Raw genomic sequence first — 55896 nt, forward strand, 5'->3', positions numbered from 1 at the left:
AAGCCAAGCCCGCCGATGCGGCGCCTGCGCCGGCAGCTGCGCCCGCCGTGGCGGCGGCTGAAGCCGCTCCCGCGGCCGCTGCGGCACCCGTGCCCAACAAGGGCGACACCGCGTGGATGATGGTGTCGACTCTTCTGGTGATCCTGATGACCGTGCCCGGCCTGGCCCTGTTCTACGGCGGCCTGGTGCGCAGCAAGAACATGCTGTCGGTGCTGATGCAGGTCATGGTGACGTTCTCGCTGATCGTCGTGCTGTGGTTCCTGTATGGCTACAGCCTGGCCTTCACCGAGGGCAATGCCTTCATCGGCGGCTTTGACCGCCTGTTCATGAAGGGCATCTGGGATAACGCGGCCGGTACCTTCGCCAATGGCGCGACCTTCAGCAAGGGCGTGGTCATTCCGGAGATCGTCTTTGCCGCCTTCCAGGCCACGTTTGCCGGCATCACCGGTGCACTGATCGTGGGCGCGTTTGCCGAGCGCATCAAGTTCTCGGCCGTGCTGATGTTCATGGCACTGTGGTTCACCTTCAGCTATGCACCGATTGCGCACATGGTCTGGTTCTGGATGGGCCCGGACGCCTACACCGCCAAGGAAGTGGTCGATGCCATGAACGCCAAGGCCGGTTACCTCTGGCAGTCGGGTGCGCTGGATTTTGCCGGCGGCACCGTGGTGCACATCAACGCCGCCGTGGCCGGCCTGGTGGGTGCCTACATGGTGGGCAAGCGCATCGGTTACGGCAAGGAATCCATGGCACCCCACAGCCTGACGCTGACCATGGTCGGTGCCTCCCTGCTGTGGGTGGGCTGGTTTGGCTTCAACGCCGGCTCAGCACTGGAAGCCAACGGCTTTGCGGCACTGGCCTTCATCAACACCTTTGGCGCCACCGCTGCCGCGGTGCTGGCCTGGTCGGTGGGCGAGGCGCTGCACAAGGGCAAGTCGTCCATGCTGGGTGCGGCATCCGGCGCCGTGGCGGGCCTGGTGGCCATCACCCCGGCAGCCGGCAACGTCGGCATCGGCGGCGCCCTGGTGATTGGCACTGTGGCCGGCTTCGTCTGCCTGTGGGGCGTGACGGGTCTGAAGAAGATGCTGGGCGCCGACGACACGCTGGACGTGTTCGGTGTGCACGGCGTGGGCGGCATCGTGGGGGCCCTGCTGACCGGCGTGTTCAACTCGCCCGCCCTGGGTGGCCCCGGCTTTGTGGCCGACTGGGTCACGGCGACCGGCGTCACGGCCGCGGACTACTCCATCGCGTCGCAAGTGTGGATCCAGGCCAAGGCCGTGCTGACCACCGTGGTCTGGTCGGGTGTGGTGTCGGTGGTGGCCTTCAAGCTGGTGGACCTGACCATTGGCCTGCGGGTGAGCGAAGAAGACGAGCGCCAGGGCCTGGACATCACCTCCCACGGCGAGACCGCCTACAACCGCTGAGTACCGATGCTGCCCCGGGGGCAGCGTTACGAACCCGTTTCAAACCGGTGGAAACCGTGGCCCGACAGAACTTCGGTTCTGCCGGGCCACTTTTTTGCCGGATCCCGGTGCACAATTTCACCTGACAGCGCCCAAACCGTCCCGGCCCTTCAACCCGAAAGCACCCACCATGCATTCCCCGCTGACCCTGCACTGTGCCGACCTGTTGTGTGAAATCAAACCCGAACTGGGCGGCTGCATTGCCGGCCTGTGGCTGGGGGACGTGCCGGTGCTGCGCTCCACCCACGCGCCCGCGCTGCATTCGGTGCGCCAGTCGGCCAGCTACCCGCTGGTGCCGTTTTCCAATCGGGTGGGCCACGCCTGCCTGCAGTGGGCGGGCACCGACCACCCCCTGGTGCGCAACTGCGAGCCCGAACCTCACGCTATCCACGGGGTGGGCTGGGAGCGGCCATGGACCGTGCTGGAGTCCAGCACCACCCTGGCACTGCTGTCCTATGAACACAAGGCCGACGCTGCCTGGCCGTTCGATTTCGACACCTCGCAGGCCTTCAAGCTGGAGCCGGGCGCCCTGGAGCTGAGCCTCTCCATCACCAACCAGTCGGTGGTATCGGCCCCAGTGGGGCTGGGCTGGCACCCCTACTTTGTCAAGCGGGTCGACAGCCGCATCCGGTTTGACGCCACCGGCCGCTGGGACATGGGCGAAGACATGCTGCCCACCGAACGGCGGGCCAGTACCGGCTTGCAGGCCGACTGTGCCACCCTGACTGTGGACCACTGCTTTGACGGCTGGAGCGGCGTGCTGCACCTGCAGGACACGGTGCTGCACACCCGCGTGACCTCCAGCCTGAGCCGCCTGGTGGTGTACACCGCGCCCGGGCGCGACAGCATCGCCATCGAACCCGTCAGCCACGTCAACAACGCCTTCAACCGCCTGACCCACACGGACGCCACGGCCCAGGAACTGGGGGTGTGCATCCTGCAGCCGGGGCAGACGTTTTCGTGCGACATGCGCATCGAAGTGGAGCGTGTCTGATGCCCTGGCACACCTTCAGCTCCGCCACCTATGCGTTGGGCGAATCCCCCTTCTGGCACCCGCAGGAGCAGACCCTGTACTGGGTGGACATACCCGGCAAGCAAGTTCTGCGCGGCAACGGGTACACCGGCGCCGTGCAAGCCTGGGACATGCCCAGCGAGCCCGGCTGCATCGCGCCGGCAGTCAGCGGCGGCCTGGTGCTGGCCTTGCGCCACGGCGTGTTTCGCGCACGCCAGTGGGGTGGCCCACTGGAGCCCCTGGTCACGCTGCCCTACGACCCCGCCACCGTGCGCGCCAACGATGGCAAGTGCGATGCCCTGGGGCGCTTCTGGGTGGGCACCATCGACGAAACCAAGACGCAGGACGCCGCCGCGCTGTATTCCATCGACTGCCGGGGCGGACGCGCCCCGCAGGTGGTCTGCCATGCCCGCAATGCCCTGACCGCCAACGGACTGGCCTGGAGCCCCGACGGGCGCACCCTGTACTGGGCCGACACGCCCCGCCACGTGGTGCATGCCTGGGATTTCGATGCCGAGGCCAACACGCTGACGGCGCACAGCCCCTTCCAGCAGTTCCTGCCCAAACCGGCGGATTGGCAGTTCGACCTCCCCGGGCAGCCCGCGTACGGCGGGCGCCCCGACGGCGCGGCCGTCGACGTGCAGGGCAACTACTGGGTCGCCCTGTACGAGGGGCAGCGCGTGTGCCAGTTCGCGCCCGACGGCACGCTGCTGGCCGCCTACCCCACACCCGCCCAGTGCCCCACCATGCCCTGTTTTGGCGGCGAGGACCTGCAGACGCTGTACCTCACCACCGCGCGCCATGGCCGCAGCGCCGCCGAACTGCAGGCCTACCCCCTGTCGGGGGCCGTGTTTTCCCTGCGGGTGGCGGTTCCGGGCCTGCCCGTCCGTTTTTTTGCCGATTGACGGGCGGCGCCTGCGGGTTTGCGATATTCCCGCCCATGCGGGGCGCGCGTCCCTTACCATTGCCACATGCCCTCCATGGAATCTACACGCTCCCATCTTGCCGACCGCGTTCGCGCCGCCGTGGTCGACCGCACCCCGCTGCGCATCCGCGGCGGGGGCAGCAAGGACTTTTATGGCCGCAGCCTGGAGGGCGAGGTGCTGGACACCACCGGCCTGGCCGGCATCGTCAGCTACGAGCCCAGCGAGCTGGTGGTGACGGTGGGGGCGGGCACGCCCCTGGCCGAGCTGGAAGCCGTGCTGGCCGCACAGGGCCAGTGCCTGCCGTTTGAACCACCGCATTTTGCCTGGTCCGGCGCACGCCAGGCCACGGTGGGCGGCATGGTGGCGGCCGGCCTGAGCGGCCCGGCGCGCGCCAGCGCAGGCGCCGTGCGGGAATTCGTGCTCGGTCTGCAGATGGTCAACGGCCGCGGCGAGTCACTCATTTTTGGCGGCCAGGTCATGAAGAACGTGGCCGGCTACGACGTTTCGCGCATGCTGGTGGGCAGCATGGGAACCCTGGGGCTGATCACTGAGGTCTCGCTCAAGGTGCTGCCGGTGGCGCCGGCCGAAGCCACGCTGGTGTTCGAGCTGGACCAGGCGCAGGCCCTGGACTGCTTGCACCGTTGGGGCGGCCAACCCTTGCCGCTCAACGCCAGCTGCTGGGTCCGCGACGACACCGACCCCCGCGGCGCGCGCGATCTGCTGTTTGTGCGCCTGCGCGGCGCCGTGGCCGCCGTCGAGGCGGCCTGCCGCACGATGCTGGCCGGGCAGCCCGGCTCCCGCATGGACAACGCGCAGGCGTCAGGCGACTGGCAGCTGTGCCGCAACCAGCAACTGCCCTTTTTCACGCAGTCACCGGCGGCGGGCCACGTGCTGTGGCGCCTGAGCGTGGCCCAGACTGCGCCGGTGCTGTCCCTGCCCTGGCCGCAGCTGGTGGAGTGGCACGGCGGCGTGCGCTGGCTGTGGGCGCCGGTGGATGCCGGCGCGCAGCTGCAGACGCTGGCCCGCGACCACGGCGGTCATGCTACGCTTTTTGTAGCTTCCGACGCAGCATCTGCGGGTTCTGCGGATCGATTTGCCACGCAAAACCCGGCACTCATGGCGATCCAGCGCCGCCTCAAGGACACCTTCGACCCGCAGGGCATTTTTGGCCCTGGCCGGCTGTTTGATTTTTCCAGCGCCTCCAGCCATGCAAACCAACCTCGCCCCTGAGTACCAGAACACGCCCGATGGCCGGGCCGCCGAGGCCATCCTGCGCAAGTGCGTGCACTGCGGGTTCTGCACGGCCACCTGCCCCACCTACCAGTTGCTGGGCGACGAGCTCGACGGCCCGCGCGGGCGCATCTACCTGATGAAGCAGGTGCTCGAAGGCCAGGAACCCACGCGCAAGACCCAGCTGCACCTGGACCGCTGCCTGACCTGCCGCAACTGCGAAACCACCTGCCCCAGTGGGGTGGACTACGGCCACCTGGTTGATATCGGCCGCAAGCTGGTGGACGCCAAGGTGCCCCGTCCGGCGACGGAAAAAGCCGTGCGCTGGGCACTGAAGGAAGGCCTGCCCTCGCCCCTGTTCGGCCCTGCCATGCAACTGGGGCAACTGGTGCGCCCGCTGCTGCCGGCCAGCCTGAAAGCCAAGGTGCCGCCCAAGCAGGACGCCGGCGCCTGGCCCACGCGGACGCACGCCCGCAAGGTGCTCATGCTGGCGGGCTGCGTGCAGCCGGCCATGGGCCCCAACATCAACACCTCCACCGCCCGGGTGCTGGACGCCGCCGGCATCCAGACCGTGGTGGCGGCCCAGGCGGGCTGCTGCGGCGCGGTCAAGTTCCACCTCAACGACCAGGACGGCGGCAAGGCCGAGATGCGCGCCAACATCGACGCTTGGTGGCCCTATGTGCAGGACGGCAACGTGGAGGCCATCGTGATGAATGCCTCGGGCTGCGGCGTCACGGTCAAGGAGTACGGCCACATCCTGCAGGACGACGCGGCGTACGCCGACAAGGCGCAGCGCATCAGCGCGCTGACCCGCGACCTGAGCGAACTGCTCCCCGAACTGGTCCCGGCGCTGAAGGCCGCGCAGCCGGGGCTGGCCGACGCGGTGGCGCGCACGGCCACCTCTCTGGCCTTTCACCCACCGTGCACGCTGCAGCACGGCCAGAAGCTCCGGGGTGGCGTGGAGCAGTACCTGGGTGAACTCGGTTTTGACATCCAGGTGGCCCGCTGCGAAGCCCACCTGTGCTGCGGCTCGGCGGGCACCTACAGCGTGCTCAACCCCACGCTGTCGTACCAGTTGCGCGACCGCAAGCTGGGCCATCTGGGCGCGTTGCAGCCGGACGTCATCGTGTCGGCCAACATTGGCTGCATCACCCACCTGCAAAGCGGCACCGAGACGCCGGTGAAGCACTGGGTGGAAGTGCTGGATGCGGCGCTGTCCGCGGCGTGACGCTGTACGGATTGTTTTTGTCTGAAAGACCTGCCGTGTAAGGTCCGTTGCGTATGAGAGACTATCTTGGTCGTTTCAAGGATTGGCGCCAATCGGCTCAGGCAGAGCACGATAGCGTGTCCGACGAGGCGCTGATGATCAACATGCACCGACTCCGGTGGATGGCTTCTGTGGTCGCCGCGCTCACCTTGGTTTTGGGGGTGTCTTACTGGCTGGGCACGACCGGTCCGACGTCGCGCGAAGTTGCCTGGGGCCGGTTGCATGCCTGGGCTGATTTCAGCATGGCTTTTGTCTTTACGCTGGTAGGCTGGGCCGCGCACCATGTGATCAAGCAGGGCCGCGCTACGCCGGCGGCACAGCTGCTGGTAGTCCTGACTGTTGCCTGGACACTTGGGGTCACGATTGTGATCACCACGATCGACCAAATGTTCTTGCCGGGCATTACCGCGTTTTTGTTTGGCAGCATCACCATTGGCGCCGTGCCCTTGATGCGGCCCAGGCTGTCACTGCCGATGTTTCTGGTCGCCTACGTCGTGCTGTACAACGCGCTGCCACTCACCCAGCATGACTTGGTGCTGCTGCATCTTGGCCGGGTTACCGGTCTGGCGGCGGTCGTACTGAGTTTCTTTGTGTCCGTGGTGCTGTGGCGTCAGTTCACCGCCGACATCTTGTTGCACAGGGCGCTCCAGCACAGCAACGCTGCGTTGACGGCAGAACAGAACGACCTGAAAGGGCAGACGCGACATGACGACTGACCGTTTCCGCTTCCGGGAGTGGTTGCAGACGGTGCGCAGCGAGCACGACAGCGTGACAGACGCGGTCGTGATGGTCAACATGCGCCGGCTCCGGTTGATGGCGCTCGTGGTGAGCCCGTTGACCCTGGTTCTGGGCGTCTCTTATTGGCTGAGTGCCAGCGGCGCAGATCCGCACGTGGTCGCGTGGAGCCGTGGGCACGCCTGGGCCGATTTCAGCATGGCCGGTGTCATGGCGTTGCTGGGGCTGGGGGCACACCATGTGCTCAGGCTGGGTCACCCGGTGCCCCTGGCGCGCGGGCTGATCCTCTTGACCACTTTCTGGACGCTGGGGAACACCATTGTGACGAGCACATTGGACCAGTTGTACTCGCCTGGCATTACTTCATTTCTATTCGGCAGCATCCTGATTGGTGCGGTGCCCCTGATGCGGCCCAGGCGGGCATTGCCGGTGTTTTTGGGGGCTTACGTCCTGCTGTATTACGCACTGGCCCTCACCCAGCATGACTCGGCCCTGCTGCACATCGGGCGGGTGAACGGTCTGGCGGCGGCCGTGTTGAGCTTCTTCGTGTCGGTGGTGTTGTGGCGCCAGTCGACCGCCAACATCCTGCTGCATATGGAACTCAAGAGCATCAACGATGCGCTCAAAAGCAGCAACGATGCACTGGCGGCGAAGCAGGGTGAGCTGGAAATGCTGGCCCAACACGATGGCTTGACCGGCCTGTACAACCGCCGGACATTCACTCTGCTGGCGCAGGAGGAACTGGCTCGTGCCCGTCGCTATCCCAGCGATACGGCCGTCATCATGGCGGATATTGATTTTTTCAAGAAAGTCAACGACGTGTACGGACATCCGGCGGGAGACGAAGTGCTCAGGAACATGGCCAATTGCCTGTCTAGCAATGTGCGCGGCAGCGACGTGGTGGCACGCATCGGTGGTGAGGAATTCATGGTGCTGCTGCCCCAGACGTCCATCGAAGAGGCCTACCTGTTGGCCGAAAAGCTGCGCATCCGGGTGCAGGAATCACCCGCACGTGTGGGTGACCTGCATATTCCCATTACCGCCAGCTTTGGATTGACCGGCGTTGCGGCCGGGCAATCCGTCAGCGTCGACGAACTCTATACGGCAGCAGACAACGCCTTGTACGGTGCCAAGAACCAGGGGCGCAACCGGGTGGTCATTTGCGCAGTGGGCCAGACACTGCAGCCTTCGGCCTGAACTGCACGAGGTGCTTGAAGGACGCTGGCCCGAGCGTCCGCCAGGGCGAGGGGTGATGGCGCGTGATCAGCCCGCCAGCACGGCTTCAATGTCGCCGGCCAGGCTCTCGGGGGTGTCGGTCGGAGCATAGCGGTTGATGACTTGTCCGTCGCGGCCCACCAGAAACTTCGTGAAGTTCCACTTGATCGCCTTGCTGCCCAGCAGCCCCGGGGCTTCCTTGGACAGCCACTGGTACAGCGGGTGGGCGTCGGCCCCGTTGACGTCGATCTTGGCCATCATCGGGAAACTCACGCCGTAGTTGAGCTGGCAGAACGCGGCAATCTCGTCGTTGCTGCCCTTGTCCTGCGCACCGAACTGGTTGCAGGGAAAGCCCAGCACCACCAGCCCCCGGGCGCCATAGGTCTTGTGCAGTGCCTCCAGCCCGGCGAACTGCGGCGTAAAACCGCAGGCGCTGGCCGTGTTGACGATCAGCAGTGGCTTGCCCTGGTAACGGCTCAGCGGCACGGACTTGCCGCCAATGGTCAGGGCTTCGAAGTCGTAAACGGAGGTCATGGGCAGGTGTCCGGGGTGCAGTGGAGAAGGGGCCACCTTAGCACCGCTGGAAAACACTTGCAGCGGTGTGTTTTTGCTGGGAAGATAGCCGCACCATCCGAGTGCGTGCGCCGCCGGGCGCCGCCTCCCAAAAAAATACAAGGAGCCCAGGTGGTCACGGAAATCAGGCCCTCGCGGTGGTTGGACCGCATCCGGGCGCTGGCACAAGCCTATCGGGCGGTGCAGGGCGAAGCCACCCGGGAAACGCTGCAGCGCTTTCGCGCTTTGCTGCTGGGTGCCGTGCCGCTGCACGGTGCGCTGGCCTGGTGGTTCGGTCAGTACCAGGCGCCCGCCGGCCGACCCGAGATGCAGCGCTGGGCCGATGCCCTGAGCCCCTTGCAGATGGCCATGGCGGCCGTCCTGCTGCTGCTGGGCGGGTTGGCCCATGTCCTGCTGCGCCGCCAGCCGCGCGCCCGTGCGGGCGCGGTGCTGCTGCAGGCCGTGTTTTGCCTGGTGTACCTGGCGTTTGGCGCGCTTGCGGCCATCCTGGATGTGGGCGTGGGCAACGGCATTGCCACCTTCATGCTGATCTGCGCGGGCATTGCCGTGCTGTCGCTGATGCGGCCGGCTCTGTCCTTCACGGTGTTCGGTCTGGCCTTTCTGGTGTTCTGGCAGATGTTGCAAGGCGCTGGGGTGGACGCCCGGGTGCTGCCCAGCCTGCAGGTTCAGGCCATTTCGGCCGTGCTGATGGCGCAGGTGGTGTCGGTCATCATCTGGCACCAGTACGCCGGCACGGTGGTGCTGCGCCGCCAGCTCAGCCGCAGCAACGAAGCCCTGGTGGCCAAACAGCGAGAGCTTGAATTCCTGGCCGAACGCGACGCGCTGACCGGCCTGTACAACCGGCGTGAGCTGATGCGTCTGGCCGAGTTTGAACTCAGCCAGGCGGCGCGCAGCCCCCTCACCACCTGCCTGGTGATGGTGGACCTGGATTTCTTCAAGAAGATCAACGACCAGCACGGGCACCCCGCCGGAGACGAAGTCCTTAAGCAGGTGGCCGCCCTCCTGAGCGCCGGGGTGCGCGCCAGCGACGTGGTGGCCCGCATGGGCGGCGAGGAGTTCATTGTCCTGCTGCCCAACACCTCGCAGGAAGGAGCCATCGCGGTGGCGCAGAAGCTGCGCCAGACCCTGCGGGCGCAGCCGCTGAAGGTGCCGGTGCAGGGGCGCACCCTGCTCCTGCCGGTCACGGCCAGTTTTGGCGTCAGCAGCCTGGGTGAAAACCAGCGCGCCTCGGTGGACGCCCTGTACACGGCCGCCGACCAGGCCCTGTACGCCGCCAAGCAGCAGGGGCGCGACCGCGTGGAATACGCCGCCCCGCAGCTGTCGGGCGACCTGCCCGAGCGCACCGGGTCGCGCGGCTAGCTGCCCTTGACTGGTTCGGGGGTGGGGGTAAACGATGCGGCCGACAGCAGCGCGGCCAGCAGGATGCAGGCGCCCCCGACGAGGATGCGCGGCGTCAGCGTGCCGGCGTCCAGCAGCACCGCCGAGGTGCTGGCAAACACCACTTCGGACAGCATGATGACGGAGCCGACACTGGCGCTCAGGCGCGCGGCGCCGTACTGCAGCCCGAAGTTGCCGGCCAGGAACAGCAGGCTCATGCCACCCACCCAGGCCAGCCAGGTGGGGCTCACGGGCGGCAGCGCAGTCACCAGCCCCTGCGTCTGGCCCAGCAGGGCGGCCAGTGTAGCCATCAGCGCGCCGCCGCAGAACATGGCCAGCATGCCGACGGTTGCCGGCAACTGGTTGAGCTTGCGCAGCATCACGTTGGTCAGTGCAAAGCAGAAGCCGCCCATCAGCGCCAGGGCGTCCACCGCGGTGTGGGGCCAGGGCCAGGGGGAATGCGGGGTCTTGAGCACGATCACGACGCCGGTCAGGGCCAGGGCCAGACGCCCCAGGGACGCGGGGGTGGGTTTTTCACCCAGGATCGGCCAGGCCAGCACCACCACCCAGGCGGGCATCAGGTAGAACAGCAGCACCACGCGCACCACGTCGCCCACGGTCACGGCCCAGTTGAACCCCACGTTGGTCAGGCCGGCGGCCACCAGCAGCACCCACAGGGCCGGGAATTGCCGCAGGGCGCGCCAGGCCGCAGGGTGCAGCACGGTCAGGCACAGCAGGGCCACCAGGTAGACCAGGGCGGTGGACCACAGCGGGTGCACGCCCAGCCCCTGCAGTTGCCGAAAGGGCCACCACGACACGCCCCAGGCCAGGGCGTTGCCGATGAGGCCCAGCGCAGCCAGCGCGCTAGCCATGCAGGTTGTCGTTGCGGGCCATGTCCAGCAGGTTGGCCACTTCGGCCGGGTGCGTGGCGCAGTTGTGCCGGTGCCAGCGCTTGATGACCCACATGAACCCCGCCACCACCACGCCGAAGACGGTGATGGCGCCAAAGGCCGACAGGCCCATGCCGGTGGAAAAACTGTAGAACGCGCCCAGACCCAGGATGCAGGCCTGCTCGTTGAAGTTCTGGACCGCGATGGAGCGCCCCGCCCCCATCAGGTTGTGGCCGCGGTGCTGCAGCAGGGCGTTCATCGGCACCACCAGGAACCCGCCGAGCCCGCCCAGCAGCACCAGGAAGGGAGCGGCGACCCAGACGTTGGTGATGAAGTTCAGCAGGATCACCAGCACCCCCATGGCAATGCCCAGCGGCAGTACCTGGGTGGCCTGGTCCAGCCGCATGCGCAGGGACGCCACCACGGCGCCTACCGCGGTGCCGATGGCCACCACACCCACCAGCGCCGACGCCTGGGTCACGCTGTAGCCCAAGGCGGCAGCGGCCCACGCCAGCACGATGTAGCGCAGGTTGCCGCTCACGCCCCAGAACAGGGTGGTGGTGCTGAGGGAGATCTGGCCCAGCCGGTCCCGCCACAGCCGCAGGTTGCAGTGCCAGAAGTCGGGCAGCAGGGTGATCAGGTGGCGGGGCAGGGGGCGCATGGGCACGCCGGTCAGCGGGATGCGGGTGTTGAACCAGGCCGCCAGAATGTAGACCAAGATCAGCACACTGATGGCGGCCTCGGGCGGGGTTTCGATGCCGGTGTCGATGAACGGAAAGTCGATCGACAGCAGTGCCGACGAGACGGCGTGGCTGACCAGCTGCCCGCCCAGCAACACCCCCAGGATGATGGAGGCGATGGTGAGGCCTTCGATCCAGCCATTGGCCTTGACCAGCTGGGAGGCCGGCAGCAGTTCGGTGAGGATGCCGTACTTGGCCGGCGAGTAGGCGGCGGCGCCCAGGCCCACGATGGCGTAGGCCATCAGCGGGTGGCTGCCGAACAACATCATGAGGCAGCCCACGATCTTGATGCCGTTGCTGTAGAGCATGACCTTGCCCTTGGGCATGGCGTCGGCAAAGGCGCCCACAAACGGCGCTAGCACCACGTAAAACAGCGCGAACATGGGCACCAGGGCGGCCTGCTGCCATTCGGGGGAGCCACTGCTGCGCAGCAGTTGCACGGCTCCCACGAACAGGGCGTTGTCTGCCAGCGAGCTAAAAAACTGCGCCGACATGATGGTGTAAAAGCCGCGTTTCATGCGTGAAGGGTGCGCGCACTAGCCTGGCTAATGCGTCGGATAATGTAGGGTGTCTCCAGACGTGTTGTGGTTATAGCATGTCCGGCAATGCCAAAATCCGGTCCGTTCCCGTCCTACCCACCGCCATGCCCCGTCCCATCCTCGCCACCGTCCACACCTCCGCGTTTCGCAACAACCTCGATGTGGCCCGCCGTGCCGCGCCGGATGCGCGCGTCTGGGCCGTGGTGAAGGCCAATGCCTATGGCCACGGCATCGAACGGGTGTTCGAGGGGCTGCGCGGGGCCGACGGGTTCGCCCTGCTGGACCTCGACGAGGCGCAGCGGGTGCGCGACCTCGGCTGGCGCGGCCCCATCCTGCTGCTCGAAGGGGTGTTCGAGCAGCGCGACCTGGAGGTGTGCTCCCGCCTGGACCTGTGGCACGCCGTGCACTGCGACGCCCAGATCGACATGCTGGCCGCGCACAAGACCAACGTGCCCCAGCGCGTGTTCCTGAAAATGAACTCGGGCATGAACCGCCTGGGCTTCGCGCCCGGACGTTACCGCTCGGCCTGGGCGCGGCTCAACGCGCTGCCGCAGGTAGACGAAATTTCGCTCATGACCCATTTCAGCGACGCCGATGGCCCGCGGGGCGTGGCGGCGCAGATGGCGGTCTTTGCCGCTACCACTCGCGACCTGCCGGGGGAGCGCACCCTGAGCAACAGCGCCGCCACCCTGCGCCACACGGTGGACCCGGACCAGGCGGCGGCGCACCCCGAGGCGCTGGTGGTGTCGGACTGGGTACGCCCGGGCATCGCCATCTACGGCAGTGCCCCGGACTACCCTGAACACTCCGCCGCCCACTGGGGGTTGCAGCCGACCATGACGCTTGCTGCAAAAATCATAGCTATGCAGGCAATTGATCCGGGGGCTTGCGTTGGATATGGCTCCCAATTCGTGGCCGAACAGCCGACCCGCGTGGGTGTCGTGGCCTGCGGCTACGCTGACGGCTACCCCCGCATTTGCCCCACCGGAACGCCGGTGCTGGTGGACGGTGTGCGCACCCGCACCCTGGGGCGCGTCAGCATGGACATGCTGGCCGTGGACCTGACCCCGGTGCCCGAAGCTGGGCCCGGCAGCGAGGTCACGCTGTGGGGCCGTGCGGCCAACGGCGCCTGGCTTTCGATAGACGAGGTGGCCGCCAGTGCTCAGACGGTGGGCTACGAGCTGATGTGCGCCCTGGCGCCCCGGGTGCCGGTGGTGGTGGCCGCGTGAAATACGTCCCCATCCCCATCGCCATGCTGGAAATCGGGCGGCCGCTTCCCGTGGACGTGTGGAGCCCGTCGGGGCAATTGCTGCTGCGCAAGGGCCAGCCGGTGCAGTCGGCGCAGCACAAGGAGCGCCTGCACGCCCACAACGCGGGCTCCACGCCCAACGATGCCTGGGCCTGGCAGCGCGCCTACGAGCGCATGGTGCACACCATGATGCGCGAAGGCGTGGATCTGCAGACCATTGCCAATGCGCCCATGCCCAGCGAGATTCTGCAGCGCGATTACATCGCCGCCGAAGAGCTTAACGGCGGCTGGCTCGATTTGCAGGAGGTGCTGCGCGGCATCCTGTACCAGGGCGGTCTGGCCATCAGCCCCTTGCGGCGCCTGGCCGGCATCGAGAAAAAGGCCGTCGAACTGCTGCGTGCTGACACCGACGACAGCCTGTTCTGCCTGTTCCAGGCGCTGACGGACAACACCCTGGGCTACTGCGCCACCCACGCGCTGCTGTGCGCGGTGGTGTGCGAGCTGACGGCGAAGAAGCTGGGGCTTGATCCGCTGTTGCGCCGCTCGCTGTTCAATGCTGCCCTGACCATGAACATCGGCATGGCGCGCGAGCAGGACAGCCTGGCCCGCCAGAGCGCGGCGGTCACCGACTGGCAGCGCACGCTGATTCGCGAGCACCCCTTGCGCAGCATGGAAATCCTGAGTGCCATCGGCATCAGCGACCCGGACCAGCTCGACATCGTGCGCTGGCACCACGCCGTTGAATCCGAAGAGGCCGTACCCCACACCCTGACCGCCCGGCGCATCATCGGCATGACGGACGGTTTCGTGGCCAAGATGGCCGCGCGCAAGACGCGGTCGTCCCTTTCGCCGGTTTCGGCCGTCAAGTCCATGGTGTTGGGCGTGGAAGGACCGACCGTGGGGGTGGGTTCGGCCATGGCGCAGGCTGTGGGTTTTTACCCGCCCGGCAGCTACGTGCAGCTGGCCAACGGCGATACGGCGGTGGCGGTGCAGCGCGGCGAGCGGGCCAACACGCCGTGGGTGGTCAGCGTGGTGGACAAGGACGGCATGCCCGTGAGCAACTACATGGCCAAGGACACCGCCAACCCCGCCAACGCCATCCTGGCCCCGGTCAACTTCGAGAAAGTCCGGGTGGCCATCAGCCTGGACAAGATCCGCAAGGCCAGGGACCGCATCCGGCGCTAGGTAGCGGTACTGGCAATTGGTATCTGTATTTTTATACAGTATTATTGCCGCATGGCCAAAGACAAAACCATCTACACCTGCACCGAATGCGGGGGCATCAGCCCCAAGTGGCTGGGCAAATGCCCCAGCTGCGCGGCCTGGAACACCCTGGTCGAGTCGGTGGCCGAAGCCGCCGCGCCCGCCAAGAACCGTTACAGCTCCCAGTTCCTGGCGCTGGCCAAAACGGCCGAAGTCGCCACGCTGGCGGACATCGAGGCCACCGACGTGCAGCGCACGCCCACCGGCCACGAAGAGCTGGACCGGGTGCTCGGTGGGGGCATGGTCGAAGGAGGCGTGGTCCTGATCGGCGGCGACCCCGGCATCGGCAAGTCCACCCTGCTGTTGCAGGCGCTGGACTCGCTGCAGCGCAGCGGGCAATCCACCCTCTACGTCACAGGCGAGGAGAGCGGCGCCCAGGTGGCCCTGCGTTCGCGCCGGCTCGGGCTGGAGGCCTCGCAGGTGAAGGTGCTGGCCGAGATCCAGCTCGACAAGATCCTGGCCACCATCGACGCGCAACAGCCCGACGTGGCCGTGATCGACTCCATCCAGACCGTCTACTCCGACCAGCTGACCTCGGCCCCGGGCTCGGTGGCGCAGGTGCGCGAGTGCGCCGCGCACCTGACGCGCTGCGCCAAGGCCAGCGGCACGGCCATCGTGCTGGTGGGCCACGTCACCAAGGAAGGCGCTCTGGCCGGACCGCGCGTGCTGGAGCACATGGTGGACACCGTGCTGTACTTCGAGGGCGACACGCACAGCAGTTTCCGCCTGGTGCGCGCCATCAAGAACCGCTTCGGCGCCGTCAACGAGATCGGCGTCTTTGCCATGACGGAAAAGGGCCTCAAGGGGGTTTCCAACCCCAGCGCCATTTTCCTGAGCCAGCATGCCGAGCCGGTGCCCGGCAGCTGTGTCATGGTCACGCTGGAGGGCACCCGACCCCTGCTGGTCGAGATCCAGGCGCTGGTCGACAGCGGCGGCCCCAGCCCGCGGCGCCTGTCCGTGGGCCTGGACCGCGACCGCCTGGCCATGCTGCTGGCCGTGTTGCACCGCCATGCCGGCGTGGCCTGCATGGACCAGGACGTGTTCGTCAATGCCGTGGGCGGTGTGCGCATCAGCGAGCCGGCGGCCGACCTGGCGGTGCTCTTGGCCATCACCTCGTCCTTGCGCGGCAAGTCCCTGCCCAAGGGGTTCTTTGCCTTTGGCGAGGTGGGGCTGGCCGGCGAGGTGCGCCCGGCCCCGCGCGGCCAGGAGCGTCTCAAGGAAGCCGCCAAGCTGGGCTTCAGCGTGGCGGTGGTGCCCAAGGCCAATGTGCCCAGGAAGCCGATCGATGGCCTGACCATCCACGCCGTGGAGCGGGTGGAGCAGGCCATGGACGTGGTGCGCGGCCTGGGCTAGGGCGTGCCGGCGGTCGTAAAATCGGCGTTTTAAAGACCCCGATCCCAAGGACCACACCGATGAGCTCTTTACCTCCCTCCATGGCCGACCGCGACGGAAAAATCTGGATGGATGGCCAGATGGTGGACTGGCGCGACGCCAAGATCCACGTGCTGAGCCACACCCTGCACTACGGCTGTGGCGTCTTTGAAGGCGTGCGGGCCTACAACACCGTCAAGGGCACGGCCATCTTCCGCCTGCAGGACCATACCGAGCGCCTGTTCAACAGCGCCAAGATTCTGCGCATGAAGATCCCGTTCACCCAGGACCAGCTCAACGAAGCCCAGAAAGCTGTGGTGCGCGAAAACAAGCTGGAGAGCTGCTACCTGCGTCCGCTGGTGTGGATCGGCGACAAGAAGCTGGGCGTCTCCCCCAAGGGCAACACCATCCACGCCATGGTGGCGGCCTGGGCCTGGGGCGCGTACCTGGGCGAAGAGGGCATGAAACGCGGCATCCGCGTCAAGACCAGCAGCTACACGCGCCACCACGTCAACATCACCATGACGCAGGCCAAGGCCGTCAGCAACTACAGCAACTCGATCCTGGCCAACATGGAAGCCACCGACGACGGCTACGACGAAGCTCTGCTGCTGGACTCCTCCGGCTTTGTGTCCGAAGGCGCGGGGGAGAACATCTTCATCGTCAAGAAAGGCGTGGTCTACACGCCCGATCTGTCGGCCGGCGCGCTCAACGGCATTACCCGCGACACGGTGCTGGCCATCTGCAAGGACCTGGGCCTGGACCTGGTGCAAAAGCGCATCACGCGCGACGAGGTCTACATCGCCGACGAAGCCTTCTTCTCCGGCACTGCCGCTGAAGTGACACCGATCCGCGAACTCGACCGCCTGGAGATCGGCAGCGGTTCGCGCGGCCCCATCACCGAGAAAATCCAGAACGCGTTCTTTGACATCGTCAACGGCCGCAATCCCAAATACGCCCACTGGCTGACGAAAGTTTCCGCATGAGCAAGAACACCATTGAACTCCTGGCCAAAGACCTCAACCCCCAAGGCGGAGTGTTCTGCCCCAGTCCGCTGGCCCAGATGCAGACCTGGAACACCCACCCCAAGGTGTACCTGGACGTGGCGCACACCGGTGAAGCCAAGTGCCCGTACTGCGGTACGGTGTACCAGCTCAAAGCCGGCGAGCATTTCGCAGGCCACCACTGAGCGTGACGCGTTCGCTGGTCATTGCCCCCCAGTGGATTGGGGACGCGGTGATGACCGAGCCGCTGCTGCGCCGCCTGCACGCGCGCGGCGAGGTGCTCACCGTCGGTGCCCTGCCCTGGGTGGCGCCGGTGTACCGCGCCATGCCGCAGGTCGCCGAGGTCATTGAGTTTCCGTTCGCCCACGGCGGCCTGCAGTGGCAGGTCCGGCGCAGCCTGGCCCGGGCCTTGCGCGGCCGTTTCGACGTGGCCTACGTCTGCCCCAACTCCCTGAAAAGTGCGCTGCTGCCCTGGTGGGCCGGCATTGCAAAACGGGTGGGTTACCGCGGCGAGGCGCGGCTGGGCCTGCTCACCCACCGTCTGCCCAACCCGCCCAAGGGCGAACGCCCGCCCATGGTGGCGTTCTATTCGGCGCTCAGCGGCGAGTCCGGTGTGGCCGATGACCGGCCGGTGCTGCAGCTCGATGCGCCCGCCGTGGACACGGCCTTGCAGGCGCTGGGCCTGCAGCGCCAGGGCTACTACGTGTTTGCTCCGGGGGCCGAATACGGTCCGGCCAAGCGCTGGCCGGCGCAGCATTTCGCCGCGCTGGCGCAGCAGCTGCCGCTGCCGGTGGTGCTGCTGGGGTCGGGCAAGGAAGCCGCCCTGTGCGCCGAGATTGCACAGACCGTGCAGGCTGCACGTCCCGGGCACTGCCTGGACTGGGCCGGGCGCACCTCGCTGGACCAGGCCCTGGCCGCCATTGCCGGGGCGCAGGCCATGGTCAGCAACGATTCGGGTCTGATGCACGTGGCGGCGGCCTTTGGCGTGCCACAGGTCGCGCTGTTCGGTTCCTCCAGCCCGTTGCACACGCCACCGCTGAGCCCGAAGGCGCAGGTGATCTGGCTGAAGGACGACGCCGCCTACCAGCCGCCGCTGGACTGCGCGCCCTGCTTTGCGCGGGAATGCCCCCTGGGCCACACGCGTTGCCTGGTGGACATCCAGCCCGAGCGCGTGCTACGGTTTTTATAGCTGTCTACGCAGACTATTTGCCGGTTACGGGCATTTTTTAACCTGAAATTCAGCGGGTAACCGGTGCGGGGCCGCCGGTCATGCCCGTCTGCCAGGCGGTGACGCGGTTGCGTCCGTTGCGCTTGGAGTGGTACATGGCGGCATCGGCGCGGGCCAGGCTCTCGCCGATGCCCGACACGTCGGCTTCCAGCACGCTCACACCCAGGCTGATGGTGAAGGTGATGCTGTCCGTGCCGGTGGGAACGTCCTGCAGCGCCACCGTCTCGCGCAGGCGCTCGGCCAGCGCCAGGCCGCCCTCCAGGCTGGTGGCGGGCAGCAGCAGGGCAAACTCCTCGCCACCCAGGCGGCCTGCCATGTCGTCCAGGCGCAGGCTGCCCAGCAGCAGCCGGGCCAGGTGCTTGAGCACCCGGTCGCCGATGGCGTGGCCCCAGGTGTCATTGACTTTCTTGAAGAAATCGATGTCGAGCATCACGACCACGCCGCTGGGGCGGCCTTCCTGCCGGATGGCCTCCAGCTCGCCGGTCAGGCGGGCCATGAAGGAGCGGCGGTTGGGCAGGCCGGTCAGGGGGTCGGTGGTAGCCAGCCGCTCCAGGGTGGATTCGCGCCGCTTGCGATCGGTGATCTCATGCACCAGCCAGAGCAGCCCCAGGTTGTCGCTTCCCTGCGCCAGCGGCACCCGGTGGATTTCAAACGCCCGGCCGTCCGGGAAGCTGTGCTCGACGCTTTGCGCGGCGTCCGTTGCAAACAGGTCCGCGGGCGGCCGCAGGGAAAACAGGGTGTCCACCGCTTCTGCGGTCAGGATGCCTGTCAAGGCCTCCTGGGGTTGACCGACCAGGCTTTGCGGAGACTGGGTCAGCTGCAGCAGGTCGCACAGGGTCTGGTTGATGGCGATCACGCACCCGCTGGCCCGGTCCTGGATCAGCACGCCGCCCGGAAAGCGCGCGATGATGGCGGTGAGCCGCTGCTGGGCCACGGATAGGGCGGCCTCGGCGCGGTGCCGGTCATCGGTGTCGAAAATGGTCCAGATCACCGAACCATCGGGGTCCTGCGGATCGAGCAGCGTGCCGTGCATGTCAAACCAGCGCGTCGCTCCTCCGCCCACCCGCAGTTCCCACTCCTGGCGGATGGAGCCCCGGGCGCGCAAGGCCGGATAGAACGCGCCAAAGGCCTGGAATTGCGCCTCGTCCTTGTGCAGCATGCGAAAGCTCTGGCCGGCCAGGGTTGTGCCGGCGATGCCAAACAACTCGACGGCGCGGGCGTTGGCCATGGAGATGCTGCGCTGGGGCGTGGTCAGGATGATTGCCGCCGCGCTCTCGTCGAGCAGGGCGCGGCGCAGCTGGGTCTGCGCCACGCGCTGGCTGATGTCGGTGTGGGTGCCCATCATCCGCACGGGTCGGCCCTCCACCGTGTCCGTGACATCCCCGCGCGATTCGACCCACAGCCAGCCCCCGGTGGTGGTCTGCAGCCGGAATTCGCAGCGGTAGTCTTCGCCGTTCTGCAGATGGGCGCTCAGGTGGCGCTGGTAGCGGTCCTGGTCGCTCGGGTGGATCCATCGCCGCACGGTGTCCTCGTCCAGCGCCATGGTGGCGTCCGTGTAGCCCAGCATCTCGCAGCAGCGCCGGTCCCACTGTATGCGGTGCGTGACCAGGTCCCATTCCCACAGACCGTCGTGGGTGGCGCGCATGGTCAGGCGCAAGCGTTCCTCGCTGGCGTGCAGGGCCTCCTGGATGGTCCGCTCCTGCGTCACGTCATGGATGTAGCCGTGCCACAGCACACTGCCGTCGGGTTCGCGCTCCGGGTTGGCCGAGCCGTGCAGCCAGCGCACGGTGCCGTCGGTCAGGCGCACGCGGTACTGGCTGTCCCAGGTCGTCAGTTGCGCGGTGGCCGCGCGGACTTCGTCGCGCACACGCAGCGCATCCTGCGGATGCAGCAACTGCAGCGCGGCCTTGCCGTTGAGCCCCACCTCCGCCGCCGACACGCGGTGCAGGCCGTAGATGCCCGGGCTCATGTAGGGGAAGAGCGAGCTGCCGTCCGGTTGTACCCGGAACTGGAACAGAGCCCCCGGTATCTGAGCCACCAGCTTGCGCAGCCGTTCCTCGCCGGCCTCCAGCAAAGCCTGAGTCCGGTGCTTCTGCCACGTCAGCCAGGCAATGGCGATGGCACCGGCCAGGATCAGGGCGCTGCTCAAGCCATTGCGCAGCAGACTGGCGCGCACGGCGGGCGCCAGGGGTTCCAGGGCCGCCGCCTTGTCCAGACCCACGCTCACCAGCACCGGAAACGGGCCCACGCGGTTCCAGGCGTAGTAGCGCTCCACGCCGTCCACTGTGGCCACGGTCTCGTAGGCGCCACGGGTTTTGGCCGGGTCGCGCAGGAACTCCCGCTGCGGGAGGTCCGAGGTGCCCAGGACGGCGGCCTCGTCCCGGGAGCGGGCCAGGTAGGCACCGTCGTCGCGCAGCAGCAGGATCACGTCGCGGGGCTGGTCCAGGATGTCCTGGAAAAAACCCGACAGGTAGGCTGGCGATACCGATACCACCACCACCCCGGCAAACTGGTCGCCGACCCGCATGGCGCGGGAGAACTGGATCGCCCACTGCCCGGACACCCGGCCCAGCAGGGGGTGGCTGATGTACAGGCCTGACTGGCCGTTGTGTGCATGGACGCGGAAATGCTCCCGGTCCTGGATGGAGGGCAGGGGCTTGCGGGACGACGCCGGTTGTAGGCTGGAATACACCACCCGGCCCTGCCGGTCGGCCACGGCAATCTGCAGGATGGACCCCTTGGGGTAGGCCTGCAGCGCGGTCTGGACGGCCAGGGCAAAGCCGCTGGCGTCCGGCTCCAGGTACTGCGCCACCAGGTTCTGCGTGGCAAAGTCCAGCCCCGAGAACAGGGTGTCCACCTGCACGGCCATGGACTTGGCCATCTGCCCGGCCCGCAACCGGGTCTGCTGCTCCAGGTCCTGCTGCTGTGCCCGGTGTCCACTGAGTAGCTGACTCCAGTACACGCCCAGCAGCAGCACGACCAGCAACAGACCCCACCCGATTCGCTGGGTGAAGGGGGCATGGAGCGCCTGGAACAGGCGGCGCAGAAATTTCCAGAAACCGGGCATGGCGGCCATTGTCATGAATGGCCCCGGGGGGGACTTGTGAATCCGCAAGCTCCGCCGCCAAAAAAAAAGCCACCCGAGGGTGGCTTTGTAAAAGTCCCCCGAGAGGGACGTCGTTGGAACTGTAGGAAGCCGGCCTATTGGCTGACCGGGCTTCGATCCTTTTGAACTGTGACAGCAGTTGGAGCAACTTTAGGGGCTCTGCTGCCTTTTCGGTATCCCCCATTCGGGTGAATTTGCGGCCTTTTTTGTAAGAAAAACCAACCAAACGGTCAAAAACAGCCCCCGCAGGCGGCCGGACCGGTCATTCAGGCGCTTTGCATGGGCAGCCGGATCTCGAAGCAGGCTCCCACCGGTTCCTGGTTGCGGCAGCTTACCGACCCGCCGTGGCGCTGGGCGATGGACTTCACCAGTGCCAGCCCCAGGCCCACGCCGCCGTCGCGCTCGGAGGCGCCGGGCAGGCGGTAGAAGGGCTCAAAAATGCGTTCCTGCAAGGCTTCCGGCACGCCGGGGCCCTGGTCGCACACTTGGATGACGGCGTGCGTGCCCTCCTGCGCCAAACGCACCGTCACGTCACCGGCGGCGTAGCGGTGCGCGTTCTCCAGCAGGTTGCGCAGGGCCCGGCGCAGCAGCTTGTTCACGCCGGGCACCAGCAGGGGTGCGCCAGCGGTGTTGGCTTCCAGGGTGGCGCCCGTGCGCGCGCATTCCTCGGCCGCCAGGCCCAGCATGTCCACGGGTTCTACCGTGCCCAGATCGGCTTCCTTGGCGTCCAGGCGGCTGGCCAGCAGGATTTCGTCGATCAACTGGTCGAGCTCCGCGATGTTGCGGGAGATCTCGTCCCTGGCCGTGGTGTTGGGGGCGCTGCCCAGGAACTCCAGCCCCATGCGGATGCGCGTCAGGGGGGAGCGCAGTTCGTGCGAGGCATTGGCAAGCAGGGATTTCTGCGAAGCCAGCAGGGCGTCGCGGGCCTTGACCAGGGTTTCGATCTGCTGCGCGGCATGGTTGAAGCGCGAGGCCAGAAACCCGACCTCGTCGTTGCCGCCCGCCGGCACGCGCACACTCAGGTTGCCGTCGCCCCACTGTTCCACGCTGTGCTGCAGGGCTTCCAGCCGGCGGGTCAGCCGGCGCACGATGGGGTAGGTGGCCAGGGCCACGGCCACGGCCACCAGTCCCAGGGTCCAGAGGAATCCGAATGGCGCGCGCCAGGACGACTGCGGCGGGCGCGGCAAATGCAGATGCATGGTCTGGCCGTCTTGCATGTGGACTTCGAACTGGGGGCCGTTGCCCCACCGGTTGCGGCTGTCGGCGTCGCCCGCGTCGCCGTCGGCGTCTGCCGCAGCGGGGCCGTTAGGCGCTTGCGCGCCGGGCGGACGTGCGCCCATGACCCAGCCGGGCGCGCCGGGCGGGCGCCCCATGCGCGAGACGCCGCTGCCGATGATTTCGCCGGCCTGGTTGCGCACCACCACTTCCCGCAGGGGGGGCTCGGCCGCCATGCGCCAGGCCCAGCCCACCAGCAGGGTGAGCACGGCCACGGCCAACACGACGGCCAGCCAGATGCGCACATACAGCTTCTGCAGGAGCATGGTCAGTCCTGCTGGCGGGCAAACACATAACCCACGCCGCGTACGGTGAGGATGCGCTTGGGGTTCTTGGGGTCGGCCTCGATGGCGGCGCGGATGCGGCCCATGTGCACGTCGATGGAGCGGTCGAAGGCGTCCAGTTCGCGGCCCCGCACCGCTTCCATGATCTGGTCGCGGGTGAGCACCCGTCCGGCACGCTCGGCCAGGGCGACCAGCAGGTCGAACTGGTACGAGGTCAGCTCGCATGCGTCCCCGTTGACCGATACGGTGCGCGCGTCGCGGTCAATGGCCAGCGTGCCGAACTGCAGGGTCTGGCTGCCGGCCACCGGGCCGTCCACCTTGCGGCGCAGCACGGCGCGGATGCGCGCCAGCAGCTCACGCGGCTCAAAGGGCTTGGGCAGATAGTCGTCGGCACCGATTTCCAGGCCGATGATGCGGTCCATGGCGTCGCCCTTGGCTGTCAGCATCAGGACTGGCGTCTGCGACAGCGGCGGGGGCAGGGCGCGGATGCGCCGGCAGACCTCCAGGCCGTCGATGTCGGGCAGCATCAGGTCCAGAATGACCAAGTCGACCGGCGTGCCGTCGGTCGGGCTGCCGAGTTCGGCCAGGCCGCCCAGGCCGTCGCCGGCGTGGCGGACGGTAAAACCGGATTGCTCCAGGTACTGCGCCACCATGGCGGCCAGGCGGGCATCGTCCTCAATGATCAGCAGGTGTTGGCTCATGCGCGCAGTCTATCCCGCGGCATGGCGGTGCGTATGAGCGCCACCTGTCGCCACTGTAAAGTTGGGTAAACGCGCCCGGCTGGCACGTCGCTCGCGTGGCCACCGGCAGCAGCACCTTATTTGCTATGAAATCAGGAGCTGTCTACGCATTGATCACGGGGTCTAATGCCGGAATTGCCGCATACGCCAAAGCAGCAACAGGAGCAGCAGGGGTGGAATGGCGGTCAGGCCGGTCGCCACAAATGCCGTGGCGTAGGCGCCGAGCAGCCCGTAGGTGGGCGTGAGCGTTTCCACTGCGATGCCCGAGAACCCCTTCAGGAACTTGCCGAGCAGGGCGTAGGTCGAGGACAGCATGGCGTACTGGGTGGCGGTGTAGCCCAGGCTCGTCAGGCTCGACATATAGGTCACCAGCGCAACGCCGGCGAAGGACTGGGCAAATGCGTCGAGTGTCATCACGGCCGCAAAAATCGACGGATCGGGGTAGACGCTGAGCAAGGCGAATGCCGCGGTGCCGAAGCCTTCGAGCACAAGCCCGGTGACCAGTGTCGGCAACAGGCCCAGCCGCACGGCGCTGAGGCCGGCGGCGGCAATGCCGAGGAAGGTGGCGACCAGGCCGAAGGAGCCGCGTACCCAGGCGACGGTGTCCTTGGAGAGACCGAGGTCGTGGTAGTACGGGTTGTACATGGGCCCCATCACGAAGTCAGGGAGGCGATAGAGCGCAACCATGAGCAGAATCACGAGCCCGGCGGTCTTGTGTTTGGCGAAGAAGTCAACGAACGGGCCGATGACCGCGTCCAGCAGGCCGCGCAGGGTCCACAGTGGCGGCTTTTTCTGCAGCACCCCATCGGCGCGCGCCGGCTCGGCGGCGAACAGGGTGGCCATCGTGCACAGCGCCATCAGCACCGCCATGCCCACGTACGACATGGCCCACCCGATGCGTGCTGCCGCAGCGATGATCAGTGCGTCGGTGACCAGCAGGGCCATGCGGTACCCGAGTTGGGAGGCCGAGGTCATCAGCCCCACTTCGTCGGCGTCGGACGCCGCCTCGATGCGCCAGGCGTCGATGGCGATGTCCTGTGTGGCCGAGGCGAAGGCCGTCAGCAAGGCAAAGGCACCGATCGCCGCCAACCCGCCCGCCGTCCCGACAGCGGCCATGCCCAGGAGGCCGATGGTGACCAGAATCTGGCACAGCAGCATCCAGCCGCGACGCCGGCCCAGGCGCCCCAGCAGCGGCACGTCAATGCGGTCCACCAAGGGAGACCAGTACACCTTGAAGGCGTACGCGAAGCCGACCCAGGAGATGAAGCCGATGGCGACCAGGCTGGTACCGTCGTCCCGCAGCCAGTAGCCAAAGGTGTTCGCAGTCAGCAAGAAGGGCAGGCCCGAGGCGAAGCCCAGCGCCATCATGACTGCGACCTTGGGTTGCCTGAGCTCGCGCAGCACCTCGAGTGCGGAGCGTTTGCGACGCTCGGGGGTGTTGGTCACGGTTGCGGGAGGGGTGTCCAGCGACGACTTGTCAGCCAAAGAAGGGGTGCCGTGCGTTGGTGTGCTCATGCAGGAATAATACCGTCATGACATTGGACTCTGATCGCGCCCCGGGGCCCGAACCCCGGCGACATTTCTCACGACGCCTGGCGTGGGCGGTGGCACTCGTGCTGGGCGTTGCGCTGGCGCCAGCCCACGCCCGCGAAGGGGTGGAGGTGGGCGGAAATTCGGCGTTTTCCAGGCTGGTGCCGGCCGAGCAGGTCGAGCGCTCGGCGACGCAGCAATACGCCCAGATGCTGTCGCAGGCCAACGGCCAGGACGCCCTGGCGCCCGCGGACAACGCGCAGCTCAAGCGCCTGCGGGCGATTGCCCAGCGCATCATCCCGTTTACCGCGCCCTGGAATGCCCGGTCCCGGCAATGGCGCTGGGAGGTGAACCTGATCGGCTCCAGCCAGATCAATGCCTTCTGCATGCCGGGGGGCAAGATTGCCTTCTACAGCGGCATCCTGCAAAAGCTCCAGCTGACGGATGACGAGGTGGCCATGGTCATGGGCCACGAGATCGCCCATGCCCTGCGCGAGCATGCGCGCGAGCGCATGGGCAAGAGCGCCGTGACGCACGGCGCGGCGCGCATAGGCGGGGCGCTGGCGGCGCTGTACTTTGGTATCGATCCCCGGCTCACCGACAGCCTGGCCAGCGGTGGCGCCAACCTGCTGACGCTGGAGTTCAGCCGCCAGGACGAGTCCGAGGCCGATCTGGTGGGCATGGAGCTGGCGGCGCGGGCCGGTTTTGACCCCCGTGCCGGCGTCAGCCTGTGGCGCAAGATGGGGGCCGCCAACCGCTCCGGGACGCCCCAGTGGCTGTCCACCCACCCGGCGGGAACAACCCGCATCGCGGACATTGAAGCCAACCTGCCCAAGGTCCTGCCCCTGTACGAGCGGGCCCGTGCCCGCACCGGCGCCGCTCCCCGGCCGTGAGGTCGCCGTGTCTACGCGGCGTTGCGCGGTGCCGTACGCAGCCGCAGGGTGCCTTCGGCAACCAGCAGCGCAACGGCCAGCCAGATCGGCCCATAGGTGAGCCATTCGTGGGCGCCAATGCGCTCCCCGAGCAGGAGTGAGACGCCCACCAGCAGGACGGGCTCCACGTAACCCAGCAGGCCGAACAGGCTCAGGGCCAAGTGCCGGCTCGACAGCATATAGAAAGCCAGCGCCGCGGCGCTGATGATTCCCAGCACGGGAATGAGCAGGTACAGCCATGGATGCTGGCGCAAGACGGTGGTGCCACCGCCCGCGGCGACAAACCACAGCGCAACCGGCAGGGCCAGCACCATGTCAAACCACAGGCCGCCCAGATGGTCCAGACGCGCCTGGCGGCGCAGCACAAAGTACACGGGGTAGCCCAGCGCCACCAGCGCCGAGGCCCAGGACAGGCTGCCCACCTGGACCAGCGCGTGGGCCACGCCGGTCAGGGCACTGGCGACGGCCAGCTTCTGCCAGGCGGACAGCCGTTCCCGGTAGACCAGTCGCCCGGCCAGGATCAGCGTGAGCGGCAGCATGAAGTAACCCAGTGACACATCCAGCGCCCGGTTGTGCAGGGGCGCCCACAGGAACAGCCACAGCTGTACCGCCAGCAGCACGGAAGACAGAGGCAGGATCAGCCACAGGCGGCGCTCCTGGCGCACGCGGTCCAGGGTGGCGCGCACCAGCTTCCATTCACCGGTCACGACCAGGAAACCGGTCATGACCGGGACCGTGAGCAGCAGGCGCCAGCCGAATATTTCCTCGCCGTTCAGCGGTGTGAGCAGCGAGGCGTAGAAGTACATCGCGCCAAACAAGCATGACGCTGCGACGGAGTAGAAAACGCCGGACGTCACAGCGTGAAGTCGTAGGCAACCGTCAGCGGCGCATGGTCGCTGAACTTCTCGTCCTTGTAGATGGAGGCCGACCGGGCGCGCTGGCCCAGGCTGGCGGTCGCCAGGTGGTAGTCCAGCCGCCAGCCCACGTTCTTGGCGTAGGCCTGGCCACGGTTGCTCCACCACGTGTAGCAAGTGTCGGTGGCGGTGGGCTCCAACTGGCGGTACACGTCCACCATGCTGCCGTCGGTCAGCAGTTGCGTCATCCAGGCCCGCTCTTCCGGCAGGAAGCCCGAGTTCTTTTTGTTGCCCTTGAAGTTTTTCAGGTCCATTTCCTGGTGCGCGATGTTCACGTCGCCGCAGAGGATGAATTCACGCTCGGCCTTGAGCGCTGCCAGGTGGGGCTGGAATTCCGCCAGGAAGCGGAATTTGGCCTGCTGGCGTTCTTCGCCCGACGAGCCGCTGGGAAAGTAGGCGCTGATGATGGACAGCTTGCGCTGCGGCGTGTCAAAGCGCAGTTCCACGTAGCGGCCTTCGGCGTCGAACTCCGGCGAACCGTAGCCGATGCGCACGTCGCTGGGCGTGTGGCGGGTGTAGACGCCGACGCCGGAGTAGCCCTTCTTCTCGGCGAAGTGGAAATGGCCCTGCAACCCGGACAGCTGCTCAAAGCGCCCGGCCATGTCGGGGGCCTGTGCCTTGACTTCCTGCACGCAAATACAATCAGGCTTTGCCTGCGCAAGCCAGGCTTCCAGCCCTTTGCTGGTGGCGGAGCGGATGCCGTTGAGGTTCAGGCTGGTTAACTTAAACAAGGAATTTCCCATGTCGGAACAAGACCCGTTGGCCCTGGATTTTGTGCAGTTTGCGGAGGAATGCGGGGTGCTGCGCTTTGGTGAGTTCAAGACCAAGGCGGGTCGCATGAGCCCGTATTTTTTCAACGCCGGCCTGTTTGATGACGGGGCCAAGCTGGGGCGCCTGGCTGAATTTTATGCGCAGCGGCTGCTGGCCAGCGGTATCGCATTCGACATGATTTTTGGCCCGGCTTACAAGGGCATCCCGCTGGCGGCGGCCGTTGCGGTGGAGCTGGCGCGCCAGGGGCGCAACGTGCCGTTTGCTTACAACCGCAAGGAAGCTAAGGACCACGGCGAAGGCGGAACGCTGGTGGGGGCACCGCTCAAGGGTCGGGTGCTGATCGTGGACGACGTGATGTCGGCCGGCACCGCCACGCGCGAGTCGATTGCCATCATCCAGGCGGCGGGCGCCACGCCCCATGCGGTGCTGATTGCCCTGGACCGCCAGGAAAAGGCCACCGAAAACGGCCAGGATGTGGCCTACAGCGCCGTGCAATATGTCCGCAACCAGCTGGGGCTGCAGGTCTGCGCGATTGCGAAGCTGGAGGATTTGATGCACTATCTGCACCAGCGCGGTGGCGAAACCGTGGGCCAGGAGTACCAACGGGTATTGGCCTATCGCCAGCGGTATGGTGTGGACGAAGGGTGAGCATGAAAATAACAAATGGCGGCATGGCGTGGGTCATGCTCGCCTGTGCCGGGTGCACGGGGGTGGTATGGGCGCAAAGCCCGCCGGTGATTTCGGGTGTGTATACCTGTGTGGATGCCAAGGGCCGCAAGCTGACGGCGGATCGGCCGATCCCCGAATGCACCGACCGCGAGCAGCAGGTCCTGAACCCCAGCGGAACCGTGAAGGCCAAGGTGGGCCCCACGCTGACGGCGCATGAGCGCGCCGAGCTGGAGCGCAAGGAAAAGCTGGCCATCGAGGAACGCGGGCGGCTGGCCGAAGAGAAGCGGCGCGACCGGGCACTGCTGACCCGCTACCCCAGCAAGGCGGTGCACGACCAGGAACGGGCCGAGGCCCTGGCGCAGATCGGGGTGGTCATCAAGGCCGCCAGCAACCGGCTCGACGAATTGGGTCGCCAGCGCGCCGGTATCGACGGGGAAATGGAGTTCTACAAGAAGGACCCCAACAAGGCCCCGGCCTATCTGCGCCGGCAACTGGAAGAAAACATCCAGAGCCAGGCGGTGCAGAAACGCTTCATCGCCGAGCAGGAGGCCGAAGTCCGGCGCGTCAACCTGCGCTTTGACGACGAGCTGGTGCGCCTGCGCCAGCTGTGGACCACGGTGGCGCCCGCCGCCAGCCGCTAGTTCAACCCGCCAGTTTGCGGCGCAGCAGGTCGTTCACCTGCTGCGGGTTGGCCTTGCCCTGGCTCGCCTTCATGATCTGGCCGACCAGGGCGTTGAGCGCCTTGTCGTTGCCAGCCTTGAACTCGGCCACGTTCTTGGCGTTGGCGGCAATCACCGTATCGACGATGGCCTCCAGCGCGCCGGTGTCGTTCATCTGCTTGAGGCCCTTGGCGTCGATGATGGCGTCCACGTCGGAGCCGTCGCCGGACCACAGGACGTCAAACACCTGCTTGGCGGCGTTGTTGGAGATGGTGTTGTCGACAATGCGCCCGATCAGGGTCGCCAGTTGCGCCGGTTTGACGGGCGCGGCCGCAATGCCGATGTCTTCGGTGTTGAGGCGGCGTGACAGCTCGCCCATGACCCAGTTGCTGGCCAGCTTGGCCTGGCTGCAAGCCTTGGCAGTCTCTTCGAAGTAGGCGGCAATCGCCTTGCTCTGCGTGAGTTGCGTCGCGTCGTACTCCGGCAGACCGTAGTCGCGCACGAAGCGCTCGGCCATGACGCGGGGCAATTCGGCCATCAGTCCGCGTACCTGCTCGATCCATTGCTGCGAAATGCAGAGTGGCGGCAGATCCGGATCGGGGAAGTAGCGGTAGTCGGCGGCGTCTTCCTTGGTGCGCATGGCGCGGGTTTCGCCAGTGTCGGGGTTGAACAGCACGGTGGCCTGCTCAATGGCGTGGCCGTCTTCGATCTGCTCGATCTGCCAGCGCACCTCGTAGTCGATGGCCTGCTGCATGAACTTGAAGCTGTTGAGGTTCTTGATCTCGCGCCGCGTGCCCAGGGGCTGGCCCGGCTTGCGCACCGAGACGTTGGCGTCGCAGCGAAACGACCCTTCCTGCATGTTGCCGTCGCAGATGCCGATCCAGGTGACGATCTTGTGCAGCTCCTTGGCGTAGGCCACCGCTTCGGCGCTGGAGCGCATGTCGGGCTCGGTCACGATTTCCAGGAGCGGCGTGCCGGCACGGTTCAGGTCGATGCCGGTCTGGCCGATGAAATCTTCGTGCAGTGACTTGCCGGCATCTTCTTCCAGGTGGGCGCGCACCAGGCGCACCGATTTTTTCTCCCGCGCTGCATCGGCGCCCTTGCCGGTTTCGAGGAAGAATTCGATCACGCCGCCCTGCACCACGGGAATCTCGAACTGGCTGATCTGGTAGCCCTTGGGCAGGTCGGGGTAGAAGTAGTTCTTGCGGGCAAAGACGCTGCGCTCGGCGATGTGCGAGTTGACCGCCAGCCCGAATTCGATGGCACGTTCCACTGCGCCCTTGTTCATCACCGGCAGCGTGCCCGGAAGGGCCAGGTCCACGGCGCAGGCCTGGGTGTTGGGCTCGGCGCCGAAGGCGGTGGAGGCGCGGCTGAAGATCTTGCTCGCGGTCGACAGCTGGGCGTGCGTCTCGAAGCCGATGATGACCTCATAGCCCTGCACCAGCGGGCCGGTCGGGCGGCCCTGTTGTTGTGCTTCAAATGTGTTCATGGTCTCGCTCATGTCAGACGCCCTCGGGCTTGCGTGCGTGCCAGTCGGTGGCCTGCTGGAAGCGGTGCGCGGCATTGAGCAGGCGCGCTTCCTGGAAATAGTTGCCCAGCAGCTGCATGCCGACGGGCATGCCGCCTTCGCCAAAGCCTACGGGCACGCTCATGCCGGGCAGGCCGGCCAGCGAGCCGGGCAGGGTGAAGATGTCGGCCAGGTAGTCGGCCAGCGGGTCCTTGTGCGCGCCGATCTTCCAGGCCACGCTGGGTGCCACCGGGCCGGCGATCAGGTCGCAGTCCTTGAACGCGTTCTGGAAGTCGTCGGCGATCATGCGGCGGATCTTCTGTGCCTGCAGGTAGTAGGCGTCGTAGTAGCCGTGCGACAGCACATAGGTGCCGATCATGATGCGGCGCTTGACCTCGTCGCCAAAGCCTTCGGCGCGGGTCTTCTTGTACATGTCGGCCAGGTCGGTGTAGTCCTTGGCGCGGTGGCCGAACTTCACGCCGTCAAAGCGGCTGAGGTTGGAACTGGCCTCGGCCGGCGCAATGATGTAGTACACGGGAATCGACAGCTCGGTGCGCGGCAGCGTGATGGGCACGAGCTTGGCGCCGAGCTTTTCGTATTCCTTCAGCGCAGCGTCAATGGCGGTGCGTACGTCGGGGGCCAGGCCTTCGCCAAAAAACTCCTGGGGAATGCCGATGCGCAGGCCCTCGATGGAATCGTCCAGTTTCTGTGAAAAGTCCTCGGCCGGCAGGTCCAGCGAGGTCGAGTCGCGGTCCGGGTCGGGTCCGCACATGGCCGAGAGCAGCAGGGCGCAGTCCTGGGCCGAGCGGGCCATGGGACCGGCCTGGTCCAGGCTGGAGGCGAAGGCGATCATGCCGTAGCGCGAGGCGCGGCCGTAGGTGGGCTTGATGCCGGTAATGCCGCAAAACGCGGCCGGCTGCCGGATCGAGCCGCCGGTGTCGGTGCCGGTGGCGGCCGGTGCCAGGCGCGCGGCCACAGCCGCTGCGCTGCCGCCCGATGATCCGCCGGGAATACGGTCACGGCTCCAGGGGTTGCGCACCGGAGTCACGGTTTGGCTGCCCACGGGCGCAATGGCAGAGTTCTCGTTGCTCGAGCCCATGGCGAACTCGTCGCAGTTGAGCTTGCCCAGGGTCACCACGCCGGCGTGGGCCAGGTTGGTGACCACGGTGGCGTCAAACGGCGACTGGTAGCCCTTGAGCATGCGCGAGCCGGCGGTGGAGGCGAAATCCTGGGTGACAAAGATGTCCTTGTGGGCGACAGGCACGCCTTCCAGGGCGCCGGCCTTGCCTTGGGCGATGCGGGCGTCCGCGGCGCGGGCTTGCGCCAGCGTGGCCGCTTCCTGGATGTCGACATAGGCGCCAAGGTCTGCGTGGGTGCGGCTGCGGGTCAGGAAATGTCCGGCGAGTTCTACTGCAGACACCTGCTTGGCGCGCAGTGCCTGGGCGAGGGCATGGACGCTCAGGTCATGCAGGTCCTGGGAGGCGAGGGGGTTGGATGCAGTCATCGTGTGGTTTTCAAATTATTCAATTACCTTGGGCACCAGGAAGAGACCATGCTCGACCGCTGGTGCGCTGCGCTGGTTGGCTTCGCGCTGGTTGGGCTCGCTGACCCGGTCTTCGCGCAGGCGCAGGGCCATGTCCGACAGCACGACGACCGGATGGGCCAAGGGGGTGATTCCGGTGGTGTCCACCGCCCGCATTTTTTCCACGATGGTGAAGAAATCGTTCATCTGCGCGAGCATGCGTTCACTCTCGGCGGGCTCGAGTTCCAGGCGTGCCAAATTGGCGATGCGCGCGATATCGGAAGATGTCAGGGACATGGTGCGTGTAGAGTTGAAACCAATGGTAAATCGGGCCTGATCGGGGGCCGCGGGAGGCGCCATTTGCAGGCAATGGGTTATTATCCTGCCTTTGGCAAAGAGCTTGCGAAAACGCATATCTTGACGTCAAACTGACGCTTTTTTAACGATAGAACCGTGGTGGTGGCAGGCCGAAGCGCCTGCGACGCCCGAGAGGATGTGTGATGTTTGAATCATTTCGTCGGTATTTTTCTACCGACCTGGCTATCGACCTGGGTACCGCCAACACCCTGATTGTGGTGCGCGGACAGGGCATCGTCCTGGACGAGCCCTCGGTCGTCGCCATTCGCCACGAGGGCGGTCCCCAGGGCAAGAAGACCATCCAGGCCGTGGGCAAGGAAGCCAAGGCCATGCTGGGCAAGGTGCCGGGCAACATCGAAGCCATCCGCCCCATGAAGGACGGCGTGATTGCCGACTTCACGGTGACCGAGCAGATGCTCAAGCAGTTCATCAAGATGGTGCACCCGCGCGGCGTGTTCAAGCCCAGCCCGCGCATCATCATCTGCGTGCCCTGCGGCTCCACTCAGGTGGAGCGCCGTGCCATCCGTGAATCGGCGCTGGGCGCTGGTGCCAGCGACGTGTACCTGATCGAGGAACCCATGGCCGCGGCCATCGGCGCCGGCCTGCCGGTGTCCGAGGCCCGTGGTTCCATGGTGGTGGACATTGGTGGCGGCACGACTGAAGTCGGCGTCATCTCGCTGGGCGGCATGGTCTACAAGGGCAGCGTGCGCGTGGGCGGTGACCGGTTTGACGACGCCATCATCAACTACATCCGCCGCAACTACGGCATGCTGATCGGCGAGCCGACGGCGGAGTCGATCAAGAAGCAGATCGGGTCGGCCTTCCCCGGCAGCGAAGTCAAGGAAATGGAAGTGCGTGGCCGCAACCTCAGCGAAGGCGTGCCGCGCAGCTTCACCATCTCCAGCAACGAAATCCTCGAGGCCCTGACCGATCCGCTCAACAGCATCGTGTCGGCGGTCAAGAATGCGCTGGAACAGACCCCCCCCGAACTGGGTGCCGACATTGCCGACCGCGGCATGATGCTCACCGGCGGTGGTGCCCTGCTGCGCGACCTGGACCGCCTGCTGGCCGAAGAAACCGGTCTGCCGGTGCTGGTGGCCGAAGATCCGCTGACCTGTGTGGTGCGCGGCTGCGGTATCGCACTGGAGCAGATGGACCGTCTGGGCTCCATTTTCACCAGCGAATAAGCGTCGGATACAGCGATGCCACTTGGTACGCTGGACAGAGATCCTCCCCCCTTCTTCCGGCAGGGCCCTTCGGCCATGTCGAAGCTGGCTGTGTGCAGCGCCCTGGCGCTGTTTCTCATGGTCGCGGATGCCCGTTTCAAGGTCATGCAGCCCTTGCGCGCCACGCTGGCGGCGGTGTTGTATCCGGTGCAATGGCTGGCCCTGCGTCCGGTCATCCTGTTCCAGGACGGCAGCCAGTACTTCACGTCCCTGTCGACCGCCAAGGCGGCGCAGGAGGAAGCCCTGAAGCAGCGCAACCTGCAGTCGCAGCGTGCCCACCAGGTGGAGCAGTTGACGCTGGAAAACGTGCGCTTGCGCAAGCTGATGGGGCTGCGCGAGCGGCTGCAGTCACCGGCCACCGCGGCCCAGGTGCTGTATGACGCCGCCGATCCCTACAGCCGCAAGGTCATCATCGACAAAGGCATGGCCGACCACATCGGGCTGGGCTCTCCCGTGCTGGACGAATACGGCGTACTGGGGCAGGTCACACGGGTCTATCCCCTGGTGAGCGAGGTGACCCTGCTGACCGACCGCGACCATGCCATCCCCGTGCTCAACACCCGTACCGGTGCCCGTGGTGTCGCCTTTGGCGATGTCTCCATGCACGCCGATGCCATGGAGTTGCGGTTCATGGCCGCCAATGCCGATGTGGTCGCGGGCGATCTGCTGACGACCAGTGGCGTGGACGGCGTGTACCCGCCCGGCCTGCCGGTGGCACGGGTGGAAAAGGTGGAGCGCCGGGTGGATGCCGCATTTGCCCGCATTTACTGCGTGCCGACGGCCCTGGTGGCGGGGGCGATGCACGTGATGGTGCTGGAACCGCTGGCGTCCCAGATGCCCGCGCGTCCGCCGGCCGAGGTTGCGGCGCCGACCGGCAAGCGCGGGGTGGCCAAGTGAGCGGCACCGGTATCCGTCTTACCCTGCGGGAGTTGCACCCATGATCATGCGTCCCGGCCAGCAGCTGCTGCTGCCTGCCAATCCCCTGTTCATCTGGGGCAGCCTGGTTGTCGCGCTGCTGCTCAACATGCTGCAGAACATGGGCCTGTGGGGGCGCGCCGCGTGGAGCCCGGACCTGCTGGCGGTGACGCTGGTGTTCTGGACCGTGCACCAGCCCTTGCGCATCAGCATTGGCGCGGCCTTCGTGTTCGGGTTGCTGATGGACGTGCACCAGGGCAGCCTGCTGGGGCAGCATGCCATGGCCTATACGGTGCTGAGTTTCTTCGCCATCACCATCCACCGGCGCCTGCTGTGGTTTACCGTGCCGTCGCAGGCGGCGCAGATTTTCCCCCTGTTCGCCGCGGCGCACGGCGTCGAGCTGCTGCTGCGCATGGTGGGCGGCGGCACGTTTCCCGGGTTCTGGATGTTGCTGGCGCCGGTGATCGAGTCGGCGCTGTGGCCAGTGGCCAGCGTGGTGCTGCTGGCGCCCCAGCTGCGTGCGCCCAACCCGGATGCCAATCGGCCGCTGTAGCCCGATATGACTGAGTTACGCAACGTCGAGGCGGACCTGGCGCGCTTTCGCACCCGCGTGTTTGCGTTGAGCGTGGTGGTGCTGGTGTGTTTCGGCTTGCTGGTGCTGCGTCTGGCCTACCTGCAGATCGTGCGCCACGACGACCTGCGCGCCCAGGCGGAGAGCAACCGGACCTCGATTGTTCCCATCGTGCCCAACCGCGGCCTTATCCTGGACCGCAACGGCGTCGTGCTGGCCAGCAACTACTCCGCCTACACGCTGGAAATCACGCCGTCGAAGACCAGTGGCTGGGAGCAGACCGTGGAGGACCTCTCCACCGTGCTGGACATCACGCCCCGTGACCGGCGCCGTTTCAAGAAGCTGCTGGAGGAGTCCAAGAGCTTCGAGTCGCTGCCCATCCGCACCCGCCTGACCGACACCGAGGTGGCGCGCTTTGCGGCCCAACGCTTCCGTTTTCCCGGAGTGGAAATCAAGGCGCGCCTGTTTCGCAGTTACCCCTACGGCGAACTGGCCAGCCACGTGATCGGCTACATCGGGCGCATCAACCAGGCGGAAAAAGAGAAGATCAACGACTCCGACGACCAGGCCAATTACCGGGGTACCGAGTACATCGGCAAGCTGGGTATCGAGCAAAGTTACGAGAACCAGCTGCACGGCACCACCGGGGTGGAGCGGATCGAGACATCGGCTGGCGGGCGTGCCGTGCGCAAGCTCGCCAGCAACCCCTCCACGCCCGGCGATGCGGTGGTGCTGTCCATCGACATCAAGCTGCAAAAGCTGATTGAAGACCTGTTTGGCGACCGCCGCGGCGCCATGGTGGCGATGGATCCGCGCAATGGCGAAGTGCTGGCCTTTGTTTCCAAGCCGACGTTCGACCCCAACCTCTTTGTCGACGGCATCGACACCGACAGCTGGGCCGCGCTGAACGAAGATGTCGACAAACCGCTGCTCAACCGTGCCCTGCGTGGCACCTATCCCCCCGGTTCGACCTACAAGCCGCTGATGGCCATGGCCGCACTCAACAGCGGCAAGCGTGCGGCCAACGTGGTCATCCAGGACAACCTGAATTACAGCTTTGGTGGCCGCACCTTCGGCAGCCCCGAGACCGACCGCCCTGGCCCCAAGGACATGCGCCTGGCCATCGTCACCTCGTCCAATGTCTATTTCTACAGCCTGGCCAACGAAATGGGTGTGGACCTGATCCACGACCAGCTGGAGCCCTTCGGCCTGGGCCGCCTCACGGGTATCGACCTGCAGGGCGAGGTCACTGGCGACCTGCCATCGCAGGCGTGGAAGCGCAAGAAGTTCAAGAAACCCGAGCAGCAGAAATGGTTCCCCGGCGAGACCATCTCGCTGGGCATTGGCCAGGGCTACAACAACTTCACCATGCTGCAGATGGCCACCGCGTACTCGACGCTCTCCTCCGGAGGGCTGCGTTTCAAGCCGCACCTGGTGCGCGAGATCAGGGATACGGCGCAGCACGCCAGCCTGAAAATGGACAGCGATGCGCTCGAGCCGTTGCCGCTCAAGCCCGAGCAGGTGGACGTGATTCGCAATGCCATGCACGGTGTGACGCTGGAAGGCACCTCGTCCAAGGTCTTTGCCGGCGCCGGTTACACCAGTGGTGGCAAGACCGGTACGGCCCAGGCCATCGGCCTGCGGGCCGGCGAGAAGTACAGCAGCGTCAAGGCCGACGAGCACAAGCGCGACCACGCCCTCTATGTGGCCTTTGCCCCGATCGAAAACCCGACGATCGCGCTGGCCGTGATTGTCGAGAATGCCGGCTGGGGCTCCGGGTCTGCCGCGCCCATTGCGCGGCGGGTGTTCGACTACTGGTTGCTCGGCCAGTATCCCAATCCCGAGGACATGGCGGCCGTCCGCAAGGGCTTGGCTGCGGCGCCCATCGGCAAACCCCTGGTTGCCGCCGAGGTGCCCTGGCCGCGTGGCGGAACTGCCGCTACCCCGTCCGCCGCCAACGCCCCGGCAACACCTGCAAGTGCCCCCGCCAGCGCGCCCACGCCGCCGGCCAGTGCATCGGCGGCCGACCTGCGACCCCACTAGACGGCCGTCAGCGCAGGAAGGCGTCGTAGCCGGTCTTGAGGATCAGGGCCGACACCACGGCAATGAAGGCCCCACGCACAAACCCCGTGCCGTGCTTGAGCGCCAGGTGCGTGCCCGCCAGACTGCCGGCCACGTTGGCCAGCGCCATGGTCAGCGCGAAGTGCCACCACACATGGCCCTTGAGGGTGAACAGCAGCAGCGCTGCCACGTTGGTGGCGGTGTTGAGCAGTTTGGCGCTGGCGGAGGCATGCAGGAAGTCGTAGCCCAGCAGGCGCACGAAGAGAAACACGAAGAAGCTGCCGGTGCCCGGGCCAAAGAAGCCATCGTAGAAACCGATCACGGCGCCGATGCCGCACGCAATGGCGGTCTCGCGCGCGCCGCTGTGGCACGGCGCGTGGTGGCGTCCCAGGTCCTTGCGGGCCAGGGTGTAGAGCAGCACCAGCAGCAGCACGGCCGGCAGGGCCTTGCGCAGGAACTCGGGGGACACCACGGTTACCAGCCACGCACCGCCCAGCGCGGCGACAAAACCGGTCAGTGCGGCCGGCGCCAGCGCGTGCCAAGGCATGCGCACCCGCCGGCTGTATTGCGCGGTGGCCATGCCGGTGCCCCAGACCGACGCCCCCTTGTTAGTGCCGAACAGGGTGGCCGGGTGCGTGGTGGGGAAAATGGCGAACAGGGCCGGCACCAGGATCAGCCCGCCGCCACCGACGATGGCGTCCACGCAACCCGCGAGCAGGGAGGCCAAGGAGGCAAGAAACAGTTCCATGTCAAGATTGTCGCATCAGGGTGGGGTGGCGGCCTTGCTCTGTTTTTAGGAGCAGTCTACGCAGGAAATACGGGTGTTTGCGCCCGATAAGACATAAAAAAAGCACCGGGGTTTGCCGGTGCTTTTGTAAACTGCCCCTCAAGGTGGGGGCAGGAATTATTGGTTGTTGCTTGCCGTCTCCTCGGCTCTCTTGTCGATACCCTCTTCCATCAGGCGTTGTGCAGTTGCCGCTCAATCAGAAGCTGCATGCACTGTACCTCCGGCGAGGGCGGGCGCGTATCAGGATTTACCCTTCATTCGCAGCATTTCATCCTCGGCAATCCACTGGGCGGCCTTCTCGGCAATCATCAGGGTCGGTGAATTGGTGTTGCCGCTGGTGATGAGCGGCATGATGCCGGCGTCCACCACCCGCAGGCCGGCGACGCCGCGCACCTTCAGGCGTGCATCCACCACCGCCATCGGGTCGGCGCCCGGTCCTTCCACGCGGCCCATCTTGGTGGTGCCTACAGGGTGGAAGATGGTGGTGGCGATGTCGCCCGCGAGCTGGGTCAGCTCGGCATCGGTCTGGAACTGCGTGCCGGGTTTGTATTCCTGCGGCCGGTATTTCTGCAACGCGGGCTGCGCCATGATGTGGCGCGTCAGGCGCAGGGAATCGGCGGCGATCTTGCGGTCGGCTTCGGTGCTCAGGTAGTTGGGGGCAATGGCCGGTGCGTCCTCGAAGCGCGCCGTCTTGATGTGCACCGTTCCCCGGCTGGTGGGGTTGAGGTTGCACACGCTGGCGGTCATGGCGTTGAAGGTGTGCAGCGGCTGGCCAAACGCCTCCAGGCTCAACGGTTGCACGTGGTATTCCAGGTTGGCATACGGCTGCGCCGGGTCGCTGCGGGTGAAGGCGCCGAGCTGGCTGGGCGCCATGCTCATGGGCCCGGTGCGCTTGAAGGCGTATTCCAGCCCGATCTTGGCCTTGCCCCAGAGGGACTGGGTCTGGGTATTGAGGGTGGGGGCGCCTTCCACCTTGAAGACGGTCCGGATCTGCAGGTGGTCCTGCAGGTTCTGTCCGACTCCGGGCAAATCCTTGACCACCGCAATGCCCAGCGATTGCAGATGCTGGCCGGGACCCAGGCCCGAAAGCTCCAGGATCTGCGGTGACCCGATGGCTCCGGCGCAGAGAATGACTTCCAGCCGCGCCGTGGCATTGATCATTTCATGCCCGTTCCACACCTGCACGCCGGTGCAGCGCAGCGCGTTGCCCGCGTCCGCGTCGGGTGCGACCTGCAGCCTGGACACCTGGGCGCCAGTCCACAGCTCAAAATTCGGCCGGGCGTAGCAGGTGGGGCGCAGGAACGCCTTGGCCGTGTTCCAGCGCCAGCCTTCTTTCTGGTTGACCTCGAAGTAACCCACGCCTTCGTTGTCGCCCCGGTTGAAATCGTCGGTGGCGGGAATGCCGGCCTGCACGGCCGCCTGGGCAAACGCGTCCAGTACGTCCCAGCGCAGGCGCTGTTTGTCCACGCGCCATTCGCCACCGGCATTGCGGTGGCGCAGCAGTTTGCGGTAGGGCGTGCCGTTGTCCTGCATCAGCGCAGGCGCAGTGCCGCGGGCGCCATGCACGGCGCTGGCACCCTTGTAGTGGTCTTCGTGCAGCTGGAAGTATGGCAGGCTGTGTTCCCAGCCCCAGGTGGCATCGCCCGCCAGCTGGGCCCATTGGTCGTAATCGCGGGCCTGGCCCCGCATGTAGATCATGCCGTTGATGCTGCTGCAGCCGCCCAGCGTCTTGCCACGCGGGTAGCGCAGGGAGCGTCCGTTCAGTCCGGCATCGGGTTCGGTGTGGTACAGCCAGTCGGTGCGGGGGTTGCCGATGCAGTACAGGTAGCCGACCGGGATATGGATCCAGTGGTAGTCATCGCGTCGTCCGGCCTCCACGAGCAGAACCCGCTTGGATGCGTCGGCGCTCAGGCGGTTGGCCAGCAGGCAGCCGGCGGTGCCGGCGCCGATGATGATGTAGTCGAAGGTGGTCTCGCTCATGTTGTTATCGGTGTTGTGTGGTTGGATGGGTGTCTTCCAGGTGCTGTCGGACACTTCTACAGAATCAGGAAGCACGCGATGGCGACAGCGGTGGGAGCCAGGGCCCCCAGGAACAGGCCACCGGCCCCGATGGAGCCGTCGTTGAAACCGGGTTTGAGCAGCGCAGCACCGGCCGGGTTGGGTGCATTGGCAATGACGGTCAGCCCGCCCCCGGCGACTGCGCCGGCGACCAGCATGTATTTGGCCGACTCGCTGATGCCTTCGATGAGGGAGCCCAGGTAGGTGAGTGCGGCGTTGTCGGTGATGGCCGTCAGGGCCGTGGCGCCAAAGAACAGGGCCGTGGGCTGCAGGCTGGAGACGATGGGCTGCAGCCACCACTGCTGCATGCCCCCCAGCACCACCAGGCCTGCCAGGAAGAAGCCCACCAGCAAACCTTCCTTGAGGATCAGGGGGCTCTGGAAACGTGCGTACGCCTGGGTATAGCCCAGGAAAAACAGGAACAGGCCCATGAACAGCACCGGGTGGTGGGCCAGGCTCACTACCCCGCCCAGGAACGCCAGGTGCACCAAGCTGACCACCCAGGGCACCGGCTGTGCAGATGAGTCCGTGGGGGCGGTGTCGGTGATGTGCGCGCGCAGCAGCGCCACAATGGCCGTGGCATTGATCAGGACCGCCAGGGCCGCCTTCCAGCCCAGGGTGCTGGCGAGGTGGGCAGAGTCCCAGTTCCAGGTCTTGGCCACCATGAGCACGGGCGGTGCGGCGAAGGCCGTCAGGGTTCCGCCGATGGAGACGTTGACAAACAGCACACCCAGGGCCATGTATTTCAGCCGCTCGGGAATGCCGGGCCGGAAAATCCGGGGCGCCAGCATCAGGGCGGCCAGGGTCATGGCGGCTGGCTCGGTCACCAGGGAGCCCACCAGCGGAACGACGGCCAGGCCCAGCCACACCTGCACCACGGGTGTGGGCAGGGGCACGCAGCGGGCCACGCCGCCGAGCACCCGCTGAACCGCCTCCAGCACCGGGCGGGACGCGGCCACGACCATCACCACGAAGACAAACAGGGGTTCGGTGTAGTGGCGTGATTCGGTGTAGGCCACGGCCTGCTCGGAGCCGGACACGAAGGCCATGGTGAGTACCAGCACCAGCGCCCAGAAACCAAACACCACCTCCACTTCGCCCAGCAGGTGCAGCAGACCGGCATGGTTGGGGTGGCGGTGCGCCAGCACTTCGAAGTATTTGGCGCCAAAGGTGTGCAGCAAGGCGATGCCAAACAGGACGGCGCCCAGGGTGTGGATCAGATCGGTTTGCATGGTGTGGGTGCATGGTAACCTGTTGATGCCAGCCGCCGCAGGGCGGCGCGCCTTCTCTTCACTACTGACCTGAACACCCGCATGGCGAGCAATCCCGTACCCTCACCGGCGCCGTCTTCTGCCGATTGGCATCTGCGGGAGGTGCATGAACTCGTCCATGCGCACGGCGTGGATCCGGCCAACGGCCTGCAGGAACACCAGGTTGCCCAGCGCACCCTGCAGTACGGCGCCAACGCCCTGCCCACCACGGCGAGTCGCAGCCTGTGGGCCCTGCTGGCGGACCAGTTCCGCGACGTCATGATCCTGGTGCTGGTGGCGGCGGCGCTCATCTCGGGGGTCATGGGCGAGCGGGTGGATACCCTGGTGATCCTGGTCATTGTGCTGCTCAATGCCACCGTGGGGTTGTTGCAGGCCTGGCGTGCCGACCAGGCGCTGGCGGCGCTGCAGCGCCTGGCCGCGGCGCAGGCCGCGGTACTGCGCGGTGGGCAGGTGCAGCAGGTGCCCGCGCAGGCGCTGGTGCCGGGGGACATCGTGCTGCTGGAGGCCGGCAACCAGGTGCCCGCCGATTTGCGGCTGATCGAGATTGCGCAGCTGCGGGTGGATGAATCGGCGCTCACGGGCGAGTCGGTCACGGTGGACAAGCATGCGGGCGTCCTGCGCGGCGCGGCACACGCGCTGGGCGACCGGCTCAACATGGCCTTCAAGGGCACCACCGCGACGCACGGCCGTGGTCGCGGGCTGGTGGTGGCCACCGGCGTGACGACCGAACTGGGTAAGGTGGCCGGCCTGCTGGAGCAGACGGTCGAGCGCAGCACGCCGCTGCAGCGGCGACTGGCCGCGTTCGGCAAGCGGGTGGCGCTGGCGGTGCTGGGCATCTGTGCCGTGATCTTTGCGGTGGGGGTGCTGCGTGGCGAGTCGCCCCTGCAGATGGTGCTGCTGGCTGTGAGCCTGGCGGTGGCGGCCATTCCCGAGGCGTTGCCCGCCGTGGTGACGGTGCTACTGGCGTTGGGGGCACGCAAGATGGTGGCCTTCCATGCGCTGATCCGCCGCCTGCCGTCTGTGGAGACCCTGGGCTCGGTGACAGTCATCTGCTCGGACAAGACCGGCACGCTGACGCAAAACCGCATGCAGGCCGAATGCCTGGCGGTGGGCGATCCCGCGGCAGGGTGTTCCACCTGGACCGCCGGCGCGGAACTGCCGGATGCGGCCCACGCCGAACTCCTGCGTGCGGGCGCCCTGTGCAACGACGCCCGCCGGGCGCCGGACGGCCGCTGGATGGGCGACCCCACCGAAACCGCGCTGACCGACGTGGCCGCCGCCGCGGGGTTCGACAAGGCGGCTCTGGATGCCCGGTGGCCGCGTGTGCTGGAGCAGCCGTTTGATGCGGTGCGCAAGCGCATGAGCACCTTCCACCGCACGTCGCAGGGCTACGTGGCCTACACCAAGGGTGCGCCCGAATCGGTCATTCCCCTGTGCACGTCGGTCTGGCGCGAAGCGGCGGCAGGGGGGCCTTCCGCCACGGACCACCAGGCCTGGCTGGCGCGCGCCGAAGACATGGCGGCGCAGGGCCTGCGGGTGCTGGCAGTGGCCCGGCGCAGCTACGAACACCTGCCCGAGGCCGGAGGCGAAATCGAGGCCGTGGAAAGCGGCCTGTGTCTGCTGGGGCTGGTGGGACTGATGGACCCGCCGCGGGCCGAGGCGGCGCAGGCGGTGCGTGAATGCCTGGCCGCGGGCATTGCGCCGGTGATGATCACCGGCGACCACCCGGCCACGGCGCAGGCCATTGCCTGTCGTCTGGGTATCGTGGGCGCGGCGCCGGCGCCGGTGCTGACGGGAGCGGATCTGGCGACGCTGGACGACGCGGCCTTGCGTGCCCAGGTGCGCAGTGTGCGCATCTACGCGCGGGTGGATCCGGCGCAGAAAATCCGCATCGTCGAAGCCCTGCAGTCGCTGGGCGAGTTCGTGGCCATGACGGGGGACGGCGTCAACGATGCGCCCGCCCTCAAACGCGCCGACATCGGCATTGCCATGGGCCGGGGCGGGACCGATGTGGCGCGCGAGGCCGCCAGCCTGGTGCTGCTGGACGACAACTTCGCCACCATTGTCGGCGCCGTGCGCGAGGGGCGGCGCATCTACGACAACATCCGCAAGTTCGTGCGCTACGCCATGACCGGCAACTCGGGCGAGATCTGGACCATTTTTCTGGCGCCCTTGCTGCTGCTGCCGATTCCGCTGCTGCCCATCCACATCCTGTGGGTCAATCTGGTCACCGATGGTCTGCCGGGGCTGGCGCTGGCGGCCGAGCCGGCCGAGCGTGGCGTCATGCAGCGCCCACCCCGGCCGCCCGGCGAGAGCCTGTTCGCCCATGGCCTGTGGCAGCACATCCTGGGCATCGGCCTGCTGCTGGCGGGCTTGTGCCTGGGGGTGCAGGCCTGGGCCATTTCCACCGGGCACACCCATTGGCAAACCATGGTCTTCACCGTGCTGACGCTGGGCCAGATGGCCCATGTGATGGGCATACGCTCCGAGCAGGACCCGCTGTGGCGCATCGGCATTGCCAGCAACCGGCCCCTGCTGGGCGCCGTGCTGCTGACCTTTGCGCTGCAGATGGCCACCATCTACGTGCCGGTGCTCAATCCCATCTTCAAGACCCAGCCGCTGAGCCTGGCGGAACTGGCCGTGTGCCTGGGTGCCGCCGCCGTGGTGTGGGGGGCGACCGAAGTGGAGAAAGCCTGGCGCCGCGCCCGTCGCCAGAACGACCACACCGTTGCCATGGATGCCGTATGAAGAAGACCCGCTCCACGCCCATTCACCACCTGGAATTGCGCGTGCGCGAACTGGGGCAAATGTTCAACTCGCTCGACCCCACGCCCTTTCTCAACAAGGATCTGGACCGCGAGGCCGAAGCCTTCATCGAGACCTGGGCCATGGGGTTTGCACCCGGCTGCCGGCTGCACATCACCGTCCACCTGGCGAGCCCGCCCGCCGAAGGCGACCCGGGCGCACTGGTGGCCGAGGCTATCCACAACTACTTTGACTACAAGGCTGGCCTGGTGCGCGCGGAGTTGCAAGAGCTGCTGCGGCAGGGCCGCGCCAGCCTGTTCATCGGCCTGGCCTTTGTGACGCTGTGCCTGCTGGCCGCCGACGCCATCGGGCGCCCGGGCTCCAGCACGGCGGCCACCATTGCGCGCGAAAGCCTGACCATCGTCGGCTGGGTGGCCATGTGGCGCCCCCTGCAAATCTTTCTGTACGACTGGTGGCCGCTGGCGCGGCGCATCCGTGTCTACAAGGCGCTGCAGCAGGCCCACGTGCGCGTGGTGCCCACCGTGTAGCGGAGCGCTTACTGCCCTTGCCAGACCGGCTTGCGTTTTTCCTGAAAGGCCTTCTGGCCTTCCTTGGCGTCCTCGGTCAGGGTGAACAGGGCGATCTGGCTTTCGGTGAAGGACATGCTCTCCTCGAACGACATGGCCTCGGCCTTTTTCATGGTGTACAGGCCGCGGCGGATGGCGGCGGGGGACTTGTCCAAGAGGCGCTCCAGCAGCCACTGCAGTTTGGCGTCCACGTCGTCGTCCACATAGTTCACCAGGTTGTATTCCAGCGCCTGGGCGGATGTGATGGGCTCGCCGGTCAGGCACATCTCGGCCAGCTTGCGCCGGGGAATCAGGTGCTGCAGCACGCTCAGCACCTGCGCCGGGAACACGCCTACCTTCACTTCGGGCAGGCCGAACACGGCATGGCTGGCCGCCACGGCCATGTCGCACATGCTCATCAGGCCCATGCCGCCGGCCATGCAGGCACCGTTGACGCGGGCGATCAACGGCACGGTGCTGGCCTTGGCCACGCGCAGCACCTGGGCCAGGTGGCCGTGGGGTTCGGAGTAGTCGGTGGTGAAGGCCTTGGCCGACTGCAGATCGGCGCCGGCGCAAAACGCCTTGCTGCCAGCGCCGGTGATGACGATGGCGCGGATGGTGCGCTGCCCCTGCGCGGCCTGGATCGCCTGGACCATGCCGGCCAGCACCGTGTGGCTCATGGCGTTGCGCCGCTCTTCCCGGGTGATGGTGAGCCACAACACGGGGCCGCGTTGCTCGACGGACAATTCAGCCGATGAAGTGAAGGGGGATGCGGGGGTCTGCATGGGGGCTCCTGATACGTAGTGTGCTTGCAATGTTTGCGCCAAGACGGTGCGCGGCCCCCGCTACAGCGGGTACCATGCGCTCCATACCTATTTTGAGAAGACAGGCTTCCGTGGAGGATATCCAACCCCGCATTGTGTCCGAACACACGTCCGCCGGACCGTGTGTGCTGCTGCATGGGCACTGGACGGCCGCGCAGCTGGCCGCCCCGGCCCACTGGACGGCTGTGCAGGCCGCCTTGCGCGAAGCGCAGAAGGCGGGGCCCTTCTGTGTCTGGGATCTGCGTCCGCTGCAGCGCTTGGACCACAGCGGCGCGCAGCTCCTGTGGAACACCTGGGGCCGCCAGTGGCCCGGTGCCTTGCACGCGCTGGCGGGACAACGGGCCATGCTGGAGCGCGTGGCCCGCTTTTCGGTCACGCCGCCGGCGCCCCGGCGCCTGACGCTGGGGGAGGCGTTCCTGCGCCTGGGGGCCTGGGTGCACCATGTGGGGGGGCATGTGGCCGCCGCGGTGCGGCTGGTGGGGCAGCTGCTGCTGGATCTGCTGCGCCTGGCGCGCGCACCCCGTTTGGGGCCGTGGCGCGACATTTCAGGGCACCTGTACCGCATTGGTGCCACGGCCCTGCCCATCACGGCCCTGGTGGGGTTCCTGATTGGTGTGGTGCTGGCCTACCTCATGTCGCGGCAGCTGCGCCAGTTCGGCGCCGACACCTTCATTGTCAACATCCTGGGCATTTCGCTGATCCGCGAGCTGGGGCCCGTGCTGGCGGCCATCCTGATTGCGGGGCGCTCGGGCTCGGCCATCACGGCGCAGATCGGCGTGATGCGGGTGACCGAGGAACTCGATGCCATGCGGGTCATGGGCATTCCCAAGGGCTACCGTCTGGTCATGCCCCGTGCGGTGGCCATGGCCCTGGCGATGCCCTTGCTGGCGGTGTGGACCACCCTGGCGGCCTTGCTGGGGGGCATGGTGGCGTCGGACCTGACCATGGGTCTGACCCCGGCGTATTTCGTCAGCGCGCTGCCCAAGGCCGTGCAGGTGGCCAACCTGTGGCTGGCCATGGGCAAGTCGGCCGTGTTCGGGCTGCTGATTGCCCTGATCGGTTGCCATTACGGGCTGCGCGTGAAACCCAACACCCAAAGCCTGGGCGAGGGCACCACGGCATCGGTGGTCACCTCCATCACCATGGTCATCCTGGTGGACGCGCTGTTTGCCATTGTGTGCAAGGACGTGGGCATATGAGCAACACACCCAAGTCCGCCCATGCGCCGGCCGTGGTCGAGGTCCGCAACCTGTGGACGGTGTTCCGCACCGAGGGCACGGACGCCGTGGTCCACCAGGACCTGGATCTCACCATCGCCCGGGGCGAGCTGCTGTCCCTTGTGGGCGGATCGGGCGGTGGCAAGACCGTCCTGCTGCGCCAGATACTGGGGCTGGAGACCCCCACACGTGGCAGCGTCACGGTGCTGGGTCATCCGGCGGCCGAGCTGGGGCGCACGGGGGCGGCCAGCCGGGTGGGCATGCTGTTCCAGCACGGGGCCCTGTTTTCGGCGTTCACGGTGCTGGAGAACATTGCCTTCCCGCTGCGGGAGCTGCGCAATCTGCCGGAAGACCTGGTGCGCGACGCCGTCCTGGTCAAGATGCAGATGGTGGGGCTGGACCCGGAGCATGCCCACAAGATGCCGGCCGACCTGTCGGGTGGCATGGTCAAACGCGTGGCACTGGCGCGCGCACTGATCATGGACCCGCCGCTGCTGTTGCTGGACGAACCCACGGCCGGGCTGGATCCGGACCGGGCCGACGCGTTCTGCACCCTGCTGCGTTCGCTGCACCGGGAGCTTGGCCTGACGGTGGTCATGGTGACGCACGACCTGGACACCATCTACGAGCTCAGTACCCGTGTGGCCGTGGTGGCGGACAAGCAGATCATTGTGTCGGGATCACCGCGGGAGGTGATGGCGTTTGACCATCCCTTCGTGCGGCATTTTTTTCTGGGCCCGCGCGGGCGCCGCGCGATGGCGCTGTTGCACGCGGCCCCGGATGGCGTGTAGAAAGAGAACCTTATGGAAAACAAATCGCATGCTCTGGCCGCCGGAATCTTCCTGCTGCTCGTGAGTGCCCTGCTGGTGGCGCTGGCGGTCTGGCTGACGCGCGACAGCACCGAGTACCGCGTGTTTGAAATTTCCAGCCGCGAGGGCGTCACCGGCCTGCAGCCGCAGGCGGGGGTGCGTTACAAGGGCGTTCCGGTGGGGCGGGTGACGGCCATCGGTCTGGACCCGGAGGCGAGCGGCCACGTGCTGGTGCGCATCGCGGTCACGGACAATGCGCCCATTACCCCGTCCACCTTTGCCTCGCTGGGCTTTCAGGGCGTGACAGGGCTGGCGTTCATCCAGCTCAACGACACCGGGGAATCCCGGGAGGTGCTGGCCAGCGACGCCGCGCACCCGGCCCGCATCCCCATGCGCCCCGGCATGTTCTCCCGCCTGTCGGACCAGGGCGCCAACCTGCTGACCCAGATGGACGAAGCCAGTCAGCGGGTGAACCTGCTGCTGGCGGAGCAAAACCGCAAGGCGCTGATGGACGCCGTGGCCAACATGGGTCAGGCCGCTGCCAGCATCAACCAGCTCACCCAGCGGGCGGACCGGGTGCTGGTGGAGGATGCCAGTGAAACACTGAAGAGCATGAAGACAACGTCCGAGCGGTTGAGCCAGAGCGCCGATGCCGTGCGCACCTCGGCCGATGCGTTCAAGGGCATGTCGGCCCGCATGAACGCGCCCGGCGGCACCCTGGACAAGATTTCCCAGAGCACGGACACCCTGGTGCCGCGCCTGAACCGCGCCGCCGAGGAGACGGTGCGCACGGTGCGCCAGGTGGGCCGTGTGGCCGACACGGTCAGCGAGAACCCGCAGTCGCTGATACTGGGCCGGGGTGCCGCGGCGCCCGGCCCGGGCGAAGCCGGTTTCGTGGCGCCGGGCAGCCGGTGAGCGACGGTGGCGGGTCGGGTGGTGGCAGCGGGCCGTTTTTTGTCTTGAAGGGTGCTATGAAAATAATAGCTGTTTACGCGCATATCTTGAAGGTTTCAATCCTGTTGGGTGCGCTAACGTGGGGTCTGGTTGCCTGTTCGTCGCTGCAGCCTCCGGCGCGTGCGGTGGTGTACGACTTTGGTCCAGGTGCACTGGCGCCGGTGGTGGCCAGCCGGCAGGCCAGCCCGCCGGCACTGGTGCTGGCCGATGTGGAGGCGCCCGGTGCCCTGGACGGAACGGCCGTGCTGTACCGCCTGGCCTACAGCGATACGCAGCAGCTGCGCCCCTATGCCCTGGCCCGCTGGAGCATGCCGCCGGCCCAGTTGCTGCGCCAGCGCATGCGCGAGCAGCTGGGGCAGCGCCGCATAGTGCTCAACCCGGTGCAGGGGGTTTCGGCGCCGGGCAACGTGATGACGCTGCACGTGGAGCTCGAAGAGTTCAGCCAGCTGTTTGAAGCGGCCGACCGCAGCAGCGGCCTGGTGCGCCTGCGTGCCACGCTGGGCGAGGACAGCGCCGGCGGCGAACAGCTGGTGGCCCAGCGCAGTTTCGTGGTGCAGCGGCCCTCTGCCAGCGCCGATGCGGCGGGTGGGGTGCGGGCCCTGACCGTGGCCACCGATGCCGTCCTGCAGGAACTGGAGCAGTGGGTGCAGCAGGTAGAAGCCGCGCCCAAAAAATAAGCGCTCCGGCGGACGGCTTCAGTGCCCCAATCCGGGGAACAGCTTGACCAGCCCGTCCGACATCACCTCCACCGCCAGCGCCGCCAGGATCAGGCCCATCAGTCGGGTCATCACGTTGATGCCGGTCTTGCCCAGCACCCGGGCAATGGGGGCCGCCAGCGCAAAGCACAGGGCCGTGGCCAGCGCCACCACCACGCCGTAGCCCACCAGCGAGGTCATCTGCCAGAAGGTCTTGGCCTTCTCGGCGTAAATCACCACGGTGGACATGGTGGCCGGGCCGGTGAGCAGGGGTATGGTCAGCGGCACCACGGCAATGCTGGCGCCGCGGGCGGCTTTCTCGGCACCGTCTTCCAGCTCGTGGGAGGTGGTCTTGGCCTCGGCCGGCTGGGCGTTGAGCATGTTGAGGGAGGAGGTCAGCAGCAGCATGCCACCGCCGACCTGGAAACTCGCCAGCGAGATGCCAAAGAAATCGAGGATGTGCAGACCGGCCAGGGCGCTGATGGCAATCACCACGAAGCAGCTGAAGGCCGAAATCAGGATGGTGCGCCGGCGTTGCTCGCGCGAGAACCCCTCGGTGTAGTGAATGAAGAAGGGCACGATGGCCATCGGGTTCACGATGGCCAGCAGGGTGACGAGGGGTTTGAATTCCATGGGGTGATCCTGTTCAGCGCCCGCCGGTGACGTCCAGCACGGCGCCGGTGGTGTAGCTGGCGGCATCGGACATCAGCCACAGGATGGCCTGCGCCACCTCCTGCGCGGTGCCGGCGCGCTGCAGGGGAATCTGGGGCGCCATCTGGCGGGCGCGGTCGGGCTGGCCGCCGCTGGCGTGGATGTCGGTTTCGATGATGCCGGGACGCACCGCGTTCACGCGGATGCCTTCGGCGGCCACTTCGCGGGCCAGGCCCGCGGTGAAGGTGTCGATGGCGCCCTTGGACGCGGCGTAGTCCACATACTGGCCGGCGCCGCCGGTGCGCGCCGCCGCACTGGAGAGGTTGATGATGTTGCCGCCGGCGCCGCCGTGGCGGGTGCTCATGCGCCGGACCGCTTCGCGCGCACAGACCAGCGACCCCAGCACGTTGGTGGCGAACATGCGCTGCAGCCGCGCCCCATCCATGGCGTCCAGCCGCGCCGACTGGTCCACCACGCCGGCGTTGTTGACCAGGCAGGACAGGGTGCCCAGTTTGGCATCCACCTTGTCGAACATGGCCATGACCTGGGCTTCGACGGCCACATCGGCCTGCACGGTGATGGCGGTGCCGCCCGCGGCGCGGATCTGGCGCACCACCTCGTCGGCGGCGAGCGAGTGGTGGGCGTAGTTCACGGCCACGGCATAGCCGTGCTGCGCGGCCAGCAGCGCGGTGGCCGCGCCAATGCCGCGTGAGCCGCCGGTAATCAGGACGATGGGGTTCATGCAGCAACGATACACCAAGGGTGCCCGGTGCTGCGCCGCGGGTTCATGCCGGCGGCGGCGGCCGCTCCGGGGGCAGCGGCACGAAATCGGTCTCGCCCGCAACGGAGGCGAAGGTCTGTGCTGCCCAGCGCGCCTTGGCGTCGGCGATGCGCTCGCGCTGGCTGGAGACGAAGTTCCACCACAGGAAGCGGGGGGCATCCAGGGCACTGCCGCCGAACAGCACGCAGCGTGCGCCCGCGTCGCCGGCTTCCAGCAGCACGGGGGCGCCCGGGTCGAACACCAGCAGGTGCCCGGCCGTGCAGGTCTGCCCGCCGTCTTCGGTGCGCACGGTGCCTTCCACCACGTAGGCGGCGCGTTCGGCATGGCGGTCTTCCAGCTCCAGGTGGGCGCCGGGTGCCAGGTGCACGTCCAGCAGGAACAGCGGCGAGGGGGCTCGCACCGGCGAGCGTAGGCCGTAGGCGCTGCCGGCCACCAGGCGCAGGCGGGCGCCGCCGAGCCGGGTTTGCGGCAATGCGCTGGCGTCGTGGTGGGAAAAGGACGGGTCGCAGGCCTCCTGTTCGACGGGCAGCGCCACCCAGAACTGAAGGCCCCACAGGCGCGAGCCGGTGGCCCGCAACTCCGGGGGGGTGCGCTCGGAGTGCACGATGCCGCGCCCGGCCGTCATCCAGTTGACGTCGCCCGGGCGGATGGGGACGACGGTTCCCAGGCTGTCGCGGTGCAGGATCTCGCCCTCGAAGAGGTAGGTGACGGTGGCCAGGCCGATGTGCGGGTGGGGCCGCACATCCAGCCCGTGACCCGGCTCGAACTGGGCCGGCCCCATCTCGTCGAGAAACACAAAAGGGCCGACCGCGCGCTGCATCGCCGCCGGCAGGGCCCGGCGCACCATGAAGCCGTCGCCAAGGTCCGACGGTCTGGGAATGATGGTGTGCATGGAAACCTCCTGGAAAGCGCCACCGCCGGTGGCCGATGCCTCAGTTGCCGAACAGCTTGTTGGCCGTGGCGCCTATGAGCTGGCCCTGGTGGCGCGCACCGTCGAGGTCGATGGTACTGGGCTGGCGCTGGCCCTGTCCGCCGGCAATGGTGGTGGCGCCGTAGGGGCTGCCGCCCACGATTTCGTCCAGTGACATCTGGCCGGCGTGGCTATAGGGCAGGCCGACGATGGTCATGCCGAAGTGCAGCAGGTTGGCGATGATGGAAAACAGGGTGGCTTCCTGACCGCCGTGCTGGGTGGCGGTGGAGGTGAAGGCACCGCCCACCTTGCCATTGAGGGCGCCACGGGCCCACAGACCGCCGGCCTGGTCGAGAAAGGCAGCCATCTGCCCGGGCATGCGGCCGAAACGGGTGGGGCAGCCGACGATGATGGCGTCGTAGTGCTCCAGTTCGGCAACGGTGGCAACGGGGGCCGCCTGGTCGAGCTTGAAATGCGCGGTCTTGGCAATGTCCGCCGGGACGGTCTCGGGCACGCGCTTGACGGTCACGGTCGCGCCGGCGGCGCGTGCGCCTTCGGCGACGGCCTGGGCCATGGTTTCAATGTGGCCGTAGGTGGAATAGTAGAGCACGAGGACTTTGGACATGGCGTTCTCCAGACAGGGTTGAAGGAAATGTCAGCGGGTCACTGCGGCCTGGGGGCGCCCAGTCACCTGATCCGCATCGTATGCCTGTCGGGCCTGCGTGAACAGGGGGCATGGTCGGATTCAGCGGCCGCTGCGTGCCAGGTAGCGCTTGCGCCAGAACAGCACCACCAGGCCGATGGCGATGGCCACCATGAACCCGATCGCCAGCCACAGGCCGCTTTGCTGGTGGATTAGCGGCAGGGCATCGAAGTTCATGCCAAAGAAACCGGTGATCAGGTTGAGCGGCAGGAAGATGGCCGTCAGCACGGTGAGCGTGCGCATGATGTCGTTGGTGCGGCTGCCCTGCACGCTGAAGTGCATCTGTACCGCCGTCTCGGCGCTCTGTTCCAGGCGGCGCACATGGTGCACCACGCGTTCGATGTGCTCCAGTACGTCGCGCGAACGCACCTGCAGCAGGTCGCGCTCGCGCTGGCCGGCCGGGGTGGTGGCGTCCGGCCAGGTCTTGACGGCCTCAATCCAGTCCTGGATCGCCGCGCGCTGGTCTTCGCAGATTTCGTCCAGGTTGTGCAGCGAGAGCCGCGCATCCAGCAGGGCGGCCCAGTTGTTGAAACGGGTCTTGGGGTTGAGCAGCTCGGCCTGCCAGTGGTCCAGTTGGTGCGTCAGCTCGCGGCGCAGTTCGAGGAAACCATCGACCATCTGGTTGATCACGCGCAGCATCAGGTCGGCCGGGCTCAGCGGCAGGCGCGCACCGGCCGCACGGGACTCGGCGCTGGCCGCCTGCAGCAGCTTGGCCGCGTAGGTGTCGCGCACGGCGCAGTCGCTGGGGTGGACGGTGAGCAGCACGCGGTCAAAGAGGGCAAAGCCGACCGGGCTGGTGTCGATGCGGCGCAGGATGGGCGGGCCGCCGCGCGGCGGCACGCGCAGCGGTGGGTGCGGGGGCCGGGCTTCGGTGGGGCTGTGGCCGGCCGCCAGCCGCCGGAATACCAGCAGGTCGTACTGCGAGGTGTAGTCGTAGTGCGAGGGCAGCTGGGCGTTGAGCAGGTCGGAGATGTGCAGGTCCACCAATTGCACGCCGCACAGCTTCTGCAGCATGGCCTGGATCGGGGCCACCCCGCGTTCAAACGCCTGGCGGGAACAGGACAGCCATATGTAGCCCTGGGTCGGGAGCGCGAGCTGGGCCAGATCCTCCAGCGCCGGGCTTTCGGTCACGCTGCTGTGCTGGATGTGGAAGATGCGCATGGCGGCCTGGGTGGGATGGGGTGGGTCTGTTTTGACAGCAAATACGGTCATGGAGGCCGTGTTTGCTGCGTACATTGCTATTCTTTTTGCAGCAATCTGGCGGCGTCGCGGGCAAAATAGGTCAGCACGCCGTCGGCGCCGGCGCGCTTGAAGGCCAGCAGGCTCTCCAGCATCACGGCGTCGTGGTCGAGCCAGCCGTTCTGGGCGGCCGCCTTCAGCATGGCGTATTCGCCGCTGACTTGGTAGGCGAAGGTCGGGACCTTGAATTCGTCCTTCACGCGGCGCACCACGTCCAGGTAGGGCATGCCGGGCTTGACCATGACCATGTCGGCGCCCTCGGCAATGTCCATGGCGACTTCGCGCAGGGCTTCGTCGGTGTTGGCCGGGTCCATCTGGTAGGTTTTCTTGTTGCCCTTGCCCAGGTTGCTGGCCGAGCCCACGGCGTCGCGGAACGGGCCGTAGAAGGCGCTGGCGTACTTGGCGCTGTAGGCCATGATGCGGGTGTGGATGTGGCCCTTGGCCTCCAGCGCGGTGCGGATGGCGGCAATGCGCCCGTCCATCATGTCGCTGGGGGCGACGATGTCGACGCCGGCATCGGCCTGGGTCATGGCCTGTTTCACCAGCATGGCCACAGTCGCTTCATTCACGATGTAGCCGTTTTCCTCGGGGCGCTTGTCGGGCAGGCCGTCCTGGCCGTGGCTGGTGAAGGGGTCCAGCGCCACGTCGGTCATTACGCCCAGGTCGGGAAATTCCTTCTTCAGCGCGCGCACCACCCGGGGCACCAGGCCGTCGGGGTTCAGTGCTTCGGAGCCGTCGTAGTCCTTGAGCGACTGGTCGATGACGGGAAACAGCGCCATCACCGGAATCTCCAGCTTCACGCACTCCTCGGCCACCGGCAGCAGCAAGTCCAGGCTCAGGCGCTCCACGCCGGGCATGGAGGCAATGGGCACGCGCTGATTCTTGCCGTCCACGACAAAGACCGGGTAGATCAGGTCGTGGGCGGTGAGGGTGTTCTCGCGCACCAGGTTGCGGGTGAAACTGTCGCGGCGCAGGCGCCGGGGGCGGCCAAGGGGGTAGGGGGCGTATGGGGTCATGGGGAAAATTGTGCCTGATTCCGCCAGACCACTGTCGGGTTGCTGCCGCAAGCCGTGGCAAATACCATTCGTTTGCAAGGGGGTATTCGAAATATGCGCTTGTCACTGAACGGTAACCTTGTTAAATTCGGCCCCGGGTAGCTTGCTACCTCCCGCTTTTCCTCCCTGAGCGGGGCCTTGATGTGTGACAGCAAATAGGCTTACCACCCCAGCCCTGTGCTGGGGTTTTTTTTGCCCCGGGCAAACCGGTGGGGTCGCGTGGGTCCGACTACACTCACAGCCATGCTCTGGGTCAAATCCTTCCATATCGTTTTCGTTGCCAGCTGGTTCGCGGGCCTGTTCTACCTGCCCCGCATCTTTGTGAACCTGGCCATGGTGCCGGCCGACTCCGACGCCGAGCGCGCGCGCCTGCTGCTGATGGCGCGCAAGCTCATGCGCTTTACCACGATGCTGGCCGTGCCCGCCGTGGGTCTGGGCCTGTGGTTGTGGCTGGGGTACGGCATCGGGCGCGGTGCGGGTAACGGCTGGCTGCACGCCAAACTGGGCGTGGTGCTGCTGGTGCTGGGCTACCACCATGCCTGCGGCGTGATGCTCAAGCGGTTCGAGGCCCAGGCTGTGGCGCGCAGCCATGTGTGGTTCCGCTGGTTCAATGAAATTCCGGTGATCTTGCTGGCGGTGGCCGTCGTTCTGGTGGTGGTCAAACCCTTTTAAGGGAGGTCTGGCATGCACAAGACGGCAGCCTGGCCCCTCACGCTGTTGTATGTCGGCCTGATCCTGTACGCCAGCCTGTATCCGTTTGCCGATTGGCGCGACCAGGGCATAGCCCCCTGGACGTTCCTGAGCGCGCCACTGCCGCGTTACTGGACCGGGTTTGATGTCACCATCAACGTGCTGGGCTACATTCCGCTGGGCGGGCTGTTGACCTTGAGCGCCCTGCGCACCGGGCGGATGCGGCATGCGGTGCTGGGGGCCGTCCTGCTGAGCGGTCTGCTAGCGTTTTCCATGGAGACGCTGCAAAGCTACCTGCCGGCGCGTGTCCCGTCCAAGGAAGACCTGGCCCTGGACACGCTGGGGGCCTGCGTGGGCGCCATCACGGTTCACATACTGGAAAAATGGGGTGCGATCGACCGCTGGAGCCGGATTCGCGCCCGCTGGTTCGTCCCCCATTCGCGCGGCGGCATCGTGTTGCTGGGCACCTGGCCGCTGGCCTTGCTGTTTCCGGCGGCGGTGCCCTTCGGGCTGGGACAGGTGCTGGAGCGGCTGGAGGAGCTGGTTGCCACCGAACTGGTGGACACTCCGTTTCTGGGCTGGATTCCTGTGCGGGACGGGCCGCTGGAGCCGCTGGTCCCCGGTGCCGAGATGGTGTGCGTCATGCTGGGGCTGCTGATTCCCTGCCTGCTGGGTTTTTGTGTCGTCCGCGTGCGCCTGCGCCGTCTCTTGCTGGTGCCGATGGTGCTGGCCGTGGGGGTGGCGGTGTCTGCCCTGTCGGCGGCCCTGAGCTGGGGGCCCTCGCATGCGTGGGCCTGGCTGGGCTTGCCGGCCCAGCTGG

General features: G+C 66.9%; 51 protein-coding genes (1 of these 51 only partly in view). 29 read left to right on the plus strand and 22 right to left on the minus strand.

The window, feature by feature from the left end; all coding sequences use genetic code 11:
• The 7 genes from AC1Q5W_RS15870 to AC1Q5W_RS15900 form a co-directional block, all read left to right on the plus strand.
• Nucleotides 1–1424 (plus strand): ammonium transporter (locus AC1Q5W_RS15870; RefSeq protein ID WP_492704255.1); only part of this gene is annotated, 1424 nt, incomplete at its 5' end.
• A 169-nt stretch (nt 1425–1593) separates the two neighbouring features.
• The gene (locus tag AC1Q5W_RS15875) at nt 1594–2457 is read left to right on the plus strand and encodes an aldose 1-epimerase (protein WP_492644668.1); all 864 of its coding nucleotides are present in this window, start codon (nt 1594–1596) and stop codon (nt 2455–2457) included.
• On the plus strand, nt 2457–3380 hold the full coding sequence (locus AC1Q5W_RS15880) for an SMP-30/gluconolactonase/LRE family protein (protein ID WP_492644669.1): 924 nt from the start codon (nt 2457–2459) through the stop codon (nt 3378–3380). Before AC1Q5W_RS15875 ends, AC1Q5W_RS15880 begins: the two co-directional genes overlap by 1 nt.
• A 66-nt stretch (nt 3381–3446) precedes the next feature.
• Entirely contained in the window at nt 3447–4631 is a 1185-nt protein-coding gene (gene glcE, locus AC1Q5W_RS15885; protein WP_492644670.1) for a glycolate oxidase subunit GlcE, read from the plus strand.
• Nucleotides 4609–5859, plus strand: coding sequence for a glycolate oxidase subunit GlcF (glcF, locus tag AC1Q5W_RS15890; protein ID WP_492644671.1), 1251 nt, complete (start codon nt 4609–4611; stop codon nt 5857–5859). Before glcE ends, glcF begins: the two co-directional genes overlap by 23 nt.
• A 53-nt stretch (nt 5860–5912) precedes the next feature.
• Nucleotides 5913–6614: a hypothetical protein gene (locus AC1Q5W_RS15895; RefSeq protein WP_492644672.1), complete on the plus strand. Its 702-nt coding sequence runs from the start codon at nt 5913–5915 to the stop codon at nt 6612–6614.
• The gene (locus AC1Q5W_RS15900) at nt 6604–7830 is read left to right on the plus strand and encodes a GGDEF domain-containing protein (RefSeq protein ID WP_492644673.1); all 1227 of its coding nucleotides are present in this window, start codon (nt 6604–6606) and stop codon (nt 7828–7830) included. Before AC1Q5W_RS15895 ends, AC1Q5W_RS15900 begins: the two co-directional genes overlap by 11 nt.
• 66 nt (nt 7831–7896) lie before the next feature.
• Here AC1Q5W_RS15900 and AC1Q5W_RS15905 read toward each other — a convergent pair whose 3' ends face one another.
• The gene (locus AC1Q5W_RS15905) at nt 7897–8382 is read right to left on the minus strand and encodes a glutathione peroxidase (protein ID WP_492644674.1); all 486 of its coding nucleotides are present in this window, start codon (nt 8380–8382) and stop codon (nt 7897–7899) included.
• A gap of 150 nt (nt 8383–8532) precedes the next feature.
• Between AC1Q5W_RS15905 and AC1Q5W_RS15910 the strand changes: the two genes are divergently transcribed.
• Nucleotides 8533–9780, plus strand: a complete 1248-nt coding sequence (locus AC1Q5W_RS15910; RefSeq protein WP_492644675.1) for a GGDEF domain-containing protein — start codon at nt 8533–8535, stop codon at nt 9778–9780.
• Here AC1Q5W_RS15910 and AC1Q5W_RS15915 read toward each other — a convergent pair.
• Together AC1Q5W_RS15915 and lplT are read right to left on the minus strand one after the other, a co-directional pair.
• Complete coding sequence (locus AC1Q5W_RS15915) at nt 9777–10670, minus strand: DMT family transporter (protein ID WP_492644676.1); 894 nt, start codon at nt 10668–10670, stop codon at nt 9777–9779. The genes AC1Q5W_RS15910 and AC1Q5W_RS15915 overlap by 4 nt on opposite strands.
• Nucleotides 10663–11946, minus strand: coding sequence for a lysophospholipid transporter LplT (lplT, locus tag AC1Q5W_RS15920; RefSeq protein WP_492644677.1), 1284 nt, complete (start codon nt 11944–11946; stop codon nt 10663–10665). The genes AC1Q5W_RS15915 and lplT overlap by 8 nt, the downstream gene beginning before the upstream one ends.
• 125 nt (nt 11947–12071) lie before the next feature.
• Here lplT and alr point away from each other — a divergent pair, with 125 nt between their 5' ends.
• From alr to waaF, 6 genes are read left to right on the plus strand one after another with little or no spacing between them, the layout of a single operon-like run.
• On the plus strand, nt 12072–13196 hold the full coding sequence (gene alr, locus AC1Q5W_RS15925; RefSeq protein ID WP_492644678.1) for an alanine racemase: 1125 nt from the start codon (nt 12072–12074) through the stop codon (nt 13194–13196).
• On the plus strand, nt 13193–14401 hold the full coding sequence (locus AC1Q5W_RS15930; RefSeq protein WP_492644679.1) for an HD-GYP domain-containing protein: 1209 nt from the start codon (nt 13193–13195) through the stop codon (nt 14399–14401). The genes alr and AC1Q5W_RS15930 overlap by 4 nt, the downstream gene beginning before the upstream one ends.
• 51 nt (nt 14402–14452) lie before the next feature.
• Entirely contained in the window at nt 14453–15832 is a 1380-nt protein-coding gene (gene radA, locus AC1Q5W_RS15935; RefSeq protein ID WP_492644680.1) for a DNA repair protein RadA, read from the plus strand.
• 59 nt (nt 15833–15891) lie between these two features.
• Nucleotides 15892–16836 (plus strand): branched-chain amino acid transaminase, encoded by a 945-nt coding sequence (locus AC1Q5W_RS15940; RefSeq protein ID WP_492644681.1) that lies wholly within the window; start codon nt 15892–15894, stop codon nt 16834–16836.
• Nucleotides 16833–17039: a zinc-finger domain-containing protein gene (locus tag AC1Q5W_RS15945; RefSeq protein ID WP_492644682.1), complete on the plus strand. Its 207-nt coding sequence runs from the start codon at nt 16833–16835 to the stop codon at nt 17037–17039. The genes AC1Q5W_RS15940 and AC1Q5W_RS15945 overlap by 4 nt, the downstream gene beginning before the upstream one ends.
• A 50-nt stretch (nt 17040–17089) precedes the next feature.
• The gene (gene waaF, locus AC1Q5W_RS15950; protein WP_492646148.1) at nt 17090–18043 is read left to right on the plus strand and encodes a lipopolysaccharide heptosyltransferase II; all 954 of its coding nucleotides are present in this window, start codon (nt 17090–17092) and stop codon (nt 18041–18043) included.
• A gap of 49 nt (nt 18044–18092) precedes the next feature.
• Here waaF and AC1Q5W_RS15955 read toward each other — a convergent pair whose 3' ends face one another.
• The 4 genes from AC1Q5W_RS15955 to AC1Q5W_RS15970 form a co-directional block, all read right to left on the minus strand.
• On the minus strand, nt 18093–21164 hold the full coding sequence (locus tag AC1Q5W_RS15955; protein WP_492644683.1) for a diguanylate cyclase: 3072 nt from the start codon (nt 21162–21164) through the stop codon (nt 18093–18095).
• A 290-nt stretch (nt 21165–21454) separates the two neighbouring features.
• Nucleotides 21455–22729 (minus strand): sensor histidine kinase, encoded by a 1275-nt coding sequence (locus tag AC1Q5W_RS15960; RefSeq protein WP_492644684.1) that lies wholly within the window; start codon nt 22727–22729, stop codon nt 21455–21457.
• Between the two features lie 2 nt (nt 22730–22731).
• A complete protein-coding gene (locus AC1Q5W_RS15965) occupies nt 22732–23448 on the minus strand; it encodes a response regulator (RefSeq protein WP_492644685.1) in 717 nt (238 codons plus the stop codon).
• A gap of 162 nt (nt 23449–23610) precedes the next feature.
• The gene (locus tag AC1Q5W_RS15970; RefSeq protein ID WP_492644686.1) at nt 23611–25002 is read right to left on the minus strand and encodes an AmpG family muropeptide MFS transporter; all 1392 of its coding nucleotides are present in this window, start codon (nt 25000–25002) and stop codon (nt 23611–23613) included.
• Nucleotides 25003–25019: 17 nt separating this feature from the next.
• Between AC1Q5W_RS15970 and AC1Q5W_RS15975 the strand changes: the two genes are divergently transcribed.
• Nucleotides 25020–25910, plus strand: a complete 891-nt coding sequence (locus AC1Q5W_RS15975; RefSeq protein WP_492644687.1) for a M48 family metallopeptidase — start codon at nt 25020–25022, stop codon at nt 25908–25910.
• Nucleotides 25911–25921: 11 nt separating this feature from the next.
• Here the strand turns inward: AC1Q5W_RS15975 and rarD are convergent, their stop codons facing one another.
• The gene (gene rarD / locus AC1Q5W_RS15980) at nt 25922–26806 is read right to left on the minus strand and encodes an EamA family transporter RarD (RefSeq protein WP_492644688.1); all 885 of its coding nucleotides are present in this window, start codon (nt 26804–26806) and stop codon (nt 25922–25924) included.
• Nucleotides 26803–27594 (minus strand): exodeoxyribonuclease III, encoded by a 792-nt coding sequence (locus tag AC1Q5W_RS15985; protein ID WP_492644689.1) that lies wholly within the window; start codon nt 27592–27594, stop codon nt 26803–26805. Before AC1Q5W_RS15985 ends, rarD begins: the two co-directional genes overlap by 4 nt.
• A 10-nt stretch (nt 27595–27604) precedes the next feature.
• On the opposite strand from AC1Q5W_RS15985, the gene pyrE reads away from it, so the two are divergent.
• Nucleotides 27605–28282, plus strand: a complete 678-nt coding sequence (pyrE, locus tag AC1Q5W_RS15990; protein ID WP_492644690.1) for an orotate phosphoribosyltransferase — start codon at nt 27605–27607, stop codon at nt 28280–28282.
• Between the two features lie 2 nt (nt 28283–28284).
• The gene (locus tag AC1Q5W_RS15995; RefSeq protein ID WP_492644691.1) at nt 28285–28944 is read left to right on the plus strand and encodes a DUF4124 domain-containing protein; all 660 of its coding nucleotides are present in this window, start codon (nt 28285–28287) and stop codon (nt 28942–28944) included.
• A gap of 1 nt (nt 28945) precedes the next feature.
• Here the strand turns inward: AC1Q5W_RS15995 and gatB are convergent, their stop codons facing one another.
• From gatB to gatC, 3 genes are read right to left on the minus strand one after another with little or no spacing between them, the layout of a single operon-like run.
• Complete coding sequence (gatB, locus tag AC1Q5W_RS16000; RefSeq protein WP_492644692.1) at nt 28946–30463, minus strand: Asp-tRNA(Asn)/Glu-tRNA(Gln) amidotransferase subunit GatB; 1518 nt, start codon at nt 30461–30463, stop codon at nt 28946–28948.
• Nucleotide 30464: 1 nt separating this feature from the next.
• A complete protein-coding gene (gene gatA, locus AC1Q5W_RS16005; protein WP_492644693.1) occupies nt 30465–31973 on the minus strand; it encodes an Asp-tRNA(Asn)/Glu-tRNA(Gln) amidotransferase subunit GatA in 1509 nt (502 codons plus the stop codon).
• Nucleotides 31974–31988: 15 nt separating this feature from the next.
• Nucleotides 31989–32288 carry an Asp-tRNA(Asn)/Glu-tRNA(Gln) amidotransferase subunit GatC gene (gene gatC / locus AC1Q5W_RS16010; RefSeq protein ID WP_492644694.1) on the minus strand — a complete coding sequence of 100 codons (300 nt, stop codon included), beginning with the start codon at nt 32286–32288 and terminating at the stop codon, nt 31989–31991.
• A gap of 203 nt (nt 32289–32491) precedes the next feature.
• Between gatC and AC1Q5W_RS16015 the strand changes: the two genes are divergently transcribed.
• From AC1Q5W_RS16015 to mrdA, 4 genes are read left to right on the plus strand one after another with little or no spacing between them, the layout of a single operon-like run.
• The gene (locus AC1Q5W_RS16015; RefSeq protein WP_492644695.1) at nt 32492–33535 is read left to right on the plus strand and encodes a rod shape-determining protein; all 1044 of its coding nucleotides are present in this window, start codon (nt 32492–32494) and stop codon (nt 33533–33535) included.
• A gap of 15 nt (nt 33536–33550) precedes the next feature.
• Nucleotides 33551–34471 (plus strand): rod shape-determining protein MreC, encoded by a 921-nt coding sequence (mreC, locus tag AC1Q5W_RS16020; protein ID WP_492644696.1) that lies wholly within the window; start codon nt 33551–33553, stop codon nt 34469–34471.
• Between the two features lie 40 nt (nt 34472–34511).
• Nucleotides 34512–35042 carry a rod shape-determining protein MreD gene (gene mreD, locus AC1Q5W_RS16025; RefSeq protein ID WP_492644697.1) on the plus strand — a complete coding sequence of 177 codons (531 nt, stop codon included), beginning with the start codon at nt 34512–34514 and terminating at the stop codon, nt 35040–35042.
• Between the two features lie 6 nt (nt 35043–35048).
• Nucleotides 35049–37103, plus strand: coding sequence for a penicillin-binding protein 2 (mrdA, locus tag AC1Q5W_RS16030; RefSeq protein WP_492644698.1), 2055 nt, complete (start codon nt 35049–35051; stop codon nt 37101–37103).
• 7 nt (nt 37104–37110) lie between these two features.
• Here the strand turns inward: mrdA and AC1Q5W_RS16035 are convergent, their stop codons facing one another.
• From AC1Q5W_RS16035 to AC1Q5W_RS16045, 3 genes are all read right to left on the minus strand, one after another.
• Nucleotides 37111–37869, minus strand: a complete 759-nt coding sequence (locus AC1Q5W_RS16035; RefSeq protein WP_492644699.1) for a sulfite exporter TauE/SafE family protein — start codon at nt 37867–37869, stop codon at nt 37111–37113.
• Nucleotides 37870–38148: 279 nt separating this feature from the next.
• Entirely contained in the window at nt 38149–39888 is a 1740-nt protein-coding gene (locus tag AC1Q5W_RS16040; RefSeq protein ID WP_492644700.1) for a GMC family oxidoreductase, read from the minus strand.
• A gap of 56 nt (nt 39889–39944) precedes the next feature.
• Nucleotides 39945–41198: a putative Na+/H+ antiporter gene (locus AC1Q5W_RS16045; protein ID WP_492644701.1), complete on the minus strand. Its 1254-nt coding sequence runs from the start codon at nt 41196–41198 to the stop codon at nt 39945–39947.
• Nucleotides 41199–41279: 81 nt separating this feature from the next.
• Between AC1Q5W_RS16045 and AC1Q5W_RS16050 the strand changes: the two genes are divergently transcribed.
• Both AC1Q5W_RS16050 and AC1Q5W_RS16055 read left to right on the plus strand, forming a co-directional pair.
• Nucleotides 41280–43985 carry a cation-translocating P-type ATPase gene (locus AC1Q5W_RS16050; protein WP_492644702.1) on the plus strand — a complete coding sequence of 902 codons (2706 nt, stop codon included), beginning with the start codon at nt 41280–41282 and terminating at the stop codon, nt 43983–43985.
• Nucleotides 43982–44530, plus strand: a complete 549-nt coding sequence (locus AC1Q5W_RS16055; RefSeq protein ID WP_492644703.1) for a hypothetical protein — start codon at nt 43982–43984, stop codon at nt 44528–44530. The genes AC1Q5W_RS16050 and AC1Q5W_RS16055 overlap by 4 nt, the downstream gene beginning before the upstream one ends.
• A gap of 8 nt (nt 44531–44538) precedes the next feature.
• Here AC1Q5W_RS16055 and AC1Q5W_RS16060 read toward each other — a convergent pair whose 3' ends face one another.
• Nucleotides 44539–45333, minus strand: a complete 795-nt coding sequence (locus tag AC1Q5W_RS16060) for an enoyl-CoA hydratase/isomerase family protein (RefSeq protein ID WP_492644704.1) — start codon at nt 45331–45333, stop codon at nt 44539–44541.
• 74 nt (nt 45334–45407) lie between these two features.
• Between AC1Q5W_RS16060 and AC1Q5W_RS16065 the strand changes: the two genes are divergently transcribed.
• The 4 genes from AC1Q5W_RS16065 to AC1Q5W_RS16080 all read left to right on the plus strand — a co-directional run bounded on the left by AC1Q5W_RS16065 (nt 45408) and on the right by AC1Q5W_RS16080 (nt 49029).
• Entirely contained in the window at nt 45408–46571 is a 1164-nt protein-coding gene (locus tag AC1Q5W_RS16065; protein WP_492644705.1) for an MlaE family ABC transporter permease, read from the plus strand.
• A complete protein-coding gene (locus AC1Q5W_RS16070) occupies nt 46568–47380 on the plus strand; it encodes an ABC transporter ATP-binding protein (protein ID WP_492644706.1) in 813 nt (270 codons plus the stop codon). The genes AC1Q5W_RS16065 and AC1Q5W_RS16070 overlap by 4 nt, the downstream gene beginning before the upstream one ends.
• A 12-nt stretch (nt 47381–47392) precedes the next feature.
• On the plus strand, nt 47393–48313 hold the full coding sequence (locus AC1Q5W_RS16075; RefSeq protein WP_492644707.1) for an MlaD family protein: 921 nt from the start codon (nt 47393–47395) through the stop codon (nt 48311–48313).
• Nucleotides 48314–48399: 86 nt separating this feature from the next.
• Nucleotides 48400–49029 carry an ABC-type transport auxiliary lipoprotein family protein gene (locus AC1Q5W_RS16080; protein ID WP_492704258.1) on the plus strand — a complete coding sequence of 210 codons (630 nt, stop codon included), beginning with the start codon at nt 48400–48402 and terminating at the stop codon, nt 49027–49029.
• An 18-nt stretch (nt 49030–49047) separates the two neighbouring features.
• Here AC1Q5W_RS16080 and AC1Q5W_RS16085 read toward each other — a convergent pair whose 3' ends face one another.
• The 6 genes from AC1Q5W_RS16085 to hemB form a co-directional block, all read right to left on the minus strand.
• Nucleotides 49048–49680 (minus strand): MarC family protein, encoded by a 633-nt coding sequence (locus AC1Q5W_RS16085; RefSeq protein WP_492644709.1) that lies wholly within the window; start codon nt 49678–49680, stop codon nt 49048–49050.
• 13 nt (nt 49681–49693) lie between these two features.
• A complete protein-coding gene (locus AC1Q5W_RS16090; protein ID WP_492644710.1) occupies nt 49694–50440 on the minus strand; it encodes an SDR family oxidoreductase in 747 nt (248 codons plus the stop codon).
• 43 nt (nt 50441–50483) lie between these two features.
• Nucleotides 50484–51371, minus strand: a complete 888-nt coding sequence (locus AC1Q5W_RS16095) for a pirin family protein (protein ID WP_492644711.1) — start codon at nt 51369–51371, stop codon at nt 50484–50486.
• A gap of 40 nt (nt 51372–51411) precedes the next feature.
• Entirely contained in the window at nt 51412–52014 is a 603-nt protein-coding gene (gene wrbA, locus AC1Q5W_RS16100; RefSeq protein WP_492644712.1) for an NAD(P)H:quinone oxidoreductase, read from the minus strand.
• Nucleotides 52015–52134: 120 nt separating this feature from the next.
• On the minus strand, nt 52135–53253 hold the full coding sequence (locus AC1Q5W_RS16105) for a magnesium transporter CorA family protein (protein ID WP_492646149.1): 1119 nt from the start codon (nt 53251–53253) through the stop codon (nt 52135–52137).
• 77 nt (nt 53254–53330) lie between these two features.
• Entirely contained in the window at nt 53331–54347 is a 1017-nt protein-coding gene (hemB, locus tag AC1Q5W_RS16110) for a porphobilinogen synthase (protein ID WP_492644713.1), read from the minus strand.
• Nucleotides 54348–54629: 282 nt separating this feature from the next.
• On the opposite strand from hemB, the gene AC1Q5W_RS16115 reads away from it, so the two are divergent.
• Both AC1Q5W_RS16115 and AC1Q5W_RS16120 read left to right on the plus strand, forming a co-directional pair.
• Entirely contained in the window at nt 54630–55058 is a 429-nt protein-coding gene (locus AC1Q5W_RS16115) for a CopD family protein (RefSeq protein ID WP_492644714.1), read from the plus strand.
• Between the two features lie 12 nt (nt 55059–55070).
• Nucleotides 55071–55896, plus strand: partial view of a VanZ family protein gene (locus tag AC1Q5W_RS16120; protein ID WP_492644715.1) — the 5' portion only. It continues 269 nt past the right edge of the window; 826 of the gene's 1095 nt are visible here — the first part of the coding sequence; its start codon is at nt 55071–55073; its stop codon lies beyond the right edge, outside the window.

It is taken from the genome of Rhodoferax sp. MLSD5-FHT05B10, from assembly GCF_058793415.1.

Coding starts and splice junctions, on each gene's coding strand:
- AC1Q5W_RS15875 (WP_492644668.1), top strand. CDS start 1,594: ATGCATTCCCCGCTGACCCTGCACTGTGCCGACCTGTTGTGTGAAATC.
- AC1Q5W_RS15880 (WP_492644669.1), top strand. CDS start 2,457: ATGCCCTGGCACACCTTCAGCTCCGCCACCTATGCGTTGGGCGAATCC.
- glcE (WP_492644670.1), top strand. CDS start 3,447: ATGCCCTCCATGGAATCTACACGCTCCCATCTTGCCGACCGCGTTCGC.
- glcF (WP_492644671.1), top strand. CDS start 4,609: ATGCAAACCAACCTCGCCCCTGAGTACCAGAACACGCCCGATGGCCGG.
- AC1Q5W_RS15895 (WP_492644672.1), top strand. CDS start 5,913: ATGAGAGACTATCTTGGTCGTTTCAAGGATTGGCGCCAATCGGCTCAG.
- AC1Q5W_RS15900 (WP_492644673.1), top strand. CDS start 6,604: ATGACGACTGACCGTTTCCGCTTCCGGGAGTGGTTGCAGACGGTGCGC.
- AC1Q5W_RS15905 (WP_492644674.1), bottom strand. CDS start 8,382: ATGACCTCCGTTTACGACTTCGAAGCCCTGACCATTGGCGGCAAGTCC.
- AC1Q5W_RS15915 (WP_492644676.1), bottom strand. CDS start 10,670: ATGGCTAGCGCGCTGGCTGCGCTGGGCCTCATCGGCAACGCCCTGGCC.
- lplT (WP_492644677.1), bottom strand. CDS start 11,946: ATGAAACGCGGCTTTTACACCATCATGTCGGCGCAGTTTTTTAGCTCG.
- alr (WP_492644678.1), top strand. CDS start 12,072: ATGCCCCGTCCCATCCTCGCCACCGTCCACACCTCCGCGTTTCGCAAC.
- radA (WP_492644680.1), top strand. CDS start 14,453: ATGGCCAAAGACAAAACCATCTACACCTGCACCGAATGCGGGGGCATC.
- AC1Q5W_RS15940 (WP_492644681.1), top strand. CDS start 15,892: ATGAGCTCTTTACCTCCCTCCATGGCCGACCGCGACGGAAAAATCTGG.
- AC1Q5W_RS15945 (WP_492644682.1), top strand. CDS start 16,833: ATGAGCAAGAACACCATTGAACTCCTGGCCAAAGACCTCAACCCCCAA.
- waaF (WP_492646148.1), top strand. CDS start 17,090: ATGACCGAGCCGCTGCTGCGCCGCCTGCACGCGCGCGGCGAGGTGCTC.
- AC1Q5W_RS15955 (WP_492644683.1), bottom strand. CDS start 21,164: ATGACAATGGCCGCCATGCCCGGTTTCTGGAAATTTCTGCGCCGCCTG.
- AC1Q5W_RS15960 (WP_492644684.1), bottom strand. CDS start 22,729: ATGCTCCTGCAGAAGCTGTATGTGCGCATCTGGCTGGCCGTCGTGTTG.
- AC1Q5W_RS15965 (WP_492644685.1), bottom strand. CDS start 23,448: ATGAGCCAACACCTGCTGATCATTGAGGACGATGCCCGCCTGGCCGCC.
- AC1Q5W_RS15970 (WP_492644686.1), bottom strand. CDS start 25,002: ATGAGCACACCAACGCACGGCACCCCTTCTTTGGCTGACAAGTCGTCG.
- AC1Q5W_RS15975 (WP_492644687.1), top strand. CDS start 25,020: ATGACATTGGACTCTGATCGCGCCCCGGGGCCCGAACCCCGGCGACAT.
- pyrE (WP_492644690.1), top strand. CDS start 27,605: ATGTCGGAACAAGACCCGTTGGCCCTGGATTTTGTGCAGTTTGCGGAG.
- AC1Q5W_RS15995 (WP_492644691.1), top strand. CDS start 28,285: ATGAAAATAACAAATGGCGGCATGGCGTGGGTCATGCTCGCCTGTGCC.
- gatB (WP_492644692.1), bottom strand. CDS start 30,463: ATGAGCGAGACCATGAACACATTTGAAGCACAACAACAGGGCCGCCCG.
- gatA (WP_492644693.1), bottom strand. CDS start 31,973: ATGACTGCATCCAACCCCCTCGCCTCCCAGGACCTGCATGACCTGAGC.
- gatC (WP_492644694.1), bottom strand. CDS start 32,288: ATGTCCCTGACATCTTCCGATATCGCGCGCATCGCCAATTTGGCACGC.
- AC1Q5W_RS16015 (WP_492644695.1), top strand. CDS start 32,492: ATGTTTGAATCATTTCGTCGGTATTTTTCTACCGACCTGGCTATCGAC.
- mreC (WP_492644696.1), top strand. CDS start 33,551: ATGCCACTTGGTACGCTGGACAGAGATCCTCCCCCCTTCTTCCGGCAG.
- mreD (WP_492644697.1), top strand. CDS start 34,512: ATGATCATGCGTCCCGGCCAGCAGCTGCTGCTGCCTGCCAATCCCCTG.
- mrdA (WP_492644698.1), top strand. CDS start 35,049: ATGACTGAGTTACGCAACGTCGAGGCGGACCTGGCGCGCTTTCGCACC.
- AC1Q5W_RS16035 (WP_492644699.1), bottom strand. CDS start 37,869: ATGGAACTGTTTCTTGCCTCCTTGGCCTCCCTGCTCGCGGGTTGCGTG.
- AC1Q5W_RS16040 (WP_492644700.1), bottom strand. CDS start 39,888: ATGAGCGAGACCACCTTCGACTACATCATCATCGGCGCCGGCACCGCC.
- AC1Q5W_RS16045 (WP_492644701.1), bottom strand. CDS start 41,198: ATGCAAACCGATCTGATCCACACCCTGGGCGCCGTCCTGTTTGGCATC.
- AC1Q5W_RS16050 (WP_492644702.1), top strand. CDS start 41,280: ATGGCGAGCAATCCCGTACCCTCACCGGCGCCGTCTTCTGCCGATTGG.
- AC1Q5W_RS16055 (WP_492644703.1), top strand. CDS start 43,982: ATGAAGAAGACCCGCTCCACGCCCATTCACCACCTGGAATTGCGCGTG.
- AC1Q5W_RS16060 (WP_492644704.1), bottom strand. CDS start 45,333: ATGCAGACCCCCGCATCCCCCTTCACTTCATCGGCTGAATTGTCCGTC.
- AC1Q5W_RS16065 (WP_492644705.1), top strand. CDS start 45,408: ATGCGCTCCATACCTATTTTGAGAAGACAGGCTTCCGTGGAGGATATC.
- AC1Q5W_RS16070 (WP_492644706.1), top strand. CDS start 46,568: ATGAGCAACACACCCAAGTCCGCCCATGCGCCGGCCGTGGTCGAGGTC.
- AC1Q5W_RS16075 (WP_492644707.1), top strand. CDS start 47,393: ATGGAAAACAAATCGCATGCTCTGGCCGCCGGAATCTTCCTGCTGCTC.
- AC1Q5W_RS16085 (WP_492644709.1), bottom strand. CDS start 49,680: ATGGAATTCAAACCCCTCGTCACCCTGCTGGCCATCGTGAACCCGATG.
- AC1Q5W_RS16090 (WP_492644710.1), bottom strand. CDS start 50,440: ATGAACCCCATCGTCCTGATTACCGGCGGCTCACGCGGCATTGGCGCG.
- AC1Q5W_RS16095 (WP_492644711.1), bottom strand. CDS start 51,371: ATGCACACCATCATTCCCAGACCGTCGGACCTTGGCGACGGCTTCATG.
- wrbA (WP_492644712.1), bottom strand. CDS start 52,014: ATGTCCAAAGTCCTCGTGCTCTACTATTCCACCTACGGCCACATTGAA.
- AC1Q5W_RS16105 (WP_492646149.1), bottom strand. CDS start 53,253: ATGCGCATCTTCCACATCCAGCACAGCAGCGTGACCGAAAGCCCGGCG.
- hemB (WP_492644713.1), bottom strand. CDS start 54,347: ATGACCCCATACGCCCCCTACCCCCTTGGCCGCCCCCGGCGCCTGCGC.
- AC1Q5W_RS16115 (WP_492644714.1), top strand. CDS start 54,630: ATGCTCTGGGTCAAATCCTTCCATATCGTTTTCGTTGCCAGCTGGTTC.